Origin of the sequence: Runella sp. CRIBMP (genome assembly GCF_009905605.1) — a bacterium.
Lineage (GTDB): Bacteria > Bacteroidota > Bacteroidia > Cytophagales > Spirosomataceae > Runella.
This window is the reverse complement of the sequence record NZ_JAAAKZ010000003.1, coordinates 807,399-861,762: the sequence shown is the minus strand read 5'-3', so window position 1 is coordinate 861,762 and position 54,364 is coordinate 807,399. Positions and strand designations below refer to the sequence as shown.

The following is a 54,364-nucleotide window of genomic DNA, read 5'->3' as shown; positions in this document are numbered from 1 at the left end:
TGTCGCTCCTTCTGAGTCCCAAAAATATTAAAAAAATTCTATTTCAAAATTTGTATTTTAAGACAGTACCAGCGGGCCCCACGAAAAATGTAAAAGTTTAAAGTAGAGTTCGTTTTACATGGGTCATTAAAACAAAGAGGGGCGAATATTCGCCCCTCTTTGTTTGTCTTGGTAAATCTAGAATTACAGTTTTCTTACCCAAATATTACGAAACTGCGTTTTATTATTGTGATCTTGAAGGTGAATCACGTCGTCGCCGTGTGCTTCAGGATAGTGGTGCAAACCAATGTAAAGCGTTAATCCATTGATAGTTGCGTTGTTTTGAACCAGTACCCCATTCAGAAAAACGGTGATGCGTGCAGGTGCATCAATACGGCCATCTGCTTTGAAACGAGGTGCGGTATATACAACATCATAAACGTTCCACTCAAGCGGCCCGCGCATAGGGTTCACGAGCGGTGCGTGATCTTTGTAAATACTTCCGGCTTGTCCGTTGCGATAGGTACGGTTTTGGTACGAATCCAAAATTTGGAGTTCATAACGATCCTGAAAAAACACACCACTGTTTCCACGACCTTGGCTCACGCCTTCTACTACATCAGGCGCGCTGAATTCGAGGTGAAGCTGGCAATCACCAAACTTCATTTTGGTTTTGATATCGCCACTTTTAGGAACTACTTCCAAGTAGTCATTATTTACAATTTTCCAGGGAGCAGGACCACCATCTTTGGCAGAAACCCACTGCGAAAGGTCTTTTCCGTTAAAAAGTACGATAGCGTCGGAGGGTGGGTCTCCCGCATTTTTACCCGGCGTTACGACCCCTACTTCGGGTTCCCAGATTTCGGTCATTTCGGGCTTCATGGGCATAGGAGAAACCGCCGGAGGGGTACCACCAGGGGTTTGCGCAAATCCAGCTGCGGCACAAGCCAGTAAAGAAAGGGTTATGAACGTTTTCTTCATCGTTGTTTTATGATTATTGAAAATTTAATTACAAAAAATACTTCTTACAGTATGAAAGAATCTCAAGTGCGTTTTTTAACGTACCAAAACCATTAATCGCACACAAAGATGCTTAAATAATTGGGAGAGGTTGAGGTGATTTGCTTGAGGTCTAGGTTGACATCCTGCGGAAGAATCTTATCCAAACGCTTTTGAAGCTGATTAGCCGCCTCTTTTTCAACGAGTTCGTACCTTATCTGACTCCGACTAATTTTGAGTTCTTTTTTTCGGGAAACCGTCAATGCCGTCATTTTGACGCTATAATCTTTATAGGCTTGTAGTTCGTCAATGAGTTGCTGGGCGAGCGGTTTGGCCCCTGCTTCGTAAAACAGTTCAATGCTCCAAACGGTGCGAGGTTTTACTATTTTGCTTACCAAAGATGCTTTTTTGACGGGCTTCTTGGCAACTTCGGGGGCAGGGTCTTTGGGGTTAAGAATGGCGGCTACGCCCGAAACCAACCCCAAGACGAGCGTCAACCCCATAAACATTCTAATAGAGCGCAGCATCTCGGCCCGTGGCTTAGCCCGACTGCTCTCGCGGCTCAGCAGGTAAAACGACAAGATAAAAGCAATGGCACTTAATCCCGAAATACCATATTTAAGAAACTCAGCTAGCTCACTTACCTGAAATTGGGCAATCATCATTTGAATCATTGAAAGGACATCACAAAACAGACTTTACAAACGACACCATCCACTGCGCCATCAAAGTACTGTGCAAAGGTAAGGTTAAACTTTCGAGTCCTCTAGCCGTTTTTTCGGCTCCTATTCGCTCCACCCGCGAGCGCATGAGGGCCTCTTCGTACTGAAGCGGAAACTCCGGATGCGCCTGCACGCCCAGCATCCGCTCTCCTACGCGAAACATGGCTACGGGGCAATCATCTGCCGAGGCTAATATCGTACTATCAGGTGGCAATTGGTGCACTTGGTCCTGGCACATCATCAGCAGATTCAGGCTTTCCTTCGGCGGGTTCATCCAAGCGTTTTTTGCTGCATCCAACATTTTGAATTCGTGAATTCCTACGCACCAACCCACCGCCGCTTTTTGCACTTTTCCACCCAAGGCTTCGGCCAACATCTGATGTCCGAAACACACCCCTAAAAAGATTTTTTGTTGGGCGTACATTTGACGAAAAAACGCTTTCAAGTCGTGAATCCATGGCTCATCGTCATAGACCGAAGATTTAGAGCCCGTACAGAGATAAACGTCGCATTCATCAACGGACGTTGGAAAATATCCGTTGGCGACGTCATAAAATACAAATTCCCATTCGGGAGCCAAAGGCATAAACAACGCAGGAAACATGTCGCGGTAATCGCCCGCAATGTGCCGAAACTCATCTCGCACATGGTCACATTCTAATAGGCCAATTTTTATTTTTGTCACAGATTATTAATTTATTTACCCTGCTGAAAGCATCTAAAAAGTGGGTTTACAATTACAATAGACCCTTTCAGCAGAACAAAGCAGTTTTTTTTGTTTTTAACATCCGTTTATACTGAGCTTTTCCCAAAAGCTTAAAACCCATCCACTCTCAAATGAAACGATTTCGGTCTGGTCAGGGCTTCATAACCCAACGCTGATAAAGTACAACCACGTCCAGAGTCTTTCACACCCGTCCAGGCAAGTTCGGGGTCGAGGTAATCGCAGCGGTTCATAAACCACGTTCCAGTTTCAATTTGGTTCCCAATGTGCAACGCAGCATCGGCATCACTCGTCCAAACCGACGCCGTGAGGCCGTAGTCGCTGTCGTTCATGAGTCGAATGGCTTCTTCGTCGCTGCTTACTTTCATGATTCCGACGGCTGGCCCAAAGGTCTCTTCGTTCATGATGCGCATAGAATGATTGACATTGACCAACAATTGCGGTGCCAAATAAGGCGTTCCGACTTGGTTTAATGGAAAGCCCGACGGATCAATCAATGCATCTGCTCCCTGACTGACGGCTTCACGTATTTGACCGCGTACAAACTCCGCCGCTGAGGTACGCACCATCGGTCCAAGATGTACGCCTGCTTCCAACGGATTGCCCAAAACATACTGATTAACAAGGGCTACCGCACCCTGCACAAATTCATCATAGACTTTTTCGTGAACATAAATACGCTCAATACCGCAGCAAGATTGCCCTGAATTGAAGAGCGCCCCATCAACCAAATTTTCCACGGCAAAAGCCAGAGGAGCATCTGCGCGTACGTAGGCGGGGTCTTTGCCACCCAGTTCCAAACCAGTGGCAATAAAACGCTCCGCTGCCGCCCGCTGCACCGCATGCCCCCCCGAAACAGAACCCGTGAAGGCCACAAAATCTACGCGAGGGTCTGCAATCATCCGGGCCACGTAATCGTGGGTGGTGTGGAGATATTGAAAAACACCTTCGGGCAAACCAGCCGCTTTAAACGCCGCCGCGTAGCGCTCAGCACAAAGGGGCGTTTGCTGCGCGTGTTTGAGTATCACGGTATTACCCGCCAATAATGCAGGAATAACCACGTTGACCGATGTTAAATAGGGATAGTTCCACGGAGCCACCACAAACACCGTTCCGAGGGCTTCGCGACGGATAAAACGCTGAAAACCTTCTTTTTCTGAAACAGGCACATCCGACAAGGCACCAATGGCGGCTTGTATCATATAGCGTGCACGCTCTTGAAAACCACGACGGATTTCGTTGGGAGTGTACCCAATCGGGCGTCCCATTTGCCATGTTAGCTCCTCGCCAATGGCATCGGCATGGGTTAAAAAATAATCTAAGGCCCTTTCGCAAATGGTAATTCGTTCGCGTAGCGGAACGTTTTTCCACATTTTTTGAGCCGCTTTGGCATTCGCCAAAATACTTTCAATCTGAGTGGCAGTACTATATTCGCGCTCCACATACACGGAGCCATCAACGGGAGAAATGACTTGAAATGTTTTCATTTGTTCGGTAAAAAGTAGGGCCGAAAATTACGGCTAATTTTTAAAATATTTTAGTTTTCAGAAGCACGAAGCTGTTCTTTTAATACTACCGCTGCAAGAAAAGATTAGGCTATCCTAAAAATGCCAAGTCTGATTAGCATTTTTAGGAATCTCATCCTACCGCCCTTGAAAAATCATTTAGTTCCTTTTCAAATGTATCGCTCAGTGGCGCAAAAAATAGCTATTTGGGTAAGTGTGATTACCTCTATGGTATCACTTGAAGATATTATAGCCTCAGCTTCTATTTACGACCAAGCGCACCATGGCAATATTTCAGATAAAGACCTAAATAAGCTCCTCAATGAGATTGATTTTTAGTAAGTTTGGATTTCATCAACTCCTCACTTCATGAAACCTACGCTACTAATCTTCACACTCTTACACTGTCTTTTCAGCACTGTATCCCGAGCACAAAACGGTTTTTCAATGGATGCCGTCAAATCCTATCCTTTTCCCAATGAATTGACCGCCTCAGCCACGGGTTCTCGCATTGCATGGGCATTCAATGAGCAGGGCCAACGCAACATCTACGTAGCGGAAGGGCCCGACTTCAACGCCCGACGACTCACCAACTATTTACAGGACGATGGTCAGGAACTCAGTAGTGTAGCATTATCTGATGATGGAAAATGGGTGCTCTATGTACGCGGCGGCGATCATGGCTCCAATTGGGGCGATGAGCTCCCCGTCAATCCCACCTTTAGCCCTACCCCTCCCAAAGTGCAAATTTGGGCTGTGCTATTTGCGGGTGGCGAGCCCAAGCTTTTGGGCGAAGGCGAAGACCCTGTTATTTCGCCCAAAAGCGATAAAGTAGCTTTCTCCAAAGGAGGGCAAATATACACCGTTCCTCTTGATGGTTCGGCGGCGGCAACGCTGCTCTTTTCGGCCCGTGGCACAAACAGCACGCCAGTTTGGTCGCCCGACGGAAGTCGGCTGGCATTTCAATCCAATCGAGTTGACCACAGTTTTATCGGTGTTTATACCGACGCCCAAACCCCTATCGTTTGGATAGACCCCCAATACAAACGTGACAATTCCCCGCGTTGGTCGCCTGATGGAAAGAAATTGGCCTTTATTCGTACCAACGGACTAGGCGGCAAGCCCGATTCTATCCTCGTAAGGAAGCATATCCCGTGGTCAATCATGACGGCCGATGTAAGTACGGGAGAAGCAAAAACCCTTTGGACCGCGCCTAAACGATTGAATGGCTCAGTGCCCAACACCCATGGAGGGCCCAATTTGCACTGGGCGGCCAATCGCATCGTTTTTCTTTCTTACCAAGACGGATGGCCACATTTATACTCATTAACTGAGCAAGGTGGTGCGCCGCTCTTGCTTACACCTGGCAATTTTATGTGTGAACATATTCAACTCAGCGCCGATGGAAAATCGCTCGTTTTTGCCGCCAATGCGGGTACTGACGCCTTAGACATTGACCGGCGTCACGTCGTTAAAGTATCCGTAGACCGCGCAGATATGCAGATAATGACGCCCGGAACGGGCCTAGAATGGTTCCCAGTTTTGACGGGCGACGGAAAAACAATGGCATTTATCAGTGCTACCGCTCAACGCCCTCCTCTCCCTTCCGTAATGCCCGCCAACGGCGCAGAAATAAAAATCCTCGCTACCGACCGTTTACCTACAACCTACCCAAGTACGGATTTGGTAACTCCCAAACAAGTGGTCTTCAAAACACCCGACGGCGTAACGGTTCATTGCCAACTCTTTGAAAAAGCAGGAGGCCCCGCCAAAAAGCCCGCCATTGTTTATGTTCACGGTGGGCCACCTCGGCAGATGTTATTGGGGTGGAATTATGGTGATTATTACGCCAATGCTTACGCCATGAATCAGTATTTGGCAAGCCTCGGTTACGCAGTCTTATCGGTCAATTATCGTTTGGGGATTGGTTACGGATATGAGTTTCACAATGCGAAAAATGGCGGTGCCAACGGCGCTTCCGAATATATCGACATCAAAGCCGCTGGCGAATGGCTTGCCAAACAACCGCAAATTGATCCCAAACGCATCGGCATATACGGAGGCTCATACGGCGGATTTTTAACAGCGATGGCCTTAGGACGCGACTCTAAGCTGTTTGCCGTAGGCGTCGACATCCACGGCGTACACGACCGCACCATCGAGCGCACCCGCAATATTCTGATGCCCGACCAATACGAACGCGCTCCCGACGCCACCCGCGCCTTGGAGGTAGCCTGGAAATCGTCCCCGATTGCGTATGTAAATACGTGGACTTCTCCCGTACTTTTCATCCACGGCGACGATGACCGCAACGTGCGTTTTAGTCAAAGTACCGACTTGGTACGCCGCTTAGAAGAAACAAAAGTACCCATCGAAACGATGGTGATTGTGGATGATACTCACCATTTTATGATGCACGCCAATCAGGTAAAAGTCAACAAAGCCATTGCCGCATTTTTTCAAAAGAAGTTATAATTATCCCTCTTTTTAAAACAATCAAACCCCCGACGTCGAAATATCCTTTCTTCGTGTCGGGGGTTTGATACATATCTTTTCCAGCACTTATTCCACTCAATTATCCGCCTCCTTCAATGGATCAAACTTTAGAATATACCCATCTTTGCCATCGCCTTCGCTTGATATGTAAAGGGTTCCTTCGGGGTTAAAGCAGATTCCTTCGGGCTGCCGAAATAGTTTGGGGTCAAGGTCAATATTTTTTAACGGCACCCCTCCCGCCGAGAAAATAACCAATCGATGCCCCGCCGAACTGAGCAAATATAGTTCTCCAGTTTTGGGATGAGAAGCAATGTCAGACGGTTTAAAATCCTTCCAGTTCTTGCCTTTCAATCCTACTTGGTCAAATTGCTTGGCTTTCAATTCACGCTCTGTAAACACCCTTCGACTCTTCAGGTCAAAAGAAAAAATGACCTTATCATCATCTTTTACGGCTTTCTTAGAAGCCTCTTTGACCGCCAACCACAGGCGTTTGGTACTGAAGTCGTACGTCAAGCCTTCGACGTCATTTTTTCCGGGCAGGCCAGTTTCAATTTCGCGTGTTTCTTTGTTTCCAAGTTTAAAATTAAATAGTGCTCCGTCGCTTCGCAATACATAGATTTCGTCGCCAATTTTCTCAATTCCTTCATAATCGCCCCGGGGGCCAAAACGATGACTTTCCGTAATTTTTTGTTGCGCCAAATCATACACAAACACTTCACCGTCTTCGTCTTGCACGCACAAAAGTTGGTTTTCTGCGTAAAAAGCCACCCCCGAAATCTCTTTCAGCTCTTTGGGCAAAACGTAGGTTTCAGCAGGCTGAGTCAAGTCATAGACAAACGTGGTCATCGACTTTGCTTCTTCCTTTTTTTGTTCTGCACTTGGGTTGCAGGACAGGAGGCCTTTCAATAAAAGCAGGAAAGCAAGCACTCTTGTAACAATATTCATGGTCTATTTTTTTGGTTATCAGATGCAAACTACTAAAAACAAACCATTGACCGTGGTTAGCACCAGTTATTCTGCTTAAAGTTGTTGTATTATAAAGTTAAAAGGCGGTACCGAGTTATGACAATCGGTACCGCCATCGAGCAGAGGAAGGCTTATAAGTCTCCTAAAATTGATTGGCTCGTGTTTTGAGCACAATAGATTTCAGGATTAGGCAGTGATACTCTCTATCCCTTTTTGCAGTGCAGTTTCCTGCATTCCCGGAACCGCAATGCCTTCGGCACGAAAAACCGAAACGTCGGTAATTCCAATAAAAGCCAAGATAGTTCTCAAGTAAGACTCGGTAAAATCGTAGGTTTTCATCGGGCCTTCTGAGTAAATTCCTCCTGTCGCAATCGCCAAGTACAGTTTTTTGTTTTTTAGCAATCCTTCGGGGCCTTTCTCGGTGAAGGTAAACGTTTGGCCTTGTCTAACAATATGGTCAATCCACGCCTTTAGGTTAGACGGAATACCGAAGTTATACATAGGTACGCCGATTACAATAATATCGGCGTCCATTACTTCTTTAATCGCTTGGTCTGAATGGCGAAGGGCCGTATTTTGGGCTTCGGTTCGGTACTCTTCAGGCGTAAAAAAAGAGGTAATGTGCGATTCTTCCAGATGCGGAAACGGATTTAAGGCTAAATTCCGTGTTTGAACCGTACTGCCAGGATAAGCGGCCTGTAATTTGGACACTACAGCATTTGATAATCTGACGCTAAAAGAATTCTCTTTTCCCGGGCTTGAGACAATGTTTAATATTCTTTTCATTTTTTACAGCTTTTCACTTGGTAAAACGATAAGTTAAGAAATACTAACAAGATGAATAGCGCCCGGGCTAAGGCCCACAATTGTGTGTGTTTTTCATTAGGGTAAAGATTTAGAGTGGTAGAAAGAAATATAAAAAAGGCAATTGATTCCGTAAAAACGCACGATTATCTACAATACAGACCTGATTATGATAAACTCTATTCGTCTATGCATTCGCTAGCTTAGCAAGCTAGACAGGGCCCAAAAAGAAGAATTTATATACAGGCACTGTGGGCATTTTATCGATTACTGGTGTGACTGCAACTGTTTTATGGCAATATATTGATTTAATTGACTAATTGGCATATTTGTCGCAAAAAAATATCTCATAATTAACTATTTTAATTAAATATTAACGATAAATGCATTTTTAAAAAGAAATAAATAGCCGATAAGTATATTTTAACACTATGATTTTTAACAGGAACTTTTATATATCATGATTAAGGAGCATTTTGGCCCACCGCTAAGCGTTTCAGCCATTAAGAGATGTGATTAGTACTTCTCAATATCCTCGCATCCAAACGTTTTTTTCAAAAATGATTAAGCGCCAAATCGACCGAAAGCGCATTTGGTTTTACCGCTTATCCTTCTAAATCCCCCAACTATCCGCATTCACTTGATAATAGCAAGTTCATGGCCTTAATTTTCGAACTCTTTATAAAGCGAGAGGCATTCTTTCATGCTCTTTTACACAGCCTTTTCTTCTTAACTCTTAACTATATGCCCAACATTCTCGAAGTTCACGATGTCGTAAAACAGTACGCTTCGCATCGCGCCCTTGATGGGGTAAGCTTAAATGTTCCCAAAGGCAGTATTTTTGGATTACTTGGTCCCAACGGCGCAGGAAAAACCTCACTTATTCGGATTATCACCCAAATCACTGCACCCGACGAAGGCTACGTTTTGCTCGACGGGGAGCGCCTACGTCCCGAACATATCCAACACATCGGTTATTTGCCTGAAGAACGTGGATTGTACAAAAAAATGAAGGTGGGCGAGCAGCTCCTCTATCTGGCCCAGCTCAAAGGACTGTCGGAACGAGAGGCCATGGAAAAATTAAAAATCTGGTTTAAGAAATTCGACATCAAAACGTGGTGGACCAAAAGCATCGAAGACCTTTCTAAGGGAATGCAACAAAAAATTCAGTTTGTGGCCACCGTCATGCACGAACCTAAACTAATTATTTTGGATGAACCATTTTCGGGATTTGACCCGATTAACGCCAACCTTATTAAAGACGAAATCCTCGAACTACGCGACAAAGGAACAACCATCATTTTCTCAACGCACCGCATGGAGTCGGTAGAAGAGCTTTGTGACCACATTGCGCTGATTCACAAATCGCAGGTAATTTTAAAGGGGAGCAAAAAAGAGGTAAAAGATCAATTCAAGGAGCACAGCTACTCGGTGCGTTATCACGGAACGTTGGAATCACTGCCCGCTGATTTTGAGATTATCTCCCACAAAATCGACGACGAGCAAGTCAATAAAGCAAACATTCGATTGATAGGCAATGCCTCCGTCAACGCCTTGGTGGGCAACCTCATCAGTCAGGTGGAGCTGATCTCTTTTCACGAAAACATTCCTTCTTTCAACGATATTTTCATCAAAGCCGTTGGTGGTGAAATACCCGAGGAAATAAACAGTCTGCAATAGGCTGCCAGCCCACCTAATCAACGATTTTATTGATAAATACCATTCCATTTTTTGGGCTCATACTCCCCCAAAAACACGAAGATACTTTATAACTCCTCCTTGAAGCTATGAGAAATATATTCCTTGTCCTCAAACGCGAATACTTGGTACGCGTACGCAAAAAGTCATTCATCGTAATGACCCTTTTGACACCGCTGCTGATTGCTGCTTTTTACGGCATCATCATCTGGGCCGCCGTGGGTTCGTTCAACAATGAACGCAAAACCATTCAGGTCATTGACGAAAGCGGCCTATTTAAAAACAAGTTTAAAAGCGACGCCAACACTACGTTTGAATTTATCAGCGGGCCGATTGCTACGGCCCAAAAACAACTAAAAGACAAAGAGCAGAACCTTCTGGTATTTATCCCCGCCGATATCATGGAACGGCCGAAGGGCGTGCAAATCTATGCTGCCAAAAACATCGGCCCTATGCAACAGAACCGCATTGAAAAAATCGTTCAGCAGGAGCTTCGCAACATCAAACTTTCCAAAGCAGGCATTACCCAACAGGTTATCGAAGAAGCCAACATGAACGTTGACGCTCAGACTTTTAGCCTCAACGACGAAGGAAAAACGCAGTCAAGCAGTACCATTGCCGCCTACGTGGCGGGCTACGCGGCGGCTTTTTTGCTCTACATTTTTATCCTCATTTATGGAGCAGGAGTGATGCAAGGGGTGATGGAAGAAAAATCGAACCGTATCATTGAAGTCATTATTTCCTCCGTCAAGCCTTTTCATTTGATGATGGGCAAGATTTTAGGCGTAGCTGCCGTGGGCCTGACGCAGTTTTTACTTTGGGGTATTCTTACGTTTGGGGTAACAACCGCGACCCAAACGCTGTTTGGCTTCAATCGTTTTACGGCAACCCAAGAGGTGCTCAATAAGCAGGCCGAACAAGCCGACCCCGAACTAAAGAAAGAGATGGAGAAGTCGCAAAGCAACACGCTCAATACCGTAAATACGTTTATGGAATCGGCACAGTCATTGCCGCTGGCGCAAATATTCATTTGCTTCATTTTTTACTTTTTGGGCGGGTATTTATTGTACAGCTCTCTCTACGCCGCCATCGGTGCCTCAGTCGAAAACCAACAGGAAGCTGGGCAGTTTACTTTTCCTATCATGCTTCCTATCATTGCCTCCATCTTTTTTGCACAGTTGTCCATTAATCAACCCGACGGTTCGCTGGCATTTTGGACGTCAATGATTCCTTTCACCTCACCAGTGGTGATGATGGCTCGGATTCCGTTTGGCGTACCCGCGTGGGAAATCGCCCTTTCGATGGTTTTACTCGTGATGGGATTTGTGGGCACCACGTGGCTCGCAGCGCGTATTTATCGGATTGGTATTTTGATGTATGGCAAAAAGGTGAATTACAAGGAGTTATCAAAATGGATTTTTTATAAAGGATAAACACAGTAGGGGCAGGCCCCCAGCGGCCGCCGCTTGCGTCTGCCCTTTCCTTGCGTATGCCCAAAGAATATAATAAAAACGCTTACCGCCATGATGGAAGTAAAAACAGCCGAAAGCAAATCAAAAAACCCCAAAAAGTCGGCCTTTAGAGAGTGGGCTGATTCTATTGTTTTTGCAGTTGTGGCGGCCACGTTCATTCGTTGGTTGCTCTTTACGCCCTACGTTATTCCGTCGTCATCGATGGAGAAAACAATTCTGATTGGTGATTTTATTTTTGTGAGCAACCTACATTATGGCGCGCGTACACCCGCAACACCTTTACAGATTCCGCTGACGCATCAAACCATTTGGGGCACAAAAATCCCCTCTTTTTCGACCTTGATTCAGCTTCCAGTGTTCCGTTTGCCAGGCTTTACCGACGTAAAACGCAACGATGTAGTGGTCTTCAACTATCCAGGCGACCCCGATGAGCCTTTTGAAGACGTGGCTCGCGGCGACGGTGGCTATAAACACTTTCCTGTGGATTTACGCAACAACTTCATCAAGCGATGCGTCGCCGTCAGCGGCGATGTAGTTGAAATAAAAAAGGCCGTGGTGTACATCAACGGCCAACCCGCCGCCGTGCCGCCGACGGCAGTATTTTATTACCGTTTGGAATCTGGCGATTTATTGGATGACCGTTTTTTTGAAAATGAAGATATTCAGGATTACGGAAATTATCCCGCTGACTCTGCCAAGCCTAATACATTTGTATATCAGATTCGAACAACGCCCCAAATTGTTGACAATCTTAAAAAACATTCGTTCGTTCGCAGTGTTACGCACATCAGTCAGTATGCTTCCAACACCGCCGAGGCGGGTATTTTTCCGAAGGCTATCCCTAAAAATCAGGAGTTTTGGGGTCCAATTCAAGTGCCCAAGAAAGGATGGACGATTCAGTTGGACTCCACCAATGTAGCAAAATATGCCAATGCCATTAAATTTTTCGACCACAATGACCCCAACAAAGTAGTAGTAAAGGATGGTAAAATTAGCATTGACGGCAAGCTTCTGGCAAGCTATACTTTCCAACAGGATTATTATTTTATGATGGGCGACAACCGCTACGAATCGGCGGATTCGCGCTTTTGGGGTTTTGTTCCTGCCGACCATGTAGTAGGCAAAGCGCTCTTTACGTGGATGTCCATCGACCCGAATCCAAAGTCCATTTTGAATAAAATTCGCTGGAATCGGTTGTTCAGAGGGATTGAGTAAAATCCACAAGACTGTCTCAAGGATAAGGGCAAAAGCCTTTACTTAAACCAAGGTTGCCAATCCAACCGATATTTTAACTCACTCTTTCTTTGACCCACGACTTTGGCGGGGCTGCCCGCCACAATGGTCATCGGAGGTACATCTTTGGTCACGATACTACCCGCCGCCACCACAGCCCCGCGCCCGATACGCACACCGGGCATGATGGTAGCGCGGGAGGCAATCCACACATAATCATCAATGAAAACATCTTTTCCCACCACGCCGTGAAAGTCATCATGCGGGTCGTGGGAAAGCGTCCAGATATTTACTTCTTGGGCAATGTCGACGTTGTTTCCAACAATAAGTTTGCCACCACGCCCGTCCAAAAGGCTGTATTTGTTGATGAAACAATAATCACCGATTTCGATATTTCTCCCGTCTCGAAATTCCACTTTCATCATCACAAATCCTCCTTTACCCAACCGCTTAACGGTTTGTTTAACGAAAAATCGTCGTATGGCATAAAACGGAATGTACATAATCCATTCCCTGAATACGTAGTCTTTGAAGGCAAAAAAAGCAGTATAGAGCTCGATTAAGGTTTTCTTCATGTGTCAAAATTAAGGAGTTTACCCTAACTTTGCACCATATAAAACGCAAAACGACCTTGAACAAAATATACGACATCACCGTCATAGGGGGAGGAATTGTGGGTCTTGCCACCGCCTTAAAAATAAAGGAACAGAGTCCGCACTTAAAGGTTCTGGTCATTGAAAAAGAACACGAAGTGGCCGTTCACCAAACAGGACACAATAGCGGGGTGATTCACTCAGGCCTCTATTATAAGCCCGGTAGCCTAAAAGCCACCAACTGCATCAAAGGCTATAAGATGCTGGTGGATTTTGCCGAAAAAGAAGGGATTCCTTATGACCTTTGTGGCAAAATCGTGGTCGCGACTCGCCCCGAACAAGTGCCTATTTTGGAGGGGCTGTACGAGCGCGGCGCCCAAAACGGCCTGACGGGCTTTAAAATGCTAGATGCAGCGGGTTTGCGCGAATATGAGCCGCACGTAAAAGGAATTAAAGGTTTTTTTGTGCCGCAGACGGGCATTATCAACTATAAAGTAGTCTGTGAAAAATACGCCGAAAACTTCCAAAAATTAGGCGGGCAAATCAACTTTGGCCAACGCGTGGTTGAGATTCGCCAAACCGACCACCTCTCGATGGTGATTACGGCCCAAAATTTTTACGAAACCAAATTGGTCATCAACTGCGCTGGGCTTTATTCCGATAAGGTGGCTCAATTTACGCAACAAACGCCGATTGATTTACGCATTATTCCGTTTAGAGGTGAATATTTCGAAATCAAACCCGAAAAACAATACTTGGTTAAAAACCTGATTTACCCCGTTCCCGACCCAAATTTTCCTTTTTTGGGGGTGCATTTTACGCGCATGATTGGCGGCGGCGTAGAGGCAGGCCCCAATGCCGTGTTGGCTTTCCGACGCGAAGGATATAAAAAACTGGACATTCACGCCCGCGAATTGTGGAAAACCCTGACTTGGCCTGGATTCCAGAAAGTAGCCGCCAAATACTGGCAAACAGGACTCGGTGAAATGTATCGTTCGTTTTCAAAAGCTGCGTTTACCAAAGCCCTGCAAGAGCTTATCCCGGAGATTCAGGAATCTGACCTCATTCCCGGTGGCGCGGGTGTCCGCGCTCAGGCCTGCGACCGCAACGGAGGCCTGTTGGATGACTTTAGCATTATTGAGCGGCCCAATGCCATCAACATCTGCAACGCCCCGTCGCCAGCGGCTACTTCCTCGCTTTCTATCGGTCTAACCGTAGCCGAATTGGCCCTGAAAAGGTTTTAAAAACGTAGAGCCGCAATGAATTGCGGCTCTACACATACCATTAAAAATCAGGTGCGGTCTTACTTCAACACTTCTATTTCAAACAATAACGGTGAGTAAGGCATAATAACATTGCCAGAACCCTGCACGCCGTAACCGAGTGAAGAAGGGAAAATTAAAGTCGCTTTTTCGTTATAACGCAACTTACTGATTCCTTCCTCAAAACCTTTTATCACACCGCCACTGCCAAGGCGAACCTGGATTTCGCCCGAATCAAATTGCTTGTCATTCAACAACTTACCCGTATATTTTACCCGAACTACATCGCCCTGAGCTATTTTGGCGTCGGTGGTGGTGGTGGTCTGAATAAAACGTAACCCCGTAGAAGTCAATTCCGTCACGGTCAGTTTTTTCTCTTTTATGTAGTCTTCAATCTGCTGATTTTCGTTGCGTACTTTTACCAGTTCTACATCTGCGCCTAGTGCTGAATAAGCAGGTAGAATATCGTCAGACTGTGCTCCAAAAGCCAAAAAGTGATTCATAAGCAACAATGCCCGGTCGCCGGTGCGCATGAGGGAGAGGGCCTCGTCCATACCCGGAATGAGCGAATTGACGCCGTAAACATACGTAAAAGGCTTGTCTTTGAGGCGCTCGGTGCTATCAATTTTGGCACCAACTCCATTCAACTTAAACAAGGTATAGTGAATCGAAACCTGATCACCGACGTTGGGTTTCAGCCCCGTAGGATTAGTAGCCGTAAACTTATAATAAAGCCCCGTAGCACTTTTTTCCATCGTAAGATTATTGGCGCTGATATAGCTTTGAATCTCTTTTTCGTTCAATTCATAATTTTTTTCAGCCTCATTTTCCAAAATTTTCTGGCAGGATACCATACTCAATGCGGCCAAAACCGCCACTACTAATTGCTTCATTTGTTTGAAGTGCTTTTGCACGATTTATTAGTTATTCAGTTTAATTTTTGAGAAAAACTACCCAACAATAACACGTTGCAACTCTTCCCATTTCCAGTATTGCTGCGCCATTGATTGGATTTCCTCTGCCGTTACGACGCGTAAACGTTGGATATAGTTGGAATAAAAATCGACATCCAAGCCTTCCAATACCATAAGCCGCACGCGGTCAGCGATTTCAAAAGGAGTATTTAACGAGCCTGCAAACTCGCCTGCCAAGTAATTTTTAACCACTTCAAGTTCCTCGGCAGGGACAAGCGCATTTTGCATGATACCAATCTCTTTTTGAATTTCATCCAAAGTGGCCTGCGCAAATTCTTTCTTCACGTCGGTCCCGATTACCCAATATCCCTCCTGACGCATCGGCACAACACTCGCCGAGATTCCGTACGTAAAGCCTTTTTCTTCCCGGATATTCTTCATTAACCGCGAACCAAAATAGCCGCCAAACACCTCATTGGCCACAACCATCCGATAAAAATCAGGATGCTGACGCTTAAAAAGTCTACGTCCTACCCGCACCGATGACTGAACTGCATCCTCTTTTTCTAACCAGTACGGCTCCGTTTGAGGAGCAATCTCTGGCGTTATATTCGGCAGAAGGGGCTCTGAAACAGAATGTTGTCCTAAAAATTTATTCACAAGCGCAATTTCTACCTCGCCGACCTGCCCAGATAAGAATACGCGAAACGGCCGGGCTTTGATGCGTTGATGATAAAAATTTTCCAAATCAGAAGTCAATAGTGCCGTGATTCGCTCTTCTTTCTGCACTCTCCCGTATGGGTGCGCCGAACCAAAAAGCCGCTCCTTGAAGGTATTGGTCGCTACATAAGCGCTTTTTTCAAGGTTAACCCGCAGATTTTGGAGCGTGATATTGCGTATATCATTAAATTCTTTTTCGGGAAACGTCGCCTCGTGCAACATCTCCGACACCATTTCTAATATCGTTTCTAAGTGCTTGGTCAAACCGTACACCATCACATTGGCGCGGTCGGGGGTGTGACTCAATTCCAAAAACGCACCGATTTGGTCAAAATGTCCACTTATTTGGGCCGAAGTGTGGTTTTTGGTTCCTTCAGAAAGCATCTTTACCGCAAAAAACGATGCTCCTTCGACTTGTTCATGCCATGTTCCTGCTTCAAACAACACCTCCAAACGAACCACGGGTTGTTCGCCGACATTGATGACGTAAAGCGGTTGGCCATTGTCTAGCACCACCGATTGGGGAGTAGGAAACTGTACCGTTTCAATGGTACGAAAATCAGGTGCCAGGGTTCTATCTAATTGCATACTGCTTTGGTGTTCAGATTTTGAGAGTGCAATATTACGGACTGTTTTTGTTTCGATGAACGTTTTCGTTAAAATCGCACCTTTAATACCAACTCGCTCGCCCTCAACTATTCACTTTACTTCCGATGATTAACTTTATTCTTGCTGTTGTTTTTACGGTTTCTCTGTACTTGATTATGCGGTCATTTACAAAATACCGCGTCAATCCTCTCCACGCGGTCATTTTCAATTATTACACCTGCGTAGCAATGGGGCTCGCGTTGATGCCCAATCGAAGCCATTATTTCAGTGCAGATTGGACCTCGACCCCTACTTTGTTAACGCTGGCACTCGGCACAATGTTCGTCATCGTATTTGTGCTTATTGGTTTTACTACTACCAAAGTGGGGGTAACCGCCGCGTCATTGGCTGGTAATATGTCGCTCGTCATTCCCGTTTTGTTTGGACTGTTTGTCTTTAAAAACAACAACAAAGACTTTACTTTTCTGAATTACCTGGGCTTGTTGGTAGCCCTGTTGGCATTGGCTTTTAGCACCATCAAAAAAGAAGGCAGCAATCATTCAACCAAAACGGGTTGGGTGTTGTTTCTGCCAGTGTTATTGTTTTTGGGAAGCGGCACCAACAACACGCTCATCAACTATGTCAGCGCCACTTTTTATCGTCCTGAGCAATCGGCCCTTTTCACCGCGCTGGCTTGCACGGGAGCGATTTTGGTAGGCACCATTTTTTTAATTTTTAAGGTACTAACAGCCAACGAAAAAGTAAGCCTACGAAGCATTGTCGGAGGATTAATTCTGGGGGTTCCCAACTTTTTGTCTTTCTATTTTCTTTTGGGAGCTTTGAGTGATTTTGGCAATAGCGCGGCCTTTGTTTTTCCCATTTATAATGTACTAAGTATGCTGATGTCGGCCTTTTTGGCGTGGATTTTATTTAAAGAAACCCTGCAGCCACTCAATAAATGGGGTTTGGTTCTGGCAGTGGCGGCTATCTTTTTGATTTCTTACCAAGAGATATTGGGGGCATTTTGATTTTTACAGAATATATCCCTTCATTATCTGAACAATCTTCCTTAACGGTTGGTTATAAAGCGGTAATACTCACCCAAAACCATGTAACCGATGGCAACCATTAAATTACTTTTTGTTATGCTTTTATCAATCATTACGGGCCTTTTTGCCGATAAAAAAGAAATCAAATCCAACACCGAAAACATTAAACCGACTGCCTCTGTGTACGATTACAAAATGAAAGCCCTGATGGGCAACGAAGACATCTCACTGAGCAAATACAAAGGCAAAAAAATCGTGTTGCTCAACGTAGCCTCTGCCTGCGGATACACTCCTCAGTATGCAGATTGGCAAAAATTCCATGAGCAATACGGCGACAAAATCGTGGTTCTGGGCTTTCCTGCCAACAATTTCGGGTCGCAAGAATCTGGCACTAATTCAGAAATTGCCACTTTTTGTCAAAAAAACTACGGTGTTACGTTCCAAATGTTCTCTAAAATTGACGTAACTGGCGAAAACCAACATCCATTGTACCGCTGGTTGTCGACCAAATCGCTTAATGGCTGGAACGACAAAGCCCCGTCGTGGAATTTTTGCAAGTATGTAGTAGACGAAAATGGAAAATTGACTCACTTCTTTGCTTCTAAAATCAAACCAACCGACGACGAATTCAAAAAAGCCGTAGGGATTTAATGTAAGGGCGGGGCTTGCCTTATGCCTTCTCTAAAATTGGGCGGAGCCAAGCCCCGCCCCTACAAATATCAATGTCATATTTCTGCAAAAGAGGGGAATTAAAAGTTATATTAACTTTTAATTCCCCTCTTTTGGTAGGTATTGTATTAAAATAGGTCGGTATTGAAACAATTTTGCAATTTTGTTTCAGCATACTACTGCCGTTGAGGCAATCCACCTTCATTTTTTAACGATGCAACATTTCATTTCCGTTCACGATGTCACCGACATTGATGCTCTTGTGCAGGAAGGCCTTCGGCACAAGCAATCTCCTTTTGCGTTTGAACACTTGGGTAAACACAAAACCATCGGTTTATTGTTTTTCAACCAAAGTCTTCGGACGCGCCTAAGCACTCAGCGCGCGGCCCAAAACTTGGGCATGAACACCATGGCGCTCAATGTAGGCCAAGACAGCTGGGGATTGGAGTTGGAAGAAGGCGTAGTAATGGACGGCAACAACGCCGAGCACGTCAAAGAAGCAGCGGCGGTGATGGGAAAATACTGCGATATTTTGGCCGTGCGGGCATTCGCGGGCTTACAAGACCGCGAAAAAGACTATGCCGAAACGGTCATGACGCAGTTCAAAAAATATGCGGGCGTACCCATAGTCAACTTGGAATCGGCCACGCGGCACCCTTTGCAATCGTTGGCCGATTGTATCACCATCGAAGAGTACAAAACCACGACCCGCCCTAAAGTTGTTTTGACATGGGCCCCGCATTTTAAAGCATTGCCGCAGGCCGTCGCCAATTCGTTTTGTGAATGGATGAACCGCCGGGATGTAGAATTCGTAGTAACGCACCCCGAAGGCTACGAATTGTCTCCCAACTACGTGGGTAACGCCAAAGTGATTTACAATCAGGACGAAGCCTTTACGGGCGCTGATTTTATTTACGCCAAAAACTGGTCTTCGTACCAAAACTACGGCCAAGTGCTTACAAGAGACGCGTCGTGGATGATTACAAAACAGAAAATGGAATTGACCAATAACGGCAAATTCATGCACTGCTTGCCCGTAAGACGCAACATGAAAGTAACCGACGAAGTCCTTGATAGTGAACAATCTATCGTAATAGAACAAGCCGGCAACCGTGTATGGTCAGCGCAAGCAGTATTGAAGCGAATTTTGGAGGGATTGGGTTAAAAGTTAGAAAATAAAGAGATAAGCGAAAAATTTAGCGCTTAATCACTCACATACCATTGATTACCCGTTTTCGTATTATTTTCGAGAACGGGTATTTTTATTTATATTTCAAAAAAGATACACCTATAAACCTCTGTATACCAACACTTTTACATTTTATATTCTTCTGTTCAATATTTTTCTATTCCCATAGTGTAACCTTTCCCCTCTCGTTAAGTAATCTCTCTATGAAAACCCAAACAGCCCATGACCGACGAACAGGCCATGTATGCCGTAAGCCAAGGAGATTTAGACAAGGCGGCCATCTTGTACGAACGCTACAAAAAGTCGTTGCTGAACTTCTTCCTTTACCGACAAAGCGACCGTGAAAATGCCCGGGATTTGACCCAACAGGTATTTCTGCGCATGTTGCGCTATCGGCATACGTATCGTGAAGGCGCCTCGTTTCGTACGTGGGTGTTGGAGATTGCCCGCAATGTTTTTTTTGATTACCTAAAACAAAACCCAACGTACTCCGACCTTGCCGATGTTCCGGACATGGGTGAGTCGTATGACGAAACGGAAGAACAGCACCAGTATTTGCATAACGCATTGGCCCAGTTGCCCGACCAATACCGCGAAGTGCTGCTGCTGAGCCGATTTCAGAATATGAGTTACGAAGAAATCGGTCAAACGCTGGGTCTATCGGTCGCCAATGTGAAAGTACGGGTGTTTAGGGCCATGCAGAAATTACGGGATTTATATTTTAACGTAAGCAGTGAATAGCAAAGAAGAGAGAAATAAAATCGGCCATTTATCAAAACTTCTTCAACGATTACCAAACGTAAAAAGACGATGTTAAACGAACAAATCATAACGGACTACCTGATGGGGCATCTTTCTGAGGCAGAACGGATTGTGTTTGAGCAGCGACTTACTTCCGACCTCGTTTTGCGGAAAGAGGTAGAAGAGTTGAGGCGCGTTTGGCAGGACCTCCAAAACGCCGAAGCCGAAACCGACGACGAAATGGATGCCGTGTTCTATCGTTCGCTGCAAGGTGAAAAAATGCTTGAAACTACGATTGTAGCGCTCAAACCTCAGCCTTGGCTCACGTACCTGAAGTATGCCGCTGCCGTAGCAGGTGTAGTGATTACGTTTTGGCTCGGCCGTCAAACTGCTCCTACGCAAATTGAATACCGGACCATCACCGCCACGCCACCCGTTTCGAAATCCATTGACCGTCAACAATCATTACCCGAAACCGTAACAGAGGCGGTCAATTTAACCGACCAACCCAAGAAAAAGCCAAAAGAAGAAACGATTTCCCAACAAATTGCAACGCTGAGACGGGAGATGAAAATGACGCAGGAATTGGTGATTTTAAGTCTTTTGAAACACCAATCGGCTTCGGAACGACTCAAGGGGCTCAATTATGCCGCGGCGCTCAACAACCCTAAGCCTGCCGTTATTCAGGCCTTAATCAAAACCCTGCGAGAAGATGAAAGTTTGAACGTGCGCCTCTCCACCATCGAAACACTGGAGCGATTTAAACAAACCGACGAAGTCAAAAAAGTATTGGTCAATCAACTTACCCAAACATCTGAACCTACCGAGCAAACAACGCTCATCGAAACACTGGTGCGAATGCGCGTAAAAGAAAGTTTGCCCATCTTTGAACAACTTCAAAAAGACGAAAAAGTGGACAGGTCCGTGCGGCTTTTGGCCGGAAGCGGTATCGGAGAACTGGCCATGATTACTGATTAATGTACGCGTACCTATTGGCCCAAAAGGGGCCCAAATCACTCAATTCAAAACTAAATAATAAATAATTCCAGATAAAGCCATGCAAAAATTCATGCTTTTCGTGTGTACGTTGGCCATTGCCAGCAGCACTTTTGCCCAAGCCCCCAAAACCTTCAAGACCAAGTTTAGCGGAGCCAACAAACGGGTAATTATGGACATCGACGCCAAACAACTTGATATTGAAGGATATAAAGGCGACGAAATCATCATCGAAGCCCAAAATGTACCCGATGTACCCAAAGAAGCGGACGGCCTTCGCCCGTTGTCGGCGGGAGGGGTAGACAATACAAACCTTGGTTTGACGGCCAATGCCAACGGCGATGTGCTTAAAATCAACGTAGTAATGAAAGGGAAAGCCACTTATAAAATTAAAATTCCGCAAGAATTATCATTGGTGGTAAAAAAGCGCAACTCTTGCTCTTGCAACGAATTGGGAATGTCTATCTCAGGCATGGAAGGGAGCATTGAGGTCAACACCAATTACGAAGATATCACGCTTACAGACGTCACCGGCCCGATTGTAGCCAACTCCAGCCAGGGCAAAATTAAAGTGGTTTACGACGAAAAAATGCCCGAAAAGCCTTCTTCTATTGTCAGTTACGGCGATAATATCGACGTGACGGTTTCGGACAAAGCAAAGGTATTGTTCAGCGTCAGTTCTTCCGAGGGCAACATGTTTACCGACTTGGATTTAAAACCTTACACCCCTGATCCTAAAACCTTAGAAGAAGAGAAGAAAACAGCCGAGAATGTGCGTGAAATCGCAAAAAAAGCCCAAATGGACCGAGAAATGGCCGCTAACGCGTGGAAATCAAACGGTGAACCAACGGTGGTCGTTGGTCAGCAAATACACGGAACAACTACTGGAACCGCCACCATTCGCGGTAATGCTTCGGCTCCCAATGTGGTCGGAATCAGAACGTACGGAGGAGATGACAATGTGGTTATAGCTGGCCAAAACGCCACCTACTATTCATTCTCGGATGGGCAGTATAAATTCTGGGACAGCGACCGTAACGCCCCCAAATACGTCCTCAATGACCCACAAACCAAAATTTCTATTCGCACTACCCACGGCAATGTATATCTGCGCAAAAAGAAATAAATCATTGCAGCATTTAAGAATAATTACAAAAAAAGAGCCGCAAAATGTTTGCGGCTCTTCTGGTTTATTACCCAATCGTTTAGACTAATTTCCAGCCGTCGCGGTAAGGACGTGACACAAATTGGTTGGCGTCTTCGAAGTTAGTAATCTTCATGTCCGTACCGTTCCACAAGAGTTTCTTGCGGCCGTAATAATCAAAGCCATTGCCTTGCGGCTTGCGGAGCATATAGCTACGGATGGCCAAGTTACCCATCAACACCGTTTCGGTCAAAGGTCCTGAGTAATCAAACGACGATGTTAAGCCTTTGTGCTTGTCGCTGCCGAATCCTGCTTTACAAGCTTCTGTCCAGTGGATTTGATGGCCATACTCAGGCATATTGACTGGCGCAGCATGTTTGCTGTCTTTCGCCATCACGATTTTATCCCCGTTTTTCATATAAATCTTAGGGTTATTGCCGTACATATCGCAAGCAATGATACCCTTCGTTCCTATCATTAACACCCCGTTTGCTCCGTTGCCATCGGTGCTGAGGGGCTCACTTGCTGGAATCCAATCGGGGTGGAAAGGCCGCAAACCGCCGTCCATCCAAATCATTTTCATTTCGGTTTTGTTCTTGGCTGTAGCTGGGAACTTAATCTCAACCGACGACGACGGCGGACATCCTTCTGGAATCCACTCTGGTTGCCAATCTTTGATAAAGACCGCGCCCACGCTGCACTCTACCTCGGTAGGGTAGTTCAGTCCCAACACCCGGAAAGGAGTGTCGATGGTATGGCAGCCGATGTCGCCCAAAGCACCAGTTCCAAAGTTCCACCAGCCGCGCCATTTGAACGGGTGGTAGCCAGGGTGATAATCTACCATCTGTGCGGGGCCAATCCACTGATCCCAAGCAATACCTTCAGGCATATCGGGCTTACCCGTGGGAGTAGGAATACCTTGCGGCCAAACAGGGCGGTTAGTCCAAATCTGAACGGTATGAACTGGCCCAATCATGCCTTTATCAAACCACTCTACCATTTGGCGTTGTGCGGGATTTGAGGCGCCTTGGTTTCCCATCTGCGTCACTACCTTGTACTTGCGCGCGGCTTCGGTAAGCATGCGTGCTTCGTAGATATTGTGCGTGAGGGGCTTTTGTACATATACATGTTTGCCCAGTTGCATCGCCGCCATTGCAATGACCGCGTGATTGTGGTCGGGAGTTGAAATAGTGACCGCGTCAATGTTTTTCCCTTCCTTTTCAAACATTACCCGCCAATCTTTGTATTTTGCAGCGTTTGGAAAACGCTCGATGGACTTGGCGGCTTGCTTGTAGTCTACATCACAAAGAGCCGTTACGTTATTAACGCCGTTGTTGGACGCATTAAAAATATCACTGGTTCCTTTTCCTCCCGCACCAATGGCGGCCAAATTCAATTTGTCAGAAGGAGCCGTAAAGCCCTTCCCTAATACGTGGCGAGGAACAATAAAAAAACTACCCACGGCCATCGCACTTTTCTGAACAAAGTCCCGGCGCGATACCGTCATGTCTTTTGGTTTGAATTTCATCTCTTGTTAAAGGTTTGTTTTAAACTACGAACAGACGAATACAAAAGCAGGCTCAGCGGAGTAGCTACCGTTGTATGAAATGGTTTTTTAAAAAATATGAATAAACAATGCTTATTTTTGACTTTCCGAAAAAAGTCATGACAAAAGAAATACGCCATTATAACATTGTTGGGCTATTGTTTGGCGTTAAAGATTCGTTGAGCGTAGTGATAAAAAAGTATATGATACCTAAAGTGATTGTCGCTGGGGTCCTTATGACGCTGGGCGTGAATGGTTATGGTCAAACGAAAATAAGTGCCTTTGAACGAAAATTCATTGACCGTGGCTTGGTGGATGTTCAGAAATTGGACCCTACCCTCAAAGTAGAATTGAAGTACTCTACCACCGATAATTTTATCAAAGAAGATGTTTATGGCGATTTGGAGCGGGCGTATCTGCAACCCATGGCCGCCGAAAAACTGGTAAAAGCCAATAAGTTTCTGAAACAAGAAAAGCCCAACTATACGCTTTTGGTCTACGACGGGGCCCGCCCTCGGAGTGTAACCAAGATTTTTTGGGCGCGCATGAGCCACTTGCCTTATAACCGTCGTGAAGATTTTGTGGCCGACCCCGCCCGTGGCTCAATCCATAATTTTGGCTGCGCCGTCGACCTGACCATTGCCGATGAAAAAGGCCAACCGCTGGACATGGGCACCATTTTTGATTTTTTTGGAGAACTGGCCGAGCCACGCCGCGAAACCGCCATGCTAAAAGCGGGCAAGCTCACCAAGCAACAATTAGAAAATCGTAAATTGCTCCGACGCGTGATGATCAAAGCAGGCTACACGTCTATTCAGACCGAATGGTGGCACTACAATGCTATGTCGAGAGAGAAAGCCAAAGTTAAATATGGGTTTATTGAGTAAACTATGCTTCTTCTCAACCTATTTCACGCTTTTTGGTTAACTATCTCGGGTATTTCTGCGGATACTACTGAAAAAATTGTGGTTCGTCAAGTAACCTTCATGGGCAATTTTCGCACACGTGAACGTATCATTCGGCGTGAGATGGACGTGCGCGCTGCCGATACGCTAACCCGACAAAAACTGGATTCATTGCTCGAATATGACCGCCGTAAAATCCTGAATACCAACTTGTTTGTAACGGCCGAATTAAAACAAAAACCCGTAGTTGATACCACTCAACTCGTGTACATAACCGCCGACGGCAAGCGCATCGGGAATCTAAAAGAGATTGACATTGACGTCATTGTGAAAGAACAATGGTACATGCTGGCGTTTCCAGTGTTTCAATTAGCCGACCGCAACTTTAATGAATGGTGGTACGAACGCGACCGTGATTTTAGCCGAACGATTTACGGCGTTTATGCCCTGCACCAAAACTTGACTGGCAACAACGACCGCCTACGGCTGCGGGCGGAGTTTGGTTTTATTCCCCGTTTGGATATTTACTACTCAACGCCTTATCTCGACAAAAAACAACGAATGGGCTTGACCATCGGTATATTACGGATTACAAATCGCACCTTGGCTTACCGTACCAACAGCGACAAATTGATGTTTTTGGGCAGCGAAAGTCGCACCCGCGAGCGAATTGTACCGTATCTGACCATTACCCACCGACCCAAATTTTACGGCCATCACTCGTTTAGCGCCCAATATTCCATTACTTCCGTTACCGACACCATCGCGCGCCTCAACCCGAATTATTTCCTCAATGGCATCAAACGTCAAAATTACCTTCAACTTTCCTATTCACACTTTTATGACCGCCGCGACCGTGGGCAGTATGCCCTGAAAGGATTTTATTACGGTTTTAACGTCAGTCAATCGGGCATTTTACCCAAAGATGACGTCCGTTTATCTGAAGCTACGCTAAGCTTCGGGCACTACGTTCCTTTGGCCAAAAAACTTTTTTTCAGTTACCAGACCAAAGCTAAGTTTTCAACGCCAGGGCGGCAACCCTTTTTGCAGATTCGCGGCTTAGGTTACGGGGGTGATTTGGTGCGAGGATACGAACTATATGTGGTTGACGGGCAGCATTTTGGGTACGCAAAAACCAATCTTCGGTATCAATTGCTTAATCGCACATTTAACCTGAGCAAGCTCATCAAGTTCCGACAGTTCAATACTTTTCCGTTGGCGATTTATCCCAATATCTACGCCGATTTCGGGTATTCTCGCAATCAATACCCGGAACTGAACAACAGCAAGTTGGCCAATCGCCTTTTGGCAGGCGGCGGTATAGGCATCGACTTTGTATCTTGGTACAATTTCGTAGGGCACCTCAATTACTCCATCAATCACTTGGGCGAAGCGCGCCCTTACTTTTCGTTTGGGCGTGAGTTTTAATGCTTTCTGGGGTTCTTAATTAGGTTCATAAATCCACGCATCTTTCGCTACGCTAAATTCTGCGGTGCCGAGTTTATACCCCCGGCTGAAGCAAGAGCGCCTTGATAATATCGGCTTCGCCAAACACGACTGGGATGCGACGTAGGCTCTTGGCATCAAGTTTCAGCGTGCTCATTTCAATGCTTGAAACATTGGCGTCTTCTCGGTTGGTTTTGACCGTTACTTCGTCCAACTGCTTAAATTCTTCGGCCAATTCAAACACATAACGGATGTCTTTTTTAGGTTCAAAATAGCGCATTTTGGGATAATACCCCACGGCCGTAGCCCGTAGATTGAAGCCCGTAGAAGGCACCGTAAGGGTATAATTCCCGCTGCTGTCGGAGGTAGTGCCAACGTTGGAATTAAGCATTTGGATGGATGCCCCGCTGATGGGTTTCTGGGTTGTTTTGTTAATTATTTGCCCGAATAATCGAATTTGACCCTTCACTTCGTAGACACATAACAAAGAAGCAATCAGAAAGAAAGCAGTAAAATGGTGTTTCATAGGTTAAGAGAATCGCTTATGGGGGCGTTCTTCTCCTTCAAAAATAGAATATTTTATAAAAAACTTTTCATTTTAGTTTTTAAAAAAACCATTAATTGCGACGAACTCCGTAAATATGTTACTTTCGCACTAGTATCATATCTCTAACCAATGAAAGTAAATTTTACAAAACAAATTTGTTTTACATTTTTGGTAGCCATCAGCGCTATCTGGATATGCTCATGCGACACGAAGAATCAGCAGGCAGGCGAGGTCGAAAAACCAGCCGTAGATTCTTTATCTGGCCCAACAACGAATGTTCCCAATACCAGTCAGTCTGAGTTGCTCCAAACGGTTTTGGGGAAACCAGGAGGCGATTTTCGTGGGGTGAAGTTTGGCGACCCTATCAGTAAAATCAAGGAGTTGGAGTCATTTGAATTGTTTGAAGACAGCACCGACCACGTCGGATTCACGTATGAAACCGAAAATTTTGAAGCGATTGATGTGATGTATTATCTCGATAAAAATCAATTGCTCAATGGTATTCGCATCGATGTGTACCTCAACGATGCCGCTTCTGTTAAGGGGCTTTGGACGCAGTTTGAGACTTATTTATCTGGTAAATATGTCATGGATAAAAAGCAAGGTAAAGTCGCTTTCTGGAAAGACAAAGGCGGCAGAATGGTAAAATTGGAAGATGTGAGTAAAGGAAAAGATTTTGGATTAAGATTGAGCATCGGAACAAAAGGGATGAAAACAATGCCGATGTAATTTTTGCTTTTCATACCCTAAAGCGGCGGGTTTTAACTTCTACATTTATGCACATTATCATCGTCGGCAACGGTATTGCGGGAATTACGGCAGCACGGCATATTCGCAAAAACAGCGACGCCCGAATCACGGTTATTTCAAAAGAAACCGACCATTTTTTTTCCCGTACGGCGTTGATGTACGTGTACATGGGGCACCAAAAATACGAACACCTCAAACCCTACGAAGATTGGTTTTGGGCTAAAAATCGCATTGAATTAGTGCGCGGTACCGTTGAAACTATTGATTTTGACAAAAAATCAATCCACCTTTCTCCCGATAGCTATCAGGTCAACTACAAACCCTCACTGTGGGAACGGATGACAAAAGTTGCACCCAAACAAACGCCTCAGCAAGTCATCACTTCTGCTGAACTGACCTACGATAAACTCATTTTAGCCACGGGTTCGGTACCGAAAATGGGCGATTGGAAAGGCCGCGACTTGGAGGGTGTTCAGGGATTGTATAGTTATCAGGATTTAGAATTACTTGAAAAAAATACGCCCAATCTCCAAAAAGCGGTGATTGCAGGCGGGGGATTGATTGGTGTAGAGTTCGCCGAGATGCTGCACACGCGCCACATTCCTGTCTCGCTATTGGTACGTGAAAAAAGCTATTGGAACGGCGTTCTGCCCGACGAAGAGTCGGCACTGGTGACGCAACATTTGCAAAAACACGGCCTTGACTTGCGTTTCAATACTGAAATAAAGGAAATCAAAGGACAAAAACGGGTTGAAGGAATAGAAACCAACGAAGGAGAAACCATTGAATGTCAGTTGGTTGGGTTGACCATTGGCGTAACACCTAATGTTTCATTCCTTGCTTCGGAGTCTTCTCCACTGAAAATTAACCGGGGGATTGTAGTCAACGAATACCTTGAAACAAATCTGCCCGACGTGTACGCCATCGGCGATTGCGTGGAGCACCAAACACCGATGGTAGGCCGAAAACCGATTGAACAAATCTGGTATACGGGGCGCATCATGGGTGAAACCGTAGCACAAACGATTTGCGGCACACGCACTGCTTACCAGCCAGGCGTATTTTTCAACTCAGCCAAATTTTTTGACCTTGAATACCAAACCTACGGGGATGTACCGTCGAAATTACCCAAAGGAATCAACACTTTTTATTGGCAACATCCCGACAAAGAAGTAGCAATACGCATTAACTATCGCACCGAAAGCGAGGCGGTCACGGGTTTCAACGCCTTAGGCACCCGACTCCGCCATGCCGTGTGTGAGGCTTGGATTAAAGAAAAGAAAACGATTGACTACGTTCTCAAAAACTTCCAACAGGCCAACTTCGACCCTGAGTTTTTTGAAAAGTATGAGCTGCCATCGCCTTCAGTATAGCCACCCAGCAACTGCACAAAAAAAGTGCAGGATTGAGGAATCCTGCACTGCGTATCATTCTAGCAAAGGTCTACGCCATTACGCGTACTTCTTTGCTCAATGCTTCTAAAAATAAATCTACTTCCGCTTTTGTAACGGCTAGAGAAGGCAGCAAACGGATAGTACTTTTGCCTGCAACGCCCGTAAACAGCTTATAATCAAAGAGTAACTTATTCCGTAAATCTTCTACTGGAAAGTCATATTCAATTCCAATCATCAACCCACGACCGCGTAGTTCTTTGTATCCACCGATTTCGGTCAGGCTTTTCATTAAATATTCTCCAACTTCCGTGGCATTGTTCATCAGATTTTCATCCTTCATAATGTCCAATACTGCAATTCCTGCGGCACAAGCGAGGTGGTTTCCTCCAAAAGTTGTGCCGAGCATTCCGTATTTGGCCTGAAACTTGGGTGAAATCAGCACGCCTGCAATCGGGAAGCCATTGCCCATGCCTTTGGCCGTGGTATAAAGGTCGGCTTGGAGATTTGGGTAATGTTGATTGGAGAAAAATTTGCCCGAACGACCGTAGCCGCACTGTACACTATCTAGGATAAACGTGGTATTGGTCTCATCGCATTTTTCACGAATAGCGCGCAGGAATTCTTCCGACGCCACCTGAATCCCACCCACTCCTTGAATACCTTCCACAATCACCGCACAGACATCCGTCATATCGTGTTGGCGAACGGCCTCGGCGTCATTGAAAGGTAAAAAAGTAACGTGCGCGTTGTAGTTTACGGGCGCCACAATAGAAGGATTGTCAGTAATGGCTACCGCACCCGCCGTACGTCCGTGGAATGCTTTTGTAAATGCCACTACTTTTTTGCCACCATTATAAAACGAGGCTAATTTGAGCGCATTTTCGTTGGCTTCGGCCCCTGAATTACACAAGAAGAGTGTATAATCTGGGCAGCCCGACAATTCTCCAAGTTTTTGGGCGAGTTCATCCTGTAACGGTATCCTGACGGAGTTGGAGTAAAAGTTAATTCGTCGCAACTGTTCCGTCATTTTTTCGACGTAATGCGGGTGGCAATGACCCACAGAAATCACGGCGTGACCGCCGTAAAGGTCGAGGTATTTCTCGCCTTTGCTGTCCCAGAGCCAGGAGCCTTGCGCCCGGACGGGTTCGATGTCGTAAATCGGATAAACGTTAAACAGGTTCATGGTCAAAAGACTAAAAATTTGACAAAGATAGAGAATGTTGAATTACGAATTACGAATCATGAACCACAAATGAAGTATGCATTTGATTATCAGCTTCTTAGTTTTATGTATTGAAGCTCGATTATACTAAATTTTGAACTTATCCTTTCGTACAGAGTTAAATTCTTACGGCAAGAAGGTCATGGCTAAAGCCAATATCAACAAAGAATCGGCTTTAGCCATGACTTTCAGGCTTAACCAAATGCTCCCAAATCACATCATACACTTCCACCGCTTCTAATTCTTTTTTGGGTAACGGTTGGTCAGTGACGCAAATCGGGTAAAATTCTTTGGGTGCGCTGATGCCCCCGTGCGAGCCTTTGACCAAGGTAGCATCCAAGGGGATCACATCCATTAAGTAGCGAAAACCCAGCAACTTACGACCCAATTTATAACCTGCCCGCAGTTTAATAAATGGATTTTTTGGGTCCATAAACATCTCGACGGGGTCATAGCCGGGCTTGCGGTGAATATCAACCAAATGCGCATAATCGGGGGCTTTGGCGTCGTCTAACCAGTAATAGTACGTAAACCAACTGTCAGGAGCGGCTACGGCAACCAAATCGCCCGAACGTTCGTGGTCGAGGTGATGAGCCTTTTTGCCCGCCTCGTCCAACACCATTTCGATGCCTGGTGTCTGTTCCAGCCGCTTTTTCACTTGCTCTTTTACCGACGGGTCGTTAAGGTAGATGTGCGCAATCTGATGATCGGCGGTGGCAAAGGCTTTGGAAGCACCCGCGTCCAAGAGTTCGTACCAACGTTCGGTACGAACCGCAATCAAGCCATCTTCGCGCAGAATCCGATTGATATGAACGGGCCGATTAACGGCGTTGATGCCATATTCCGAAAGTAAGATAATTTTGGTGTTTTTGGCTTCGTAAAACCGCACCAACTCCTCCACAACCTGGTCTATTTCATTTAATTCTTTGCTGATTTTGGAGAAATCAGGGCCGAATTTTTGTAAACAATAATCTAAATGCGGCAGATAGATGAGCGTAAGCGTAGGGTTATGTTTGTTGTCTACCCACATCGAAGCATCGGCAATCCACTTTGTTGATTTGATGTTGGCGTTGGGGCCCCAAAAATTAAACAACGGAAATTGTCCTAAATCCTTCTGCAATTCATCGCGCAGACTCGCGGGATAAGCGTAGCAATCAGGGGCTTTGACGCCATCGGCGTGGTATTGGGGGCGAGGCGTAACCGAATAGTCGGCGGTAGAATACATATTGTACCACCAAAACATTTTGGAGCAGGTAAACGACGGGTCTTGCTGTTTGGCCGCGTCCCAAATTTTGTCGGCTTTCACGAGTTTATTGGACTGCTTCCAAAACTTCACTTCGGCATCGTCGCGGTCGTACCAGCCGTTGGCCACAATACCGTGTTGCGAAGGCCATTTTCCCGTTACGTAACAACTCTGAGACGTGGTCGTGACGGCGGGTAAAACGGGTTTAATGGGCGTAATATGACGCGCCTTAACGTAGTTGCTCAAAAAAGGAGTATGTTCTCCCAACAGGTTGGCACTCAACCCTACAATATCTATGACGACGGTTTTTTGCATGTTGTTATAAAATAATAAACTACAATTGCCCACGCACCCATTCCAACTCCCGCACAATCGACTCACCGATTGGCTTTTGCATATCAGCGGGCAATACCCCCCACGTGTAAGTTTCTACTTCCAAATGTTGCGTAAAAGGCGTGGCTTTTTGTACGTTGAGAGTGTTTACGATGTCACCTTGGGTAGAATCAAGTAAGCCATAAGACTCAATAAATAGCGGTACGTGAAAGTGAATACGCCACTCTGTTTGTTGGTCGGTATCTGCCGCTAAAGCTTCTGGTAAATCGCGGTATTTCTGAAAAGTGCCATCCATATTTTTAGCAACCACCTGATGCAAATACACTGGCTCGTCAAACGACTGAATCGCTTTTAGTTTTTCTTCCCTGTTTTCTCGTAAATCAATTTTAATAGCCGAGCTGATTTGGATTTTTCCGACGCGTATACCCAACTCATTCAATTGATTGACAATGGTTTGTGGTTCTTCATAGCTCACCGCGAAATGGCACACGTCGTAGCACAACTGAATATGCGTCAGTAGCGCTTCTTTGGCGTCTTCGGGCGAAAAATCGTGGGTTCCCTGTAAATGTGCAATACCCTTCGGTAAAAAATAATCGGCGTACCAGTCGATAAATTCCTGCCCATTTTCCAAGATTCCATCGGGCTCTGGCTCAATGTCGAGGTGCATTACCTTACCCGTAGTACGACGCAGCTCTATCAAGGTTTCGGCCACTTGAAGAATATTTTCGGTGGCGATTTTGATGGCTTGTTGGGTCTCTTCTTCACCCTGCCACCAATAGCGGTACGACAACGGAGAGGTAGAAACACCCCCCTCCATGCCATCGGGCAGCAGTTGCGCTAAGATTTGGAAGAGGCGTTTGGTGTATTCAGTACGGTCTGTGGTAGTCCAATCGGGCGTATGTACATCGTCTTTTACCCGCGTAGCATGGAAGCCGCCGTAGGGAAAACCATTCATCGTGAACACGTAAATATCATTGGCGGCCAACCATGCCTTGAATTCTGCCAGCCGCTCGGGATTGGAGAGTTCAATAGACGCATCATTGGCCAGACGCAAACCTAAAGCAAAAGGCGTATTGGATGAAAGTTGATTTTTTATAAAGGGGAGATTGTCCTGTAAAGTCTTAAAATGCTCATCCCAACGTTCGCCGGGGTGGATATTGCTGCAATAAGTGAGGTGTCCGTGGGGGGTTTGCATATTGGTTGATGTAGAAAATGGTTTGGAATACCGCTATCATCAATAAAGTGATTGTCGGTCAAAAATTACTTTGTCACCCCATTAGCGCCTCAAGGCCCTTACAAGGTGACAAAGTAATTTTTAGCAATAAAAGTATGTGTCGGTTTACCAATAATGATTTCAAAAATCGTTGTTGTTATAATGGAGCCGTTAACTCATCAACAAACTTGAATAATGCCCTTCCAAATAATCTACGGCTTCGGCAATAAGGTCAGCGTCCATTTCGTGGACCTCCACGCCTTTGCCAATTTGGTCGAGCAGCATGATGGTCAGGCGACCGCCTAAATGTTCTCGAAACTCCCGCAGGCCATTACGTAGGTTGATTTTATCATTTTCGGCGAGTTTGGGGTGATATAAATCAAAACCGAGTTTTTGAATAACGGTCAAAATTCGTTGCAATTCGTCGTGGCTCAATCTCCCCACTTTGACTGAATACACGCTGTCTAAGGCAATTCCTATGGCAACTGCTTCGCCATGGCGAATCTGAAAATCAGTGAGATATTCCAGTTTATGCGCCGCCCAGTGTCCAAAATCCAACGGACGCGACGAGCCAAACTCAAACGGATCGCCGCTACGAATATGCTCAACGTGCATTTCGGCACAACGGTGAATCTGGTAGGCCATCACCTCTTCATTGCGAAGCGCAAGGGCTTCAGCATTGGCCTCAATCCACTCAAAAAAGGCTTTATCTTTGATTAAAGCTACTTTTATAGCTTCGGCTATACCCGATCGCCAATCACGGTCGTCGAGGCTTTGTAAAAAAGAAAGGTCATTAAAAACGGCTACGGGCGGTGCAAACGTCCCCAAAAAGTTTTTCTTTCCTTGGTAATTAATCCCATTTTTAACCCCAACACCCGAATCATTTTGCGAAAGAACGGTGGTTGGAATACGAATATGCTTTACCCCACGGTGCGATACGGCAGCAGCGTAGCCCACTAAATCCAAAATAGCACCTCCGCCCACGCCCACAACAAACGAATGACGGTCAATGCCGTATTCGTCAATGGCTTCCACAATCTTATCAAACAAGGCAGGGTCATTTTTGGCAGCTTCTCCACCAGGCAGCACGATGATGTCAGGTACCAATGTCACGGCATCTCCCAACGTAGCGAAATAAGCAACAATCTCTTTTTCAAGCGTTGGATAGTGCGCCAAAAAGCCACCGTCAATCACAAAAAGTGCTTTACGTTGAAAACCAGCCTCACCAAAGGAATTAAAAAAGCTCCTTATTGTATTATTTTGTGGGTCAAACAGTCCTTTGGTAAAAAAAATGGAATAGGTATAAGGAACCTGAAATGATTGTTGTAGGGTCTGCATAAGTTTAAAATTCGCTAGGTTACCGCAAATATACGGGCTAACAGTATGGATAATGGAAGTAATAAAAGAACACCAAGTGCTACGGGCCAGTTCCCAAAGGCAATACACCACGCTGCATTCATTACAATAAGAGAAAGTACACCTGCTTTTACCGCTTTTCCAATATTGGGGCCAATCGGATTTTGGAACGCATTCCACAAAGGACGCCCTACCATCAGGGCGTGCAACACAATGAGCAACAACGCCATTGTTCCGTTTCCTTCATTGACCGCCACCAAAAACTGAATGGCATGAACCGTGGTATAAAGCGATGCCGCTATGTAAAGCGAGCGGCGCTTGCCGCCGTGAACTTCGTCCTGACTGATGAGCGTAATAGCGCCAATGTAGGCAATCGGCACCAACGCCAACCAACCCCATTCAGACAACGATGGACTAACGGCGCTCATGCCCAAAAGTAGATTCCCCCCCCGACAAAATCCCATCGTCAATGGCCCAAAGACCGCGCTATGCTTGGCGTAACGGTCGTATAAAATGGCCAATAGTGCCACTACAAGCGCAATCATGCCGCTCAATGTATTGAAAAGTGCCGCCGAAACTACCCCTAAAACCAGCAACCCAAGACCCATAAAAGCCGCCGAGCGGATAGGTACTCTCCCACTCGGAATGGGGCGCTCTGGGCGCTCAATGGCATCCAGTTGAGCATCAAATACATCATTCATCACCACTCCACCACCGTATAGGCCCACCGTAGAAAGTACCAACCAATACGCGGGACTTGCTCCAAACGTAAATTGAGCAATGGCCATTCCAGCCAATATATCAGCAATAGCCGTGACAATATTGGCCGGACGGGTAAGTTGCAGGTATGATTTTATGACGCTCACGTTATCGAATTACTAAAGAATCTTTGGCAACGCGGGGTTGCTGGCCGCCGCGTAAAATGGTATTTCCGTTAAACTTCTCACTTTGGTCTACATTGAGGCCATTTTCAAAATCACTGACGTCAATTTGACCACTTTTGGCAAAGGCATCAATGGCATTTTGGTAGGTCACGAGTCGAATGGTTTCGTCGGTAATGCCGCGCATTTTCATCAAAGCGGCGGTTTTAGGAATCGCCAACGGGTCAGAAATCCCCCAATCAGCGGCCGAATTAACCATGATTTGATTTGGTCCATAATGTTCCACTACTTTTACCATTCGTTCGTTGCCCATTTTAGTAAAAGGATAAATGGTAAACGCCGCCCAAAAACCTTGGTCTAATACGCTCTTTACAGTCTCCTCGTTGTTGTGGTCCACAATCACCCATGACGGGTCAAGACCGTGTTCGAGGGCAATAGCCATGCTTCGCTCCGTTCCTTTTTTCTTGTCGCGGTGCGGGGTATGGATTTGTACAGGCAACTTGGCTTTTTTCGCCAACTCCAACTGAAGACGGTAGTATTTTTCTTCAGCGGCGGTTTGGTCGTCAAAACCAATTTCTCCCACGCCCACAACGCCTTCTTTATATAAATACAGTGGCAAAATCTCCATCACTTGCTCAGCCAGCGGTTCGTTGTTGGCTTCGCGTGAGTTGAGACCGATGGTGCAATAATGCTTAATCCCAAACTGCGACGACCTAAAACGCTCCCAGCCCACCAAACTGCTGTAATAGTCCTTAAAGGTAGAAAGTCCAGTGCGCGGTTGACCTACCCAAAAAGCGGGCTCGATCAGTCCTACAATACCCGCATCACGCATGGCTTCGTAGTCATCGGTGGTCCGAGAAACCATGTGAATATGCGGGTCAAAAAAGCGCATTCCACGAATCAATTCCCGGTAATCGTCCCAACCCATATCGCGATGGGTGACAATCTCATCCGTCTCCTCAAAATGGGAGGGATTCTGCGTTAAATCTTTATCGGTTAGGCACATAAGTATTAAGATCAATAAATTCAAGGTGGGTCCAAGTCAATTGGTTATGTTGGACAATTGTTTCCAAATCAGGGTAGCTGGCAAGCAATTGCTTCGCGGGTTGATAATCTGAATGATGACAAGTAAGGGCCGCCGCCTGTTGGTCGTGGACGGAAGGTGACCTAAAGAGCTGCTCTATATCGGAGAGAAGTTCTTCGTTCAAAAACTTACTCACCAATCGCCACACCTGCGGAGCCACCATCCTGCCTGCCGCCCAGCGTTCGTGGGCAAAATCAGAAAGCGTGAGGGCCAAATTTTTGTTGGCCCGTTCGTCCAACCCTACGATAAAATGAATTGGTTTATCGTTGAAGATGGTTTTGAGTACGAGCTGATTCCAAGCCAGTTCTGTAAAGTGTTTTGTCGGATACGGATTTCGTAGGGCAATGGCATCAAACACCACTCCCATGTTGGAACGTACAGCGTCAGTGGCTCTGAAAAGCCATTTTTCGGGGTAATTCAACACTGGAAGCGCCGAGTAAAGCGCTACTAGCTCGTTCATTTCGGCGGTATCAAAAAGGGTTTCAATGTGGCGACAATATTCTTCTTTATCGGCAGCTTCCAAACAACTCAACAACCACACACGACTCAGCCGTACAATGCCCCAATCTTCCACCGAAAATCCAGGTAGAATCTCATTTAACTCTATGGTTTGCTGCACCGTTGGCTTCACCGTGCGTTTGGCCAAAAAACGGGGCGCCGCCACAAAAGCCGTCATCAATTCCAACGGTTCAGCCTCTCCCTTCGCTGATAGCCAATCGGCTTCTGAGGTCGTAAGCTGCGCGCTGAGGAGTTCCCAAAGAAGACTGTTTATCTGAGTTAACATACTGATTTTTGCGTTACTTTACTTTTAACTTTCGTTACAAAGGTACAATGGTAGTAAACGGTGGGCAATCATAAAATGATTAAAATTAGATAACGATAAAGTAATAGTCACTGTTAACGTATTCTTTACGTATTTTGTATTTAAAACAAACGAACGAATGTCTCTTACTCATTTAAATTCCGAAGGAAATCCAAGTATGGTGGATGTATCGGAAAAAGCCGTCACCAAACGCGTAGCAAAAGCCCGTAGCATAGTGGTGCTGGGCGACGAAATCATGGATTTGCTACAAAACGACGAGATTCACACAAAAAAAGGCCCTGTTTTTCAAACAGCCGTCATTGCGGGCGTGATGGCCGCCAAACGCACGGGCGAACTCATTCCTTTGTGCCACCCGTTAGGATTAGAAAATTGCCAAGTGGATATTACGGTAAATGAGGCGCGTGAAGTAGAGATTATCTGCACCGCAAGCGTAACGGGCAAAACGGGCATTGAAATGGAAGCCCTTACGGGTGCAAGCGTAGCGGCGCTGACTATTTATGACATGTGCAAAGCCATGAGCCAACACATTATCATAAAAGAAACCCGTCTTGTTGCTAAGACGGGTGGTAAAAAAGATTTCTTTTTGACGTAGAGGCGCAAAAGTTGCACCTCTACCTTTTATCCTTTCAGCGTAATCCGTGACCGGGCACAGACTCCTCCCACGGGAGGGTTAAACTTCGAAACGCTGACTTCTATCGTTTCTACCGACGGGTACGCCTTTCGTATTTCATCAATAATATTGTAGGCGATATGCTCCAAAAGTCGACTGGATTTTTGCATTACCTGCGCCACAACCCGGTATATAACCTCATAATTTACGGTACCTTTCAGGCGGTCATAACGGGCTGCTTCACTAAAGTCGGTCGTGATGGTTACGTCTATTGAAAATTTATTTCCTATTTTTTGCTCTTCTTCCGAAGTGCCGTGATAAGCGAAGAATTCGATTCCTTCGAGCGAAACTGTCCCCAAAGTATGGTTAAAAGTTAAAGGTTAGAAAAACGTAACCCGTTTTTTTCTGTATTTAATTACCCAATCTGGTCAAAAAACGACCCTTCTTCCTTCGTTTTTTTGTCTTTTTCGGCCTGTTTTTCTTCTTCCGACGGTTCTTCTGGGGCTTCCTCTTCCTTGGTTTCTTCCACCGCCGCCACATCAGCCGCGTCGGTTACTTCTTCCGTCGCTTCGGCCGTTATTTCATTTTCTACTTCATCCACGCCTTCTTCAGCCTCTTGCGTTTCACCTCCCACAACCTCTTCTACCGTTTTCTCCAATTCCAATCGTGCTTTTTGGCCTTCTTCACCAACTTTAAGAGAATCGCTTACCTGAATTCGTAAATCCTCAAATTTTTCCTGAACGGTAACTTGCGAAAATTTCTTTTCAAAACGTTCGATACTATCGACGGTATTGTTGGCAAGGGCTTTTAATTGAACAATCAGATTATCGCGGTATTTTTCCATGGCTTTGAAATCCCGCTCGTGGTTTTTAAACTCCCCAAGGATTTCTTCGCGCACGTATTTGGATTGATTTTCGGCATCAACAATCAGCATATTTGCCTTTTTGCGGGCGTCGTTTACCAGTTCTTCTCCTTTTTGACGCGCATCTTCAATGTACTGTTCGGCGGCTACTTTGGCCTGTTCGGTCATTTGAGCACTAGTATCTTCTGCCGTTTTGAGCATCCGAAACATCGTCAATTCTACTTCGCGGAGTTTATTCAAGTCTTTTTCCGCAATCTCCAATTGCATTTTCAGCAGCTTGTTTTCGTTCAATACTCGCTCCCACTCATTGGAAAGAGACGTTAAGAATGCCCCAACCTCCTCCATATCATATCCACGTAAGACTCTTTGAAACGTATGCTGGCGAATCTCAATCGGCGTTATTTTCATTTGTGTACTTGATTTTATATCCCAATGAATAAGTGATAAATATATAAAAAACAAACTAATATGCTCATATTTTGGCTAAATATCGCTATTCAGCCATTTATTTCTTTGTAAAATAGCGCGTTCATTCTCCAACTCCTGCAAATGTACCGTTCCGTCACTAAACGTAACCATTTGGAGACCTACCCACGAAAGCGCATGATTAAGGTGATTTTCAAGAGGGATATTACTCAAAATACAATCTTTCCAATACCAATCCAGAGACTCTCCTGCCACTTCTTCCACCACAGATTGATAATCCTCAAACGAATATCCTACAAATGGTATTCCAAAACGTTGCCACATCAGCCGCATTACATCATCTAAAGATTTTTTGTGCTGATGATTTTTGCGAATCGTAATGTCCAATATTAACGCCACCAAAGCGCCTTTATGATATACCGACACTTTGCGCTTAGGAATTCCTTTTTCGTATCCGTCCAACCACAAATCCCACGACGACTCCGCCAAGGATTGCTGCGCATCACGGTTGTTTTCAAAATGTCGCTTCATATATACTTGAAGTTCACGGTAATAGGCCACATCATCAAAAATGCCCGAACGTCGCAAAAACAAATCTCCGTAGTAGGTGGTCACCCCTTCGGCCACAAAACAGGTGGTGAAGTAATTTTCTTTCGTAAAATCGTACGGTAAGAGTTCCTGGGGCCGTATCCTGATAATGTTCCAAGCATGAAACAACTCATGTGAGCTTACCCCTAGCAAGTCGGTATATAAGCCTTCTCCCTCATCATCAGGCCCTAAGACAATCATGGTCGAATGCCGATGCTCTACTCCATGATAAAAGGGCGTGGATAGAATAAGGTTTAAAAAATGGTATTCAGATTCAGGAAAATCTCCCATAGTGCTGACTTGTGCAGCGGTAAATTTTTCAAAATCAATTAAGATTCGGTTCCAATCGGGCTTGATATTTCCCTGCATCCAAACATAAAAAGTAGTCGTATTGATTTTATAAGACCTACTTTGAATGGTGGGCGATGCCAGTAAAGGACTATCCACTAACTCATAATAGTCCTTCGCGAGCAGCGTTTTTTTTCCAATTTGGGTAGGTTCTGAAATCTGCTTTAGACCACAGGCCACCACAAAATTATCTGGAATAACCAACTCCAACGTACAGGATTCGTGAAGATTTTGGTCGGTATAAAGGCACAAATTAACGGGATTGACGTACCAAAATTCTTCGCTTACATAGCTGCTTCCAGCGTTTAGAACGGCACTGTAATAGTTATACTGTATTACAATATCCGTTTCTCCCTGGGTTTGAATCTGCCAGCGGTCTTTGGTGATTTTTTTGAACAAAAGCGGATTTCCAGCTCTATCAAAAACCCCGAATCTTTGAATATTCTTGGCAAAATTCTGCAACTCATACCTTCCTGGGCGCCAAGTTGGCAGCTGAACCTCAAGGGTGTGGGTTTCCTCAGTTTTGATACGACACTCTACCTCAATATAACGGCTTTCGGGGTTGTCGGAGTAGAGGCGATAATGCATACGTGAAGTGACAAAAAGCGCCAAGCGCTGTTAGAGGTATAGTTTTAAGAAAAGTAAAAATACTAAAAAGACGTAACCAATAGCAGCGATTTTATGGAAAGAATGTTTATCAATCCATACGCACACGCAAAATAGCCTAGCTTGATGCCACAGAACTGAAAAAAAAATACAAAATACCTTTACTGCTTGTAGTTTACTATCCAGAATAAGACTGTAAGAAATCGACTAACTGGGCAAAAGCCCTAGAACGATGGCTGATTTTACCTTTCTCCTCAATCGACATTTCAGCAAACGTTCGTTCGTAGCCATCTGGAACAAAAATAGGGTCATAACCAAACCCTTGGCTTCCGCGTTGTTCTTTCATCAACTGACCCGTGATAATCCCTTCAAATTGATAAACCTTGCCCTGAACAACCAACGTAATAACAGTCTTAAAACGTGCGCTTCGGTCAGACTCTGATTTTAGCTCTTCCAATACCCGCGCTATGTTGCCCTGAAAATCCCTTGAACCACCATAATAGGCCGAATGTACGCCCGGCGCACCGTTGAGGGCGGCAATTTCGAGTCCTGAATCATCGGCAAAACAATCGACACCAAAATGTTCCCAAACGTATTCGGCCTTTTGACGGGAATTGCCTTCAATGGTTTCGGTGGTTTCGGGAAGTTCTTCCTCACAACCAATTTCTTTCAATGTTTTGAGCGCAAAGGTTCCCCCCAAAAGCGCCTTAATTTCTGCCAACTTGTGGGCATTGTTGGTGGCAAAACAGAGTTGCATAAAATGGAACATAAAAAAAGCGACGCTAACGCCGCTTTTAGTAAACTAATTATTTTCGTTTGGCTTCTATTTCAAAATAAAGTGGCGAATACGCAGGAATTTTTCCAGCACTGCCCTGTACTGAATAGCCAAGTGCCGATGGAAAAATGACAATTGCTTTTTCACCGAATCGGAGCTTTGCTACTCCGTCGTTAAAGCCTTTTACTACTCCTCCAGAGGCATTACCTGTCGGGTCTACCACACTTACGTCGATTGTTCCAGCATCAAATTGTACTCCGTTCCGAACCAATTTTCCCGTATAAGTCACACTCACGGTGGTATTAACGGCAATCAATGCGGAGTCGGGATATGCTTTGGTTTTTACAAATCGAAGGCCATTCGTTGGATTTTTTTCCAATCCTTGGATTTTGTTTAATGCCACAAAATCATCAATTTGCTCTTCTTCGGTTCTCACTTTAAGAATATCCAAATCGTATCTAATTGGAATATATAAAGGTGCCAACAGCGACACATCCCCTGTTCCTCTCAGCGACCACGGAACAAACAGCGAGACTTTATCGCCCTCCCTGATTTTTTCCTGTGGTGCTGCTAAAAGTTCTTCAAACGAAGGTACTGCATTGAAGCGGTAAGTCATTGCATACCCCGCCGCCGTAATATCATTGGAATTAAACGAGCGAATATATACATCATTTATCCCTACTTGACTACTATCAACGATAGTACCATCTAGGCGCCGGGCAATGTAACGAAACGTAATCTCATCGCCGATCTGCGGTTTTTGAGCATTCGGATTTTTATTCAAGATACTGAAATACAATCCATTCCGAAGACTGTCTGCCTGTATGTTATTAGCGAGCAGATAGCTCCGTATTTCCGCTTTATTATCGCGTGTTTTACGGTCTTGAAAGGCTTCTTCGGTTTGCTCGCAAGCTACAATTGTAACAGCTAAGCTTACTGCTAACCCTAAAATTAACGTCCCCCTCATTCTGGTTTATTAGATAATTTGTAATTAAGTGATTATGTAAAAGTGATTAGTGAGAGGTGGTTGGTGGGTGCTGCCATTCAAAAAACGACTCACTAATCACTGTTCACTAACAACTATTTATTGCTGCTTGGGTGCATTCTTAACATCTACAAGCTCAACATCAAACACCAATACGGAGTTTGGCGGAATAGTACCAGGAGAACCAGCCTCACCATAAGCTAAGCTTGATGGGATAATAAACGTGCTTTTCCCTCCTTTTTTCATGTTCATGATTCCTTCTTCCCAACCTGGAATAACCATTCCCTGGCCAATTGGAAAATCAACGGGTTTGCCACCGCTTTGTGGATTTTTGTAAGAACTATCAAATTCTTTACCATCCAACAATTTCCCAACGTAATGAACAGACACCATATTGCCTGCCACAGGCTTAACTCCGTCGCCTTCTTTTACGATTACGTAGTTTAACCCCGATGGCGTTTCAACGGTTTTCAAAGAATTTTTGGCTACGTAAGCATCAATGATTTTAGCATCGACTTTTACCTGTCCTTCGCGAGCGGCGGCTTGTCCTTTTTGGAATTCCTGCTCGTTCTGAACTTCAATGACTTTTACTGTAAACTGAATGTCTGTTCCTTTAGCAATGCCTGGAGGCAGAGGCTGCATCATACGCGTAAAGAGCGAGTCTGCACTTACAAAAAAGGAAGCGCTATCTCCTTTGGCAAGCATTGCCAAACCTTCCTCAAACGAGCCCTTGAACGGAGGCGTTTGGAGCATCACCTGGAGAGGGCGGCCTTCTTTATAAGTATCACGCAACACCGAGTCACGGCTGTTTTTCAGTACCAATTGTACTGTCAATATATCACCGATTTTGGGTTTGCGGCCATCACCTTTTTGGTCATGAATTTGGTATTTTAAGCCTGTATCGCTTACACTGACGCGATTGTTACACGCAGCAAGCAAGGCTCCCGCCGCAAACAAAGAAAGTATTGATTTAAATTTCATGAAATGAGTGCTCTTGCACAGTTAATTGTTATGCGTTATTTGTGATTGATTTTATTGATATTTAATGTTTAATTTTGGTAAGGTATTGACAACCAAACTATTTCTCAACGTTTAAAAGTTGGGTTTGGTATTCGGGCAAGATGGATAAAAGTAAATTTACCGTTTCGGGTAAACTCGTACTTGTGCGCCCGCCCGATGCGTTCTTGTGCCCTCCTCCGGAAAAGTATTTGTTGGCAAGTTCGCGGACCGAAAAATCTTGTACCGAACGAAACGACAGTTTTATTTCATCCCGGCGCTCAATGAGCAATACAGACATGACAACGTTTTCGAGCGAGAGTCCAAAATTGACAATTCCCTCCGTATCTCCAATTTCGGAATTAAACCGTTTGAGTTCCTCCAGCGAAAGGGTCATATAAACGGTGCGGTATTCGGGCAGCCAAGTAAGTTTTTCCGACAATACGTACCCCAGCAGTCGGGTTCTCCCCAATGAATTATTATCGAAAATAGCCCGGTGAACATAGTTTGTATTCAAGCCCGTCTTCATCAAATCGGCCACTGCTAAGTGTACTTCGGGGGTAGTATTACCGTGCCTGAAAGAACCTGTATCGGTCATAATGCCAGCGTAGAGGCATTCTGCGATGGGTTTATCTACCAATTCAGCATCACCCATTTGTTTAATGATTTCCCAAACATACTGAGCGGTCGCGGCCTTGGTAGTGTCTGAAAATTCAAAATCAGCAAACGATTCTGGCTCCAAATGATGGTCTATCAGTATTTTAGTTGCTTCTGAGCTTTGCGCCAAACTCCCCAAGCCTTTGATTCGATGCAATGCATTAAAATCTAAACAACAGATGACATCTGCTTCTTGGAGAAGTTTTTTGGATTGAGCAACCGTCTGTGCATTCTGATCAAATGTAATCACCTCGGCATAGTCGGGCATCCAACGCAAATTTGATGGGCATTCATTAGGAACAATAACCGTAGCGGTGTGGCCTTTTTTCTGAAGGTACAATTTCCACCCCAACGACGACCCAATCGCATCTGCGTCGGGGTTTTGATGGGTAATAATCACAAAACGTTTAGAATCCGAATTAATAAGCTCGTAAAAGGCGTTCCACTGTTGCATAGCCTGCAAAGTTAGTAACTTTCGTTGAAATGTTTCCGAAAGCCGTATAGACTTCCTAATTTTGAGGCATTATTTTAGAAAGACAGCTACGTTATTTTGTCCTAATGGCATGTACCTGACCAGTAGCGTTCTGGTATGAAGCAGTGATTATCCGCTGCTCAAAAATTGTTTTTAACTACAAATGAACCAACAAATGACGACTAACCGAACATTTACGATGATTAAACCAGACGCCGTAGCGGATGGTAACTCAGGAGCGATTCTCAAATTAATTGAAGAAGCAGGATTCCGAATTGTAGCATTGAAAAAGACGTTGTTGACCAAAGAGCGGGCAGGTGAGTTTTATGCTGTGCACGCCGAGCGGCCTTTTTACAACGACCTTTGCAACTATATGTCGTCGGGCCCGATTTATGCGGCCATCTTGGAGAAGGAAAACGCAGTCGCTGACTTCCGCACCTTGATTGGCGCAACCAATCCAGCGCAGGCAGCAGAAGGAACCATCCGAAAATTGTTTGCTAAGTCTATCGAAGCCAACGCCGTTCATGGCTCTGACTCCGACGAAAACGCTGCCCTAGAGGGTAGTTTTTACTTCTCAAAAACAGAACAGTTTTAATGTTTTTTAAGTCAAATTATATCCCAAAAATCCTCATACAAAATGAGGATTTTTTAGTATAAAATCCGTGAAACGCCAATTTCATAGTCGTTTCACGGATAAAAAGATAGGATTCACGGAAAAAACTTGTGTTTTGGGTATACCTTAATGTATCTTCATACCAAACCGCTTGAACTATCCTCAAAAAACGACTATGAAAAACAATGAAATGAGAATTCGCAAACTTGACTCTTCTGTATTGGTAGCAAAAGAAGAACCATTTTCCTGCGAGGTATTAAGCAAACTTCTGGAGAGAGAAGGATTTGATGTTGTTGGGCGTGCCAACGAACTCGATGATCTAATCCAAAAAATCCACACTAAGAAGCCTAAGTGCGTTATTGTTGAAGCAAATTTAATTGGCAAAGAAACCAATCATCTACTGAAGGAACTTTCGGAATCGTCAAGTCCTCCTAAACTGGTTCTTTACTTCAACAATTCAAATTCAAAAGAGTTGACCAAAGCCCTAGACGCCAATTTCCAGGGATACTTGTATTCGGAAGACCGGTTGGAAGAGCTCTACAAATGCCTCATTTACATTCAGACGCAATCAAAATACTACAGCGATGGATTCAAAGATTTAATCAAGAAACAGGGCCTTAATGAAATTGACAGCGATACGCAGCAAAAACTGAAAACATTAACCAATCGAGAGAAGCAGATTCTTTATTTAGTAACAGAAGGCTTAACGGGTTATGAAATCTCTGATTCACTTTGTATTAGCTATCGGACATTAGCCAATCACAAACAGAACTTAATCCATAAGCTGGGGCTTTCGAGTAACCGACAATTACTGAAATTTGGTCTACAAATCAAATCTCACATAAATACGTTATGAAAAAAGGCATTACCTGCTCCGATTGGCAGCAAGGGCATCTTTGAAGGCGGGGAAACGTTGGCGAGACATCATCATCTCTTTAATCTCAGCCGCTGTTTTGATATAAACGATATATTTACCTTTTTCCCAATAAATATAGCTGTCAAGATGGTCTAGATTAATGATGTAGCTACGGTGAACCCGGAAGAAATGTAGTGGATCTAATTCTTCTTCTAAAACAGATAAGGGTTTCATGACTCGAAAACGTCCCTTTGGATGTACGACATAATACCGCTCTTCGTCTGTCTCAAAGTAATAGCATTCCTCTAATTTCAGATAAACATCTCCCGTACCCGTCTTGGCTTCAATGACTCGCGGGTACATTTCTTTTTTTTCAACTCCCACTGGTTGTAACGAAGTGGTTGAGGGTTCTATTGGTATAAAAACGGTAGTAGTGGGGATAATCGGAGTGATTTTTACCTGAGAAGAATCACCACTGTCTAAAAAATCTTTTACCAATGCGGCATTTACTAAGATGTACCCTAACAATACAACAAACGGCAGATACATAAGGTAGGTTTGCAAGGTAAACCCTTGAAAAACGTACAACTCAATGTAGCGATGTAAGGAATAGTTTGGAAACTCTCTGAGTAAAAAGCGAACGTGTAAGGTAATCGGGAAGAATAAGAAAAACGAAATAAAGAACAAAGGCAGAAATGCCGCCTCGTATTTAATCATGGACGAGAAATTGATATTAACCTTCCGAATGCCTAGGAAACGGTGAAATACATCAATTAAAAACACCATTATGTAGAGGGTGCAAAATTCAGGTGCAAGTAAACCCAGAAACAGATTCTTTAAGTAAGAGAAGAGCGTTTGGTACGAGCTGTAAGTGTATAGCTTATTAGCGGGTGAAATAGCCCATCCTATGATTTCAAAGAAGAGGACTATCACCAGCAAGAAAATCAATCCATTTTGTGGGCTCCTATAAAGAGACCGAGTCAGTGTTAGTGAACTCATAATAACAAAAAACGCTCTACACTACCTGATAATAACTTCAACTTTCACACTTTGACTACTCCAAAAGTACACAAAATAGTCAATAATGACTATAAAGCACTACAAATATAGCAATTAGTACGGATAGGCTGCAACTTAGATGTACTCTACCTTTGCATTGTCGAAAGATTAGAACGATAAATATAGCAAAATCTTTTAACGCAAGGAATTGTAAATCAATATTTTAAAATCATTATTTCACTTAATTCAAAACACAACAATTATGAAAAAGTCATTCAGCATCCAACCAAAAAAAGCTTTGAATTCATTCATCAAAGAAGGCAAATTCTATGCTAAAAACGAATCAAGCCGCCTCCTGAATTTCGGTGATAAAGATCCAATGGCCTCTTGCTACGGTATCTCACTTGAGAAGCAGGCAGAACAATCATTAGCTCTTTAATTATAATCGCATGAGAACCTCGGATTTAGCCAATTATAAACGTGCACTTCTTGACTGTGAAGACGCGCTCAACCGAGTGAATTTACACGAAGAGGAAGGTTATACGGTAAGGTTTGCTATTTTTTCGGCCAACCTTACCAACTTTCTCCCAGAAATCCCCCCATCAGAACATGCCGAACTTTTCAAAAGTTTACTGACTAATTTAGCTTTTGAAAGTTTTGAGCGCAATTTACTGCAAATTGGTGATTTCTGCGATGTCAAAGGCAACATAAAATCGCTTAAATCCAACAAAACGCCTCAGATTTTCTGTACGTTTCACTTAGGCTCTTACAGAATCATTGCAAACCTGCTTATCAGGATGGGGCACAACTTCTCTACCATCGTCAGGCAGGATGTTTATAGTAAACAAATCGAATCCATGATGAGCTATACCGCTCGCATGAAGGAGAAGTATGATACCAACAGTGAGGTAAGTGTATTAAATGCAGAAGACCCTCAAATTTTATTGAAGTTGGTCCGCGAGCTTAAATCTGGCAGATCACTGTTAGTATACTTAGATGGCAACACTGGTACAGGAGATGAAAAACTTGACCCAGTAGACTTTTTAAGTCAAAAAATTAACGCACGCAAAGGGATGACCTATCTTAGTTATATCACTGGCGTGCCACTCGTCCCTGTTGTTTCGTACCGTAAGCCCGACCGCACTAATATGCTTTATGCGGGCGAGGCCATAAAAGCCGAGCCAGGAACTTCGAGGGAGGAGTTTTCAACCAAAACATTACAATATCTTTTCGATTTTTTTGCCAAATATGTGGCCTCCTATCCTGAACAATGGGAAGGATGGAACTATATCCACAATGCACTAATCAGCCGGGAAGATTCATTACAGTCACCGCCAAATTCGGCATACAAAAGAGTTCATTACGAATTCAACTTTAGTAGGTATAGTATTTTTGAGCTACAAGACGCTCCAGTATTGTTTGACAAAATACTTTATTCAACGTACGAAATTTCTGACGGTCTAAAAAATTATCTTTTGAAGCCGCCTTTTGTCAACCCTAAACAAGCGCTCGGGAAATTTATTTTCAAAGAGTTGGTTCGACAGGGAATCCTTATTTGATCCAAAATCTCAGTTTTAAGAACTCAAAAAATCCTCGTCCAACCGAGGATTTTTTATTTTGTTGTCAAAATTTATGTCTAAAGAGTAAAAACAAGCCTACAAATTCACCCATCAATACAGTCATTTCACCCGCTTTTATAGTCATTTCACCGGCCAATAGTTAGGTTTCACGGTTTTTTGAGCCAAAATAACGCAGTCTGTATTCAAATTCACAGTAATTTAGTGGTCGATAAAGCAGTCGTAAAAACTCTTCAAAGAGTAATTCATATTGGCTGTACTCAATGTTATGGAAAAGCAATAAGCGAGCTATTCGATAGCTTCAAAATAATTTTCAAAGTAGGGTAAAGTGTGTAGCATTGACCCCGTCTCCTTGAGACGGGGTCATGTCGTTTAGGGGTATACCCATTTTTATCGTATTATTTCTGAATCTTAGCCACCAGCAATTTCAACGTCTCCCGCCTATCCTCAAAGGTCCAATTAAGAGCACCCAGTAACAATTCTTTTTGGGATAAAAAATTACATATTATACTTATTGATCCAATTTCTAACATTCTTACATCTAAAATTCGGCGTAAATCTCTACCAACTCGCTAAGGAAGCTGATTAATTGAGTCCAAAAGCCTAAAAAAGCCCTAATTGACACTCATTTATGGACAAGCAAATGAAAAATAACCTATAAAATTCATTTTTTGGTACGGTTCTTGATGCCCTCATTTTATTACCTACTTAAGTAGTTCTCGGGCAAAGGAAGCCCACTAAAAACCCCTAATTTTTACTTCAAAAAGAAAATTCCCCTCTTTTTCTGCTCTTTATTAAGATATAGCTCCTCCTTTTCGATCTTTAATGAGAGTTATGGTATATTTATTGCTCTAAAATCGTTACAAATGGTATATATTTTCATTTGTTTCGCTGGCAAAAATTATCATAATTAAATATTCGGGGTATGGGGGCTTTGTACGAGTATGCACTCTCCAAAGGTGTGAAGGGGCTAAGTTCAGTTGTTCTTTACGTAGTTCAGTGTGCTTTTCTTTATTGTTTAACAGGAACAGTGGCAGAAGCACAAACAATTCAGGGGATAGTCTTCCGAGATTTTAACGCTGATGGACTTAAAACAAATACCGCGACCTTTAATGAAATAGGGGTCCAAGGTATTTTAGTTTGTGCTTATAAGAAAGACGGTTCGTTGGCCGACTCGACCCGTACCGCCTCTGATGGCTCCTATACGCTCACCAATACACCTGATTCGGATACACTACGTGTAGAATTTAAGGATTTTCTCGTAAACGACTATGACGGCCCGTTTAATCCAACTGGAAGTAATACTTCGGTTCAGTTTGTTGTTGGAAATTCTACCGGGGTTAATTTAGGAATTAATTACCCTAATCATTATTGCGATACAGACAACCCCCAATTGGTAACGACTTGCTTTGTATCTGTCAATGCCGCCACTACTCCCCTCGGCAACCTTGATATACTGGTAGGAGTCCCGTTTGAAGTGATTGACACTACCAAGGTTGTCTCCCATTATGCCTTCGTAAAAGACCTTGGCTCGGTGTGGGGTATTGCTTACAAACGCGAAACCGCCCAAATTTTCACCGCCGCTTTTACCAAACGTCATGTTGGTTTTGCCGAACAAGGCCCAGGGGCCATTTTTGTCACAACCCTTGGAAGCTCAGATACCACTACCACTGAGTTTTTTAACTTGGGCTCGGTAGCGGGCGTTGACATGCACACTGACCTTCCCGACAGTATTACGGCCAATGCTCGTCTCGACAGTTATGATATTCCAGCATACGACGCCGTAGGAAAGGTTGGCATTGGTGATTTGGACATTTCAGATGATGGCAAAACCCTTTGGTTGACCAATCTAAACAATCGAAGACTGTATGCTTTGGATATAGCTACGAAAGATACCGTTTCGTACCTCATTCCTAACCCCTGTAATGGGCAAAGTTATCGTCCGTTTGCGACCAAATATTATCGCAATAAAGTATATATAGGTGTAGTTTGTACCCGCGAAGATGCCCTTGACAAAAGCGACACCACTGGACTGGCCGCCACCGTTTATGCTTTCGAAAATGGAACCTTTACGCAAGTACTCAGTTTTCCCCTTACTTATTTAAAAGGTGCCTCCAACGCCGATATCCCCACCAGCGACGCAAGAGGCCAAAAATGGCGTCCATGGATTCCGCTTCCGTATTTGGTCCCCGACAGAGACAATAATTTCACGACTTATCCACAAGCCTGGCTCACCGACATCGAGTTTGATGTTGACGGTTCCATGATTATTGGTCTCCGCGACCGTTTTGCCGATCAAATGGGATTCAATAATCGATTCCCTATTGCAAATGATACCAATTTTGTAACCGTTATCGGCCCTGGAGAAATTTTACGGGCAGGCCCATGCGGCCCCAACGGGACGTGGATTATTGAAAACAACGGTTCGGTTTGTGGAAGTACGGCGTCAATTCAACAAATGAGTATGCCTGGCATCGGTGGAGGAAAATACTATTGGGGAGACCGTTCCCAAGACGGCAACAACCATGAAATTAGTTCTCAAGCGGGCCTAGCACTTTTGGCAGGCAGTGGCAAACTCGCCATGACCGCCATTAACCCCACTGATATACCCAATACCGGGGGAATCAAACGCCTCATTAATTCAAATGGCAATAAAGACGGAAATGCTACCGGAGAGGCGCCAAACCCCAACGGAGGTGCCGTTCTATATACTGACGATGTATTTGGGTTTGGTAAAGCAAATGGTTTAGGCGATTTGGAAATTTTGTGCGCACCACAGCCGATTGAAATCGGTAATAGAATATGGTGGGATAAAAATAAAAACGGAATACAAGATGCCAATGAGGTCGGGATTGATGGCGTAATAGTTACACTGTGCGATTCAAACGGTACCGCTTTAGCCAACGTACAATCTTCTAACGGAGGTCAATATTACTTTTCATCAGCAACCGTTTCTGGTGGGCCTTCATATATTAAGTACGAAGTTGACCTTAAAACAAACACTAAATACCTCCTTAAAATCGGCGATTTTGCTACGCAAACAGCTCTCCTTGGTTTGAGTCCTACTACTCCCAATAGCTCCACCGATAACATAGATTCTGACTTTGAAGAGGTCGGGCCTAACGTAATATCTACATTTACCACGGGCGGTGCTGGCCAAAATGATTTTAAAGTCGACGCAGGTTTCGCCGATTATCCAGTAGACTTAGCACTCAAAAAAAGTATCAGCACCAAAATCGCCCAAATCGGTGATACCCTCAATTATACCATTAAAGTATGGAATGAATTTAACAACAATGCCACTGGTGTTGAAGTAACCGATTCCATTGCCATTAGCATTCAATTTATTAATGGCTCTTTTAATGCTTCGCGCGGCACTGCTTCCATTAATAATAATGTTATTAAGTGGGACATCGGAAACATTGCCGCCAACGGGGATACCGTCACACTGACCTACAAGGTAAAAGCCATGCAGGAGGGCGTCCATTTCAACACCGCTGAAATCAGTAAAACCAACGAAAATGACAAAGACTCCTCCCCCAATAATGCCCAAGAAGGAGAGGATGATTTGGATCGCCAGTGCTTTACGGTTCCAATAAAGTTGTGCTTCGGCGAAAAAGTTCAGGCCAGCGTCCCTGCTAAGTACACGGGAGTGGAATGGTTTAAAACGGGCACCGCCGAACCCGTGGCAAACGGCAACGAAGTATTATTGAGTGAAACTGGTACGTATACGTTTAAGGCACTTAACAATACCTGCCCCGCCGAAGGGTGTTGTCCTATCATTATCGAACCTGGTGACAACTGTTGCCCCGAAGATTTATGCGTACCTTTTACCATCAAACAAACCAAAAAAGCAGGAAAAAATATCTAAAATTCTTTACAACCAAAAAGAGAGAGCTCCTAGGGGGCTCTCTCTTTTTGGTTGTAAATGGTTTGGCTTAATTTTTGCAGAGTGGCTATGCCCGCAAGAATGAATCATTCTGAGATTAGAAATAGCAAATTATATAGCATTTTCAGTTTGATGCGCATTTAATTTCTACGGCCCATTTTTTAAAACTGACGCTACGAATTAACCCTTCCTTTGGCTACACACTACATTTTTACTGCTAGAACGAAATTTCCCCTTTAAATGTACAAGGCCCCACAAAACTTATGCTTTGAGGCCTGAAAATACTGTACCCCTTTCAATCCCTCTACAAATCAACCATTTACACTTTTTTGCAAAAACTTATTGGAATAATATCGATAAGATTTTATGGATATTATTTATGATAATTATGACTATTTTAATATCCATATACATCAATTTATATACTAATAAGTACTAAAATAGGTATATATTTTAAAAAAACAAAAGAATTGGCATATAATTTGTATACCAAATAGACATCTCCAATAGCTGCTTTTTATTTCAAAAAGGTACTATTAAGAAACATTCCATTCTAAAACACATATAGAGTATACGCCAAATTCACAACTTTTATGCACTCAAACGATTACTACATTTTTTTTAAGAGTAGGCCAAACTGGCAAAAATTATTTATTCTAGCTTTATCTATATGGCTCACAAGTGTATCTTTTTCACAGGCACAAGTAAAAGGAAAAGTATTTAGAGATTATAATGGGAGCGGTACTCAAGATTCTACCTCGACGCCTTTATTTAAGGAAATTGGGGTAGCAGGTATAACAGTTACTGCAACAAACGGAGTACTTACCGCAACAACCACTACAGGGTCTTTTGGTGACTATGCGTTCCCGAACTCAGGCGCTACTGCTTCAGGGCAAAAAGTCCGTATTGAATTCTCCGCTATTCCTGCTGGGAGTTTTTCGGGCTTTCACGGAGTCACCAATACATTTAATGGTACATCAGTACAATTTGTAACTGCTGGAGCAGCGGCAAGGGCTCATTTAGGGATAAATATACCCGAAGAATATTGTCAACCTAACCCACTAATTGCTTTAGCCTGTTACGAAAACGGAAATGCGATTTATACGGTATCAGGTAACACTCACCCCGGTTTTATAACATTGCCCTATAACAGCTCGGGTTCGGCAAGAACTGAAATGAGCAGTAACATTCAAATTCTACAAATCGGAACAACATGGGGGAATGCATGGCAGAAAGCAAAAAAACGGGTTTTTACCTCTGCTGTTTTAAAACGCCATTCTGGGCTTGGTCCTCAGGGCATGGGAGGTCTTTATATGATTGACTATTCAACCTCTGCGGGTGGCAGTCTACTAAATGCATTTAATTTACAAGGGATTACTCCTGGCAACGGCGGTGCCGCCATCGATCTGGGAGGTGTAGATCGTACAGGAGCCAATGCCCTACCCAACAACACAATTGATGACAGCCGGGACATAGATGCTTTTGGTAAAATAGCAAAAGTGGGATTTGGAGGAATTGATATAGCCGATAACGATAATTTTTTATGGATGGTGAACCTTAACCAAAAGGCACTTATTCGAATGGATGTGAGTGCAAATACCCCTACTCCCTCGACAGCAACCGTAAATCAGTATCCCCTGGCTAATTTTAGCGGATTGCCTACCTGCACAAATGGGGAATTGCGTCCGTGGGCACTGAAATTTCATGGAGGAAAAGGTTATCTTGGGGTAGTATGTAGTGCTGAAGGCGCAAGCGGGGTGGCGGCTAATTTACACGCGTACGTACTTTCATTCAACCCGTCCAATCCTACTGCTTTTACTACAGAGCTTTCGTTCCCGCTTAACTACGCCCGGGAACCCGCGACGGTTTTTAGTTCTTCTTTATCTGGGAACTGGAATC

49 protein-coding genes (1 of these 49 running past the window's edge) are annotated in these 54,364 nt (G+C 44.4%); 23 read left to right on the top strand and 26 right to left on the bottom strand.

Annotated features, from left to right (window positions below):
- Positions 1–183: 183 nt before the first annotated feature.
- The 4 genes from GVN20_RS13405 to GVN20_RS13390 form a co-directional block, all read right to left on the bottom strand.
- Complete coding sequence (locus tag GVN20_RS13405) at positions 184–960, bottom strand: DUF1080 domain-containing protein (RefSeq protein WP_166558797.1); 777 nt, start codon at positions 958–960, stop codon at positions 184–186.
- A gap of 92 nt (positions 961–1,052) precedes the next feature.
- Positions 1,053–1,643, bottom strand: coding sequence for a hypothetical protein (locus tag GVN20_RS13400; RefSeq protein WP_166558796.1), 591 nt, complete (start codon positions 1,641–1,643; stop codon positions 1,053–1,055).
- Between the two features lie 19 nt (positions 1,644–1,662).
- On the bottom strand, positions 1,663–2,385 hold the full coding sequence (locus tag GVN20_RS29690) for a glutamine amidotransferase-related protein (RefSeq protein ID WP_310586819.1): 723 nt from the start codon (positions 2,383–2,385) through the stop codon (positions 1,663–1,665).
- A 131-nt stretch (positions 2,386–2,516) separates the two neighbouring features.
- Positions 2,517–3,911, bottom strand: coding sequence for an aldehyde dehydrogenase family protein (locus tag GVN20_RS13390; RefSeq protein ID WP_166558795.1), 1,395 nt, complete (start codon positions 3,909–3,911; stop codon positions 2,517–2,519).
- Positions 3,912–4,076: 165 nt separating this feature from the next.
- Between GVN20_RS13390 and GVN20_RS13385 the strand changes: the two genes are divergently transcribed.
- Together GVN20_RS13385 and GVN20_RS13380 are read left to right on the top strand one after the other, a co-directional pair.
- Entirely contained in the window at positions 4,077–4,268 is a 192-nt protein-coding gene (locus tag GVN20_RS13385) for a hypothetical protein (protein ID WP_166558794.1), read from the top strand.
- 30 nt (positions 4,269–4,298) lie between these two features.
- Positions 4,299–6,404, top strand: a complete 2,106-nt coding sequence (locus tag GVN20_RS13380) for a prolyl oligopeptidase family serine peptidase (protein WP_166558793.1) — start codon at positions 4,299–4,301, stop codon at positions 6,402–6,404.
- Positions 6,405–6,500: 96 nt separating this feature from the next.
- Here GVN20_RS13380 and GVN20_RS13375 read toward each other — a convergent pair whose 3' ends face one another.
- Both GVN20_RS13375 and GVN20_RS13370 read right to left on the bottom strand, forming a co-directional pair.
- The gene (locus tag GVN20_RS13375) at positions 6,501–7,370 is read right to left on the bottom strand and encodes an SdiA-regulated domain-containing protein (protein ID WP_166558792.1); all 870 of its coding nucleotides are present in this window, start codon (positions 7,368–7,370) and stop codon (positions 6,501–6,503) included.
- Between the two features lie 207 nt (positions 7,371–7,577).
- Positions 7,578–8,177, bottom strand: coding sequence for an FMN-dependent NADH-azoreductase (locus GVN20_RS13370; protein ID WP_166558791.1), 600 nt, complete (start codon positions 8,175–8,177; stop codon positions 7,578–7,580).
- A gap of 762 nt (positions 8,178–8,939) precedes the next feature.
- Here GVN20_RS13370 and GVN20_RS13365 point away from each other — a divergent pair.
- The 3 genes from GVN20_RS13365 (at position 8,940) to lepB (ending at position 12,580) form a co-directional block, all read left to right on the top strand.
- Positions 8,940–9,875, top strand: a complete 936-nt coding sequence (locus tag GVN20_RS13365; protein ID WP_166558790.1) for an ABC transporter ATP-binding protein — start codon at positions 8,940–8,942, stop codon at positions 9,873–9,875.
- Positions 9,876–9,982: 107 nt separating this feature from the next.
- A complete protein-coding gene (locus GVN20_RS13360) occupies positions 9,983–11,326 on the top strand; it encodes an ABC transporter permease (RefSeq protein ID WP_166558789.1) in 1,344 nt (447 codons plus the stop codon).
- Between the two features lie 90 nt (positions 11,327–11,416).
- The gene (gene lepB / locus GVN20_RS13355) at positions 11,417–12,580 is read left to right on the top strand and encodes a signal peptidase I (protein WP_166558788.1); all 1,164 of its coding nucleotides are present in this window, start codon (positions 11,417–11,419) and stop codon (positions 12,578–12,580) included.
- Between the two features lie 38 nt (positions 12,581–12,618).
- Here lepB and GVN20_RS13350 read toward each other — a convergent pair whose 3' ends face one another.
- Positions 12,619–13,173 carry an acyltransferase gene (locus GVN20_RS13350; RefSeq protein ID WP_166558787.1) on the bottom strand — a complete coding sequence of 185 codons (555 nt, stop codon included), beginning with the start codon at positions 13,171–13,173 and terminating at the stop codon, positions 12,619–12,621.
- A gap of 65 nt (positions 13,174–13,238) precedes the next feature.
- On the opposite strand from GVN20_RS13350, the gene lhgO reads away from it, so the two are divergent.
- A complete protein-coding gene (gene lhgO / locus GVN20_RS13345; protein WP_166558825.1) occupies positions 13,239–14,435 on the top strand; it encodes an L-2-hydroxyglutarate oxidase in 1,197 nt (398 codons plus the stop codon).
- Between the two features lie 59 nt (positions 14,436–14,494).
- Here the strand turns inward: lhgO and GVN20_RS13340 are convergent, their stop codons facing one another.
- Entirely contained in the window at positions 14,495–15,346 is an 852-nt protein-coding gene (locus GVN20_RS13340; protein WP_166558786.1) for an FKBP-type peptidyl-prolyl cis-trans isomerase, read from the bottom strand.
- Positions 15,347–15,403: 57 nt separating this feature from the next.
- A complete protein-coding gene (locus GVN20_RS13335) occupies positions 15,404–16,675 on the bottom strand; it encodes a pitrilysin family protein (protein WP_166558785.1) in 1,272 nt (423 codons plus the stop codon).
- A 125-nt stretch (positions 16,676–16,800) separates the two neighbouring features.
- Between GVN20_RS13335 and GVN20_RS13330 the strand changes: the two genes are divergently transcribed.
- The 6 genes from GVN20_RS13330 (at position 16,801) to GVN20_RS13305 (ending at position 22,445) form a co-directional block, all read left to right on the top strand.
- Positions 16,801–17,703 carry a hypothetical protein gene (locus GVN20_RS13330; protein ID WP_166558784.1) on the top strand — a complete coding sequence of 301 codons (903 nt, stop codon included), beginning with the start codon at positions 16,801–16,803 and terminating at the stop codon, positions 17,701–17,703.
- A 90-nt stretch (positions 17,704–17,793) separates the two neighbouring features.
- Entirely contained in the window at positions 17,794–18,375 is a 582-nt protein-coding gene (locus tag GVN20_RS13325; protein WP_166558783.1) for a glutathione peroxidase, read from the top strand.
- 232 nt (positions 18,376–18,607) lie between these two features.
- Positions 18,608–19,558, top strand: a complete 951-nt coding sequence (locus GVN20_RS13320; RefSeq protein ID WP_166558782.1) for an N-acetylornithine carbamoyltransferase — start codon at positions 18,608–18,610, stop codon at positions 19,556–19,558.
- Positions 19,559–19,804: 246 nt separating this feature from the next.
- Entirely contained in the window at positions 19,805–20,323 is a 519-nt protein-coding gene (locus GVN20_RS13315; RefSeq protein WP_114068771.1) for an RNA polymerase sigma factor, read from the top strand.
- A gap of 69 nt (positions 20,324–20,392) precedes the next feature.
- Positions 20,393–21,301, top strand: coding sequence for a HEAT repeat domain-containing protein (locus GVN20_RS13310; protein WP_166558781.1), 909 nt, complete (start codon positions 20,393–20,395; stop codon positions 21,299–21,301).
- Between the two features lie 79 nt (positions 21,302–21,380).
- Positions 21,381–22,445 (top strand): hypothetical protein, encoded by a 1,065-nt coding sequence (locus GVN20_RS13305; protein WP_166558780.1) that lies wholly within the window; start codon positions 21,381–21,383, stop codon positions 22,443–22,445.
- A gap of 79 nt (positions 22,446–22,524) precedes the next feature.
- Here the strand turns inward: GVN20_RS13305 and GVN20_RS13300 are convergent, their stop codons facing one another.
- Entirely contained in the window at positions 22,525–23,991 is a 1,467-nt protein-coding gene (locus GVN20_RS13300; protein WP_166558779.1) for a Gfo/Idh/MocA family protein, read from the bottom strand.
- A gap of 137 nt (positions 23,992–24,128) precedes the next feature.
- On the opposite strand from GVN20_RS13300, the gene GVN20_RS13295 reads away from it, so the two are divergent.
- The gene (locus GVN20_RS13295; RefSeq protein WP_229599057.1) at positions 24,129–24,896 is read left to right on the top strand and encodes a M15 family metallopeptidase; all 768 of its coding nucleotides are present in this window, start codon (positions 24,129–24,131) and stop codon (positions 24,894–24,896) included.
- A 3-nt stretch (positions 24,897–24,899) separates the two neighbouring features.
- Positions 24,900–26,342 carry a BamA/TamA family outer membrane protein gene (locus tag GVN20_RS13290; RefSeq protein WP_166558778.1) on the top strand — a complete coding sequence of 481 codons (1,443 nt, stop codon included), beginning with the start codon at positions 24,900–24,902 and terminating at the stop codon, positions 26,340–26,342.
- A gap of 73 nt (positions 26,343–26,415) precedes the next feature.
- On the opposite strand, the gene GVN20_RS13285 is transcribed toward GVN20_RS13290, so the two are convergent.
- Positions 26,416–26,886: a carboxypeptidase-like regulatory domain-containing protein gene (locus GVN20_RS13285; RefSeq protein WP_166558777.1), complete on the bottom strand. Its 471-nt coding sequence runs from the start codon at positions 26,884–26,886 to the stop codon at positions 26,416–26,418.
- Between the two features lie 150 nt (positions 26,887–27,036).
- On the opposite strand from GVN20_RS13285, the gene GVN20_RS13280 reads away from it, so the two are divergent.
- Positions 27,037–27,636: a hypothetical protein gene (locus tag GVN20_RS13280; RefSeq protein WP_166558776.1), complete on the top strand. Its 600-nt coding sequence runs from the start codon at positions 27,037–27,039 to the stop codon at positions 27,634–27,636.
- A gap of 47 nt (positions 27,637–27,683) precedes the next feature.
- Positions 27,684–29,030, top strand: coding sequence for an NAD(P)/FAD-dependent oxidoreductase (locus GVN20_RS13275; protein WP_166558775.1), 1,347 nt, complete (start codon positions 27,684–27,686; stop codon positions 29,028–29,030).
- 70 nt (positions 29,031–29,100) lie between these two features.
- Here GVN20_RS13275 and GVN20_RS13270 read toward each other — a convergent pair whose 3' ends face one another.
- The 7 genes from GVN20_RS13270 to GVN20_RS13240 form a co-directional block, all read right to left on the bottom strand.
- The gene (locus GVN20_RS13270) at positions 29,101–30,234 is read right to left on the bottom strand and encodes an aspartate aminotransferase family protein (RefSeq protein ID WP_166558774.1); all 1,134 of its coding nucleotides are present in this window, start codon (positions 30,232–30,234) and stop codon (positions 29,101–29,103) included.
- A 214-nt stretch (positions 30,235–30,448) separates the two neighbouring features.
- The gene (locus GVN20_RS13265) at positions 30,449–31,831 is read right to left on the bottom strand and encodes an alkaline phosphatase family protein (RefSeq protein ID WP_166558773.1); all 1,383 of its coding nucleotides are present in this window, start codon (positions 31,829–31,831) and stop codon (positions 30,449–30,451) included.
- A 19-nt stretch (positions 31,832–31,850) separates the two neighbouring features.
- Positions 31,851–33,044 (bottom strand): metabolite traffic protein EboE, encoded by a 1,194-nt coding sequence (gene eboE / locus GVN20_RS13260; RefSeq protein WP_166558772.1) that lies wholly within the window; start codon positions 33,042–33,044, stop codon positions 31,851–31,853.
- 189 nt (positions 33,045–33,233) lie between these two features.
- Positions 33,234–34,400 (bottom strand): 3-dehydroquinate synthase, encoded by a 1,167-nt coding sequence (locus GVN20_RS13255; protein ID WP_166558771.1) that lies wholly within the window; start codon positions 34,398–34,400, stop codon positions 33,234–33,236.
- A gap of 14 nt (positions 34,401–34,414) precedes the next feature.
- Complete coding sequence (eboC, locus tag GVN20_RS13250; protein ID WP_166558770.1) at positions 34,415–35,284, bottom strand: UbiA-like protein EboC; 870 nt, start codon at positions 35,282–35,284, stop codon at positions 34,415–34,417.
- A gap of 1 nt (position 35,285) precedes the next feature.
- Positions 35,286–36,305, bottom strand: a complete 1,020-nt coding sequence (locus GVN20_RS13245; protein ID WP_166558769.1) for a TatD family hydrolase — start codon at positions 36,303–36,305, stop codon at positions 35,286–35,288.
- A complete protein-coding gene (locus GVN20_RS13240; RefSeq protein WP_166558768.1) occupies positions 36,289–37,167 on the bottom strand; it encodes an EboA domain-containing protein in 879 nt (292 codons plus the stop codon). Before GVN20_RS13240 ends, GVN20_RS13245 begins: the two co-directional genes overlap by 17 nt.
- A 157-nt stretch (positions 37,168–37,324) precedes the next feature.
- Between GVN20_RS13240 and moaC the strand changes: the two genes are divergently transcribed.
- Positions 37,325–37,798, top strand: coding sequence for a cyclic pyranopterin monophosphate synthase MoaC (gene moaC / locus GVN20_RS13235; protein ID WP_166558767.1), 474 nt, complete (start codon positions 37,325–37,327; stop codon positions 37,796–37,798).
- Between the two features lie 26 nt (positions 37,799–37,824).
- Here moaC and folB read toward each other — a convergent pair whose 3' ends face one another.
- From folB to GVN20_RS13200, 7 genes are all read right to left on the bottom strand, one after another.
- Positions 37,825–38,175, bottom strand: a complete 351-nt coding sequence (gene folB / locus GVN20_RS13230; protein ID WP_114460069.1) for a dihydroneopterin aldolase — start codon at positions 38,173–38,175, stop codon at positions 37,825–37,827.
- A gap of 56 nt (positions 38,176–38,231) precedes the next feature.
- The gene (locus tag GVN20_RS13225) at positions 38,232–39,086 is read right to left on the bottom strand and encodes a DivIVA domain-containing protein (protein ID WP_166558766.1); all 855 of its coding nucleotides are present in this window, start codon (positions 39,084–39,086) and stop codon (positions 38,232–38,234) included.
- Between the two features lie 75 nt (positions 39,087–39,161).
- The gene (locus GVN20_RS13220) at positions 39,162–40,628 is read right to left on the bottom strand and encodes a M61 family metallopeptidase (RefSeq protein ID WP_166558765.1); all 1,467 of its coding nucleotides are present in this window, start codon (positions 40,626–40,628) and stop codon (positions 39,162–39,164) included.
- Between the two features lie 196 nt (positions 40,629–40,824).
- Entirely contained in the window at positions 40,825–41,403 is a 579-nt protein-coding gene (gene rdgB, locus GVN20_RS13215; protein ID WP_166558764.1) for an RdgB/HAM1 family non-canonical purine NTP pyrophosphatase, read from the bottom strand.
- Between the two features lie 49 nt (positions 41,404–41,452).
- Positions 41,453–42,388, bottom strand: coding sequence for an FKBP-type peptidyl-prolyl cis-trans isomerase (locus GVN20_RS13210; RefSeq protein ID WP_166558763.1), 936 nt, complete (start codon positions 42,386–42,388; stop codon positions 41,453–41,455).
- Between the two features lie 117 nt (positions 42,389–42,505).
- Entirely contained in the window at positions 42,506–43,387 is an 882-nt protein-coding gene (locus GVN20_RS13205; RefSeq protein ID WP_114068748.1) for an FKBP-type peptidyl-prolyl cis-trans isomerase, read from the bottom strand.
- 97 nt (positions 43,388–43,484) lie between these two features.
- Entirely contained in the window at positions 43,485–44,513 is a 1,029-nt protein-coding gene (locus GVN20_RS13200; RefSeq protein ID WP_166558762.1) for a bifunctional oligoribonuclease/PAP phosphatase NrnA, read from the bottom strand.
- Positions 44,514–44,706: 193 nt separating this feature from the next.
- Between GVN20_RS13200 and GVN20_RS13195 the strand changes: the two genes are divergently transcribed.
- The gene (locus tag GVN20_RS13195; RefSeq protein ID WP_114070388.1) at positions 44,707–45,126 is read left to right on the top strand and encodes a nucleoside-diphosphate kinase; all 420 of its coding nucleotides are present in this window, start codon (positions 44,707–44,709) and stop codon (positions 45,124–45,126) included.
- Positions 45,127–45,319: 193 nt separating this feature from the next.
- Complete coding sequence (locus GVN20_RS13190; RefSeq protein ID WP_114460064.1) at positions 45,320–46,000, top strand: LuxR C-terminal-related transcriptional regulator; 681 nt, start codon at positions 45,320–45,322, stop codon at positions 45,998–46,000.
- Positions 46,001–46,009: 9 nt separating this feature from the next.
- On the opposite strand, the gene GVN20_RS13185 is transcribed toward GVN20_RS13190, so the two are convergent.
- Complete coding sequence (locus GVN20_RS13185) at positions 46,010–46,717, bottom strand: LytTR family DNA-binding domain-containing protein (protein WP_166558761.1); 708 nt, start codon at positions 46,715–46,717, stop codon at positions 46,010–46,012.
- Positions 46,718–47,261: 544 nt separating this feature from the next.
- Here GVN20_RS13185 and GVN20_RS13180 point away from each other — a divergent pair.
- The 4 genes from GVN20_RS13180 to GVN20_RS13165 form a co-directional block, all read left to right on the top strand.
- Positions 47,262–47,438 carry a hypothetical protein gene (locus GVN20_RS13180; RefSeq protein WP_158549974.1) on the top strand — a complete coding sequence of 59 codons (177 nt, stop codon included), beginning with the start codon at positions 47,262–47,264 and terminating at the stop codon, positions 47,436–47,438.
- Positions 47,439–47,448: 10 nt separating this feature from the next.
- Positions 47,449–48,558, top strand: coding sequence for a hypothetical protein (locus GVN20_RS13175; protein WP_166558760.1), 1,110 nt, complete (start codon positions 47,449–47,451; stop codon positions 48,556–48,558).
- A 943-nt stretch (positions 48,559–49,501) separates the two neighbouring features.
- Positions 49,502–52,447 carry an SdrD B-like domain-containing protein gene (locus tag GVN20_RS13170; RefSeq protein ID WP_166558759.1) on the top strand — a complete coding sequence of 982 codons (2,946 nt, stop codon included), beginning with the start codon at positions 49,502–49,504 and terminating at the stop codon, positions 52,445–52,447.
- A gap of 611 nt (positions 52,448–53,058) precedes the next feature.
- On the top strand, positions 53,059–54,364 hold the 5' portion of the coding sequence (locus GVN20_RS13165) for an SdrD B-like domain-containing protein (protein WP_166558758.1). It continues 3,437 nt past the right edge of the window; the window shows 1,306 of its 4,743 coding nt (coding positions 1–1,306); its start codon is at positions 53,059–53,061; the stop codon falls past the right edge of the window.

Bases quoted from the DNA above. Each gene is read 5' to 3' on its own strand.
- GVN20_RS13405 (WP_166558797.1), bottom strand. From the start codon at position 960: ATGAAGAAAACGTTCATAACCCTTTCTTTACTGGCTTGTGCCGCAGCT.
- GVN20_RS13400 (WP_166558796.1), bottom strand. From the start codon at position 1,643: ATGATGATTGCCCAATTTCAGGTAAGTGAGCTAGCTGAGTTTCTTAAA.
- GVN20_RS13390 (WP_166558795.1), bottom strand. From the start codon at position 3,911: ATGAAAACATTTCAAGTCATTTCTCCCGTTGATGGCTCCGTGTATGTG.
- GVN20_RS13380 (WP_166558793.1), top strand. From the start codon at position 4,299: ATGAAACCTACGCTACTAATCTTCACACTCTTACACTGTCTTTTCAGC.
- GVN20_RS13375 (WP_166558792.1), bottom strand. From the start codon at position 7,370: ATGAATATTGTTACAAGAGTGCTTGCTTTCCTGCTTTTATTGAAAGGC.
- GVN20_RS13370 (WP_166558791.1), bottom strand. From the start codon at position 8,177: ATGAAAAGAATATTAAACATTGTCTCAAGCCCGGGAAAAGAGAATTCT.
- GVN20_RS13365 (WP_166558790.1), top strand. From the start codon at position 8,940: ATGCCCAACATTCTCGAAGTTCACGATGTCGTAAAACAGTACGCTTCG.
- GVN20_RS13360 (WP_166558789.1), top strand. From the start codon at position 9,983: ATGAGAAATATATTCCTTGTCCTCAAACGCGAATACTTGGTACGCGTA.
- lepB (WP_166558788.1), top strand. From the start codon at position 11,417: ATGATGGAAGTAAAAACAGCCGAAAGCAAATCAAAAAACCCCAAAAAG.
- GVN20_RS13350 (WP_166558787.1), bottom strand. From the start codon at position 13,173: ATGAAGAAAACCTTAATCGAGCTCTATACTGCTTTTTTTGCCTTCAAA.
- GVN20_RS13340 (WP_166558786.1), bottom strand. From the start codon at position 15,346: ATGAAGCAATTAGTAGTGGCGGTTTTGGCCGCATTGAGTATGGTATCC.
- GVN20_RS13335 (WP_166558785.1), bottom strand. From the start codon at position 16,675: ATGCAATTAGATAGAACCCTGGCACCTGATTTTCGTACCATTGAAACG.
- GVN20_RS13330 (WP_166558784.1), top strand. From the start codon at position 16,801: ATGATTAACTTTATTCTTGCTGTTGTTTTTACGGTTTCTCTGTACTTG.
- GVN20_RS13325 (WP_166558783.1), top strand. From the start codon at position 17,794: ATGGCAACCATTAAATTACTTTTTGTTATGCTTTTATCAATCATTACG.
- GVN20_RS13320 (WP_166558782.1), top strand. From the start codon at position 18,608: ATGCAACATTTCATTTCCGTTCACGATGTCACCGACATTGATGCTCTT.
- GVN20_RS13315 (WP_114068771.1), top strand. From the start codon at position 19,805: ATGACCGACGAACAGGCCATGTATGCCGTAAGCCAAGGAGATTTAGAC.
- GVN20_RS13310 (WP_166558781.1), top strand. From the start codon at position 20,393: ATGTTAAACGAACAAATCATAACGGACTACCTGATGGGGCATCTTTCT.
- GVN20_RS13305 (WP_166558780.1), top strand. From the start codon at position 21,381: ATGCAAAAATTCATGCTTTTCGTGTGTACGTTGGCCATTGCCAGCAGC.
- GVN20_RS13300 (WP_166558779.1), bottom strand. From the start codon at position 23,991: ATGAAATTCAAACCAAAAGACATGACGGTATCGCGCCGGGACTTTGTT.
- GVN20_RS13295 (WP_229599057.1), top strand. From the start codon at position 24,129: ATGACAAAAGAAATACGCCATTATAACATTGTTGGGCTATTGTTTGGC.
- GVN20_RS13290 (WP_166558778.1), top strand. From the start codon at position 24,900: ATGCTTCTTCTCAACCTATTTCACGCTTTTTGGTTAACTATCTCGGGT.
- GVN20_RS13285 (WP_166558777.1), bottom strand. From the start codon at position 26,886: ATGAAACACCATTTTACTGCTTTCTTTCTGATTGCTTCTTTGTTATGT.
- GVN20_RS13280 (WP_166558776.1), top strand. From the start codon at position 27,037: ATGAAAGTAAATTTTACAAAACAAATTTGTTTTACATTTTTGGTAGCC.
- GVN20_RS13275 (WP_166558775.1), top strand. From the start codon at position 27,684: ATGCACATTATCATCGTCGGCAACGGTATTGCGGGAATTACGGCAGCA.
- GVN20_RS13270 (WP_166558774.1), bottom strand. From the start codon at position 30,234: ATGAACCTGTTTAACGTTTATCCGATTTACGACATCGAACCCGTCCGG.
- GVN20_RS13265 (WP_166558773.1), bottom strand. From the start codon at position 31,831: ATGCAAAAAACCGTCGTCATAGATATTGTAGGGTTGAGTGCCAACCTG.
- eboE (WP_166558772.1), bottom strand. From the start codon at position 33,044: ATGCAAACCCCCCACGGACACCTCACTTATTGCAGCAATATCCACCCC.
- GVN20_RS13255 (WP_166558771.1), bottom strand. From the start codon at position 34,400: ATGCAGACCCTACAACAATCATTTCAGGTTCCTTATACCTATTCCATT.
- GVN20_RS13245 (WP_166558769.1), bottom strand. From the start codon at position 36,305: ATGTGCCTAACCGATAAAGATTTAACGCAGAATCCCTCCCATTTTGAG.
- GVN20_RS13240 (WP_166558768.1), bottom strand. From the start codon at position 37,167: ATGTTAACTCAGATAAACAGTCTTCTTTGGGAACTCCTCAGCGCGCAG.
- moaC (WP_166558767.1), top strand. From the start codon at position 37,325: ATGTCTCTTACTCATTTAAATTCCGAAGGAAATCCAAGTATGGTGGAT.
- GVN20_RS13225 (WP_166558766.1), bottom strand. From the start codon at position 39,086: ATGAAAATAACGCCGATTGAGATTCGCCAGCATACGTTTCAAAGAGTC.
- GVN20_RS13220 (WP_166558765.1), bottom strand. From the start codon at position 40,628: ATGCATTATCGCCTCTACTCCGACAACCCCGAAAGCCGTTATATTGAG.
- rdgB (WP_166558764.1), bottom strand. From the start codon at position 41,403: ATGCAACTCTGTTTTGCCACCAACAATGCCCACAAGTTGGCAGAAATT.
- GVN20_RS13210 (WP_166558763.1), bottom strand. From the start codon at position 42,388: ATGAGGGGGACGTTAATTTTAGGGTTAGCAGTAAGCTTAGCTGTTACA.
- GVN20_RS13205 (WP_114068748.1), bottom strand. From the start codon at position 43,387: ATGAAATTTAAATCAATACTTTCTTTGTTTGCGGCGGGAGCCTTGCTT.
- GVN20_RS13200 (WP_166558762.1), bottom strand. From the start codon at position 44,513: ATGCAACAGTGGAACGCCTTTTACGAGCTTATTAATTCGGATTCTAAA.
- GVN20_RS13195 (WP_114070388.1), top strand. From the start codon at position 44,707: ATGACGACTAACCGAACATTTACGATGATTAAACCAGACGCCGTAGCG.
- GVN20_RS13190 (WP_114460064.1), top strand. From the start codon at position 45,320: ATGAAAAACAATGAAATGAGAATTCGCAAACTTGACTCTTCTGTATTG.
- GVN20_RS13185 (WP_166558761.1), bottom strand. From the start codon at position 46,717: ATGATTAAATACGAGGCGGCATTTCTGCCTTTGTTCTTTATTTCGTTT.
- GVN20_RS13180 (WP_158549974.1), top strand. From the start codon at position 47,262: ATGAAAAAGTCATTCAGCATCCAACCAAAAAAAGCTTTGAATTCATTC.
- GVN20_RS13175 (WP_166558760.1), top strand. From the start codon at position 47,449: ATGAGAACCTCGGATTTAGCCAATTATAAACGTGCACTTCTTGACTGT.
- GVN20_RS13170 (WP_166558759.1), top strand. From the start codon at position 49,502: ATGGGGGCTTTGTACGAGTATGCACTCTCCAAAGGTGTGAAGGGGCTA.